50 protein-coding genes and 1 tRNA gene (1 of these 51 cut by a window edge) are annotated in these 47,715 nt (G+C 68.7%); 35 read left to right on the top strand and 16 right to left on the bottom strand.

Annotated elements, in window-relative coordinates:
• Window positions 1-72 precede the first annotated feature (72 nt).
• Both FEI13_RS12110 and FEI13_RS12105 read right to left on the bottom strand, forming a co-directional pair.
• Window positions 73-255: a hypothetical protein gene (locus tag FEI13_RS12110; protein ID WP_138181780.1), complete on the bottom strand. Its 183-nt coding sequence runs from the start codon at window positions 253-255 to the stop codon at window positions 73-75.
• A gap of 847 nt (window positions 256-1,102) precedes the next feature.
• Window positions 1,103-1,189, bottom strand: a tRNA-Leu gene (locus FEI13_RS12105).
• Between the two features lie 141 nt (window positions 1,190-1,330).
• Here FEI13_RS12105 and queA point away from each other — a divergent pair.
• From queA to secF, 5 genes are all read left to right on the top strand, one after another.
• Window positions 1,331-2,398 carry a tRNA preQ1(34) S-adenosylmethionine ribosyltransferase-isomerase QueA gene (queA, locus tag FEI13_RS12100; protein WP_138181779.1) on the top strand — a complete coding sequence of 356 codons (1,068 nt, stop codon included), beginning with the start codon at window positions 1,331-1,333 and terminating at the stop codon, window positions 2,396-2,398.
• Between the two features lie 105 nt (window positions 2,399-2,503).
• Window positions 2,504-3,622, top strand: coding sequence for a tRNA guanosine(34) transglycosylase Tgt (gene tgt, locus FEI13_RS12095; protein ID WP_193555736.1), 1,119 nt, complete (start codon window positions 2,504-2,506; stop codon window positions 3,620-3,622).
• Between the two features lie 64 nt (window positions 3,623-3,686).
• Window positions 3,687-4,022 (top strand): preprotein translocase subunit YajC, encoded by a 336-nt coding sequence (gene yajC, locus FEI13_RS12090; protein ID WP_138181777.1) that lies wholly within the window; start codon window positions 3,687-3,689, stop codon window positions 4,020-4,022.
• A 159-nt stretch (window positions 4,023-4,181) separates the two neighbouring features.
• Window positions 4,182-6,032 (top strand): protein translocase subunit SecD, encoded by a 1,851-nt coding sequence (secD, locus tag FEI13_RS12085; RefSeq protein WP_138181776.1) that lies wholly within the window; start codon window positions 4,182-4,184, stop codon window positions 6,030-6,032.
• A gap of 9 nt (window positions 6,033-6,041) precedes the next feature.
• On the top strand, window positions 6,042-6,965 hold the full coding sequence (gene secF, locus FEI13_RS12080) for a protein translocase subunit SecF (RefSeq protein WP_138181775.1): 924 nt from the start codon (window positions 6,042-6,044) through the stop codon (window positions 6,963-6,965).
• An 81-nt stretch (window positions 6,966-7,046) separates the two neighbouring features.
• Here secF and trpA read toward each other — a convergent pair whose 3' ends face one another.
• Entirely contained in the window at window positions 7,047-7,886 is an 840-nt protein-coding gene (gene trpA, locus FEI13_RS12075) for a tryptophan synthase subunit alpha (protein WP_138181774.1), read from the bottom strand.
• A gap of 11 nt (window positions 7,887-7,897) precedes the next feature.
• Window positions 7,898-9,118 carry a tryptophan synthase subunit beta gene (gene trpB / locus FEI13_RS12070; RefSeq protein ID WP_138181773.1) on the bottom strand — a complete coding sequence of 407 codons (1,221 nt, stop codon included), beginning with the start codon at window positions 9,116-9,118 and terminating at the stop codon, window positions 7,898-7,900.
• A 115-nt stretch (window positions 9,119-9,233) separates the two neighbouring features.
• Here trpB and FEI13_RS12065 point away from each other — a divergent pair, with 115 nt between their 5' ends.
• The gene (locus FEI13_RS12065; RefSeq protein WP_138181772.1) at window positions 9,234-10,121 is read left to right on the top strand and encodes a LysR family transcriptional regulator; all 888 of its coding nucleotides are present in this window, start codon (window positions 9,234-9,236) and stop codon (window positions 10,119-10,121) included.
• A gap of 167 nt (window positions 10,122-10,288) precedes the next feature.
• On the opposite strand, the gene FEI13_RS12060 is transcribed toward FEI13_RS12065, so the two are convergent.
• Complete coding sequence (locus FEI13_RS12060) at window positions 10,289-11,083, bottom strand: inositol monophosphatase family protein (protein WP_138181771.1); 795 nt, start codon at window positions 11,081-11,083, stop codon at window positions 10,289-10,291.
• Between the two features lie 145 nt (window positions 11,084-11,228).
• Between FEI13_RS12060 and trmJ the strand changes: the two genes are divergently transcribed.
• The 15 genes from trmJ (at window position 11,229) to FEI13_RS11985 (ending at window position 25,398) form a co-directional block, all read left to right on the top strand.
• The gene (gene trmJ, locus FEI13_RS12055) at window positions 11,229-11,993 is read left to right on the top strand and encodes a tRNA (cytosine(32)/uridine(32)-2'-O)-methyltransferase TrmJ (protein ID WP_138181770.1); all 765 of its coding nucleotides are present in this window, start codon (window positions 11,229-11,231) and stop codon (window positions 11,991-11,993) included.
• A gap of 81 nt (window positions 11,994-12,074) precedes the next feature.
• Entirely contained in the window at window positions 12,075-12,983 is a 909-nt protein-coding gene (gene cysE / locus FEI13_RS12050) for a serine O-acetyltransferase (protein ID WP_138181769.1), read from the top strand.
• 82 nt (window positions 12,984-13,065) lie between these two features.
• Entirely contained in the window at window positions 13,066-13,533 is a 468-nt protein-coding gene (iscR, locus tag FEI13_RS12045) for a Fe-S cluster assembly transcriptional regulator IscR (RefSeq protein ID WP_138181768.1), read from the top strand.
• A gap of 43 nt (window positions 13,534-13,576) precedes the next feature.
• Complete coding sequence (locus tag FEI13_RS12040) at window positions 13,577-14,734, top strand: aminotransferase class V-fold PLP-dependent enzyme (RefSeq protein ID WP_138181767.1); 1,158 nt, start codon at window positions 13,577-13,579, stop codon at window positions 14,732-14,734.
• A 25-nt stretch (window positions 14,735-14,759) separates the two neighbouring features.
• On the top strand, window positions 14,760-15,086 hold the full coding sequence (locus FEI13_RS12035; protein ID WP_138181766.1) for a HesB/IscA family protein: 327 nt from the start codon (window positions 14,760-14,762) through the stop codon (window positions 15,084-15,086).
• 264 nt (window positions 15,087-15,350) lie between these two features.
• Window positions 15,351-15,776, top strand: coding sequence for a nucleoside-diphosphate kinase (ndk, locus tag FEI13_RS12030; RefSeq protein WP_108445441.1), 426 nt, complete (start codon window positions 15,351-15,353; stop codon window positions 15,774-15,776).
• Between the two features lie 61 nt (window positions 15,777-15,837).
• Complete coding sequence (gene rlmN / locus FEI13_RS12025) at window positions 15,838-16,965, top strand: dual-specificity RNA methyltransferase RlmN (RefSeq protein WP_138181765.1); 1,128 nt, start codon at window positions 15,838-15,840, stop codon at window positions 16,963-16,965.
• 121 nt (window positions 16,966-17,086) lie between these two features.
• Complete coding sequence (gene pilW, locus FEI13_RS12020) at window positions 17,087-17,833, top strand: type IV pilus biogenesis/stability protein PilW (RefSeq protein WP_138181764.1); 747 nt, start codon at window positions 17,087-17,089, stop codon at window positions 17,831-17,833.
• Between the two features lie 30 nt (window positions 17,834-17,863).
• Complete coding sequence (locus tag FEI13_RS12015) at window positions 17,864-18,886, top strand: RodZ domain-containing protein (RefSeq protein WP_138181763.1); 1,023 nt, start codon at window positions 17,864-17,866, stop codon at window positions 18,884-18,886.
• Between the two features lie 10 nt (window positions 18,887-18,896).
• Window positions 18,897-20,012 carry a flavodoxin-dependent (E)-4-hydroxy-3-methylbut-2-enyl-diphosphate synthase gene (gene ispG / locus FEI13_RS12010; RefSeq protein WP_138181762.1) on the top strand — a complete coding sequence of 372 codons (1,116 nt, stop codon included), beginning with the start codon at window positions 18,897-18,899 and terminating at the stop codon, window positions 20,010-20,012.
• Window positions 20,013-20,038: 26 nt separating this feature from the next.
• A complete protein-coding gene (gene hisS, locus FEI13_RS12005; RefSeq protein ID WP_138181761.1) occupies window positions 20,039-21,352 on the top strand; it encodes a histidine--tRNA ligase in 1,314 nt (437 codons plus the stop codon).
• A gap of 28 nt (window positions 21,353-21,380) precedes the next feature.
• Window positions 21,381-22,037, top strand: a complete 657-nt coding sequence (locus tag FEI13_RS12000; RefSeq protein ID WP_138181760.1) for a YfgM family protein — start codon at window positions 21,381-21,383, stop codon at window positions 22,035-22,037.
• Window positions 22,034-23,182, top strand: a complete 1,149-nt coding sequence (bamB, locus tag FEI13_RS11995; protein WP_138181759.1) for an outer membrane protein assembly factor BamB — start codon at window positions 22,034-22,036, stop codon at window positions 23,180-23,182. Before FEI13_RS12000 ends, bamB begins: the two co-directional genes overlap by 4 nt.
• Window positions 23,179-24,582, top strand: coding sequence for a ribosome biogenesis GTPase Der (der, locus tag FEI13_RS11990; protein WP_138181758.1), 1,404 nt, complete (start codon window positions 23,179-23,181; stop codon window positions 24,580-24,582). The genes bamB and der overlap by 4 nt, the downstream gene beginning before the upstream one ends.
• A 195-nt stretch (window positions 24,583-24,777) precedes the next feature.
• Window positions 24,778-25,398, top strand: coding sequence for a hypothetical protein (locus FEI13_RS11985; RefSeq protein WP_138181757.1), 621 nt, complete (start codon window positions 24,778-24,780; stop codon window positions 25,396-25,398).
• Window positions 25,399-25,456: 58 nt separating this feature from the next.
• Here the strand turns inward: FEI13_RS11985 and FEI13_RS11980 are convergent, their stop codons facing one another.
• On the bottom strand, window positions 25,457-26,323 hold the full coding sequence (locus tag FEI13_RS11980; RefSeq protein ID WP_138181756.1) for an ATP-binding protein: 867 nt from the start codon (window positions 26,321-26,323) through the stop codon (window positions 25,457-25,459).
• A gap of 119 nt (window positions 26,324-26,442) precedes the next feature.
• Between FEI13_RS11980 and FEI13_RS11975 the strand changes: the two genes are divergently transcribed.
• Window positions 26,443-27,243 (top strand): M48 family metallopeptidase, encoded by an 801-nt coding sequence (locus FEI13_RS11975; protein WP_138181755.1) that lies wholly within the window; start codon window positions 26,443-26,445, stop codon window positions 27,241-27,243.
• A gap of 17 nt (window positions 27,244-27,260) precedes the next feature.
• On the top strand, window positions 27,261-27,521 hold the full coding sequence (locus tag FEI13_RS11970; RefSeq protein WP_138181754.1) for a hypothetical protein: 261 nt from the start codon (window positions 27,261-27,263) through the stop codon (window positions 27,519-27,521).
• Between the two features lie 40 nt (window positions 27,522-27,561).
• Here the strand turns inward: FEI13_RS11970 and aroE are convergent, their stop codons facing one another.
• From aroE to FEI13_RS11945, 5 genes are read right to left on the bottom strand one after another with little or no spacing between them, the layout of a single operon-like run.
• Entirely contained in the window at window positions 27,562-28,374 is an 813-nt protein-coding gene (gene aroE / locus FEI13_RS11965) for a shikimate dehydrogenase (RefSeq protein ID WP_138181753.1), read from the bottom strand.
• Window positions 28,371-29,300: an oxygen-dependent coproporphyrinogen oxidase gene (hemF, locus tag FEI13_RS11960; RefSeq protein ID WP_138181752.1), complete on the bottom strand. Its 930-nt coding sequence runs from the start codon at window positions 29,298-29,300 to the stop codon at window positions 28,371-28,373. Before hemF ends, aroE begins: the two co-directional genes overlap by 4 nt.
• 32 nt (window positions 29,301-29,332) lie before the next feature.
• Window positions 29,333-29,890, bottom strand: coding sequence for an L-threonylcarbamoyladenylate synthase type 1 TsaC (gene tsaC, locus FEI13_RS11955; RefSeq protein WP_138181751.1), 558 nt, complete (start codon window positions 29,888-29,890; stop codon window positions 29,333-29,335).
• Between the two features lie 58 nt (window positions 29,891-29,948).
• Window positions 29,949-31,070, bottom strand: coding sequence for a DNA-processing protein DprA (gene dprA / locus FEI13_RS11950; protein ID WP_138181750.1), 1,122 nt, complete (start codon window positions 31,068-31,070; stop codon window positions 29,949-29,951).
• Window positions 31,071-31,119: 49 nt separating this feature from the next.
• Window positions 31,120-32,223, bottom strand: coding sequence for a LysM peptidoglycan-binding domain-containing protein (locus tag FEI13_RS11945; RefSeq protein WP_138181749.1), 1,104 nt, complete (start codon window positions 32,221-32,223; stop codon window positions 31,120-31,122).
• A gap of 170 nt (window positions 32,224-32,393) precedes the next feature.
• On the opposite strand from FEI13_RS11945, the gene def reads away from it, so the two are divergent.
• From def to FEI13_RS11905, 8 genes are all read left to right on the top strand, one after another.
• Window positions 32,394-32,906: a peptide deformylase gene (gene def / locus FEI13_RS11940; RefSeq protein ID WP_138181748.1), complete on the top strand. Its 513-nt coding sequence runs from the start codon at window positions 32,394-32,396 to the stop codon at window positions 32,904-32,906.
• A gap of 128 nt (window positions 32,907-33,034) precedes the next feature.
• A complete protein-coding gene (gene fmt / locus FEI13_RS11935; RefSeq protein ID WP_138181747.1) occupies window positions 33,035-34,024 on the top strand; it encodes a methionyl-tRNA formyltransferase in 990 nt (329 codons plus the stop codon).
• On the top strand, window positions 34,021-35,373 hold the full coding sequence (gene rsmB, locus FEI13_RS11930; protein WP_138181746.1) for a 16S rRNA (cytosine(967)-C(5))-methyltransferase RsmB: 1,353 nt from the start codon (window positions 34,021-34,023) through the stop codon (window positions 35,371-35,373). The genes fmt and rsmB overlap by 4 nt, the downstream gene beginning before the upstream one ends.
• Window positions 35,374-35,409: 36 nt before the next feature.
• Window positions 35,410-35,616: a dodecin gene (locus tag FEI13_RS11925; RefSeq protein ID WP_138181745.1), complete on the top strand. Its 207-nt coding sequence runs from the start codon at window positions 35,410-35,412 to the stop codon at window positions 35,614-35,616.
• 118 nt (window positions 35,617-35,734) lie between these two features.
• Window positions 35,735-37,108: a Trk system potassium transporter TrkA gene (trkA, locus tag FEI13_RS11920; protein ID WP_108445421.1), complete on the top strand. Its 1,374-nt coding sequence runs from the start codon at window positions 35,735-35,737 to the stop codon at window positions 37,106-37,108.
• A gap of 43 nt (window positions 37,109-37,151) precedes the next feature.
• Window positions 37,152-38,600, top strand: coding sequence for a TrkH family potassium uptake protein (locus FEI13_RS11915; protein ID WP_138181744.1), 1,449 nt, complete (start codon window positions 37,152-37,154; stop codon window positions 38,598-38,600).
• Between the two features lie 88 nt (window positions 38,601-38,688).
• Entirely contained in the window at window positions 38,689-39,927 is a 1,239-nt protein-coding gene (locus FEI13_RS11910) for a TraB/GumN family protein (RefSeq protein ID WP_138181743.1), read from the top strand.
• 281 nt (window positions 39,928-40,208) lie between these two features.
• Window positions 40,209-40,550 carry a c-type cytochrome gene (locus FEI13_RS11905; protein ID WP_204758398.1) on the top strand — a complete coding sequence of 114 codons (342 nt, stop codon included), beginning with the start codon at window positions 40,209-40,211 and terminating at the stop codon, window positions 40,548-40,550.
• Window positions 40,551-40,613: 63 nt separating this feature from the next.
• Here the strand turns inward: FEI13_RS11905 and FEI13_RS11900 are convergent, their stop codons facing one another.
• From FEI13_RS11900 to aceK, 4 genes are all read right to left on the bottom strand, one after another.
• Complete coding sequence (locus tag FEI13_RS11900) at window positions 40,614-41,366, bottom strand: tRNA-uridine aminocarboxypropyltransferase (protein WP_138181742.1); 753 nt, start codon at window positions 41,364-41,366, stop codon at window positions 40,614-40,616.
• 55 nt (window positions 41,367-41,421) lie between these two features.
• Window positions 41,422-42,162, bottom strand: coding sequence for an SIR2 family NAD-dependent protein deacylase (locus FEI13_RS11895; protein ID WP_138181741.1), 741 nt, complete (start codon window positions 42,160-42,162; stop codon window positions 41,422-41,424).
• A 331-nt stretch (window positions 42,163-42,493) separates the two neighbouring features.
• A complete protein-coding gene (locus FEI13_RS11890; RefSeq protein WP_138181740.1) occupies window positions 42,494-42,913 on the bottom strand; it encodes a SpoIIAA family protein in 420 nt (139 codons plus the stop codon).
• A gap of 84 nt (window positions 42,914-42,997) precedes the next feature.
• Complete coding sequence (aceK, locus tag FEI13_RS11885; RefSeq protein ID WP_138181739.1) at window positions 42,998-44,743, bottom strand: bifunctional isocitrate dehydrogenase kinase/phosphatase; 1,746 nt, start codon at window positions 44,741-44,743, stop codon at window positions 42,998-43,000.
• A gap of 272 nt (window positions 44,744-45,015) precedes the next feature.
• Between aceK and FEI13_RS11880 the strand changes: the two genes are divergently transcribed.
• The 4 genes from FEI13_RS11880 (at window position 45,016) to FEI13_RS11865 (ending at window position 47,484) form a co-directional block, all read left to right on the top strand.
• Window positions 45,016-45,492, top strand: coding sequence for a peroxiredoxin (locus FEI13_RS11880; RefSeq protein ID WP_138181738.1), 477 nt, complete (start codon window positions 45,016-45,018; stop codon window positions 45,490-45,492).
• A gap of 138 nt (window positions 45,493-45,630) precedes the next feature.
• On the top strand, window positions 45,631-46,380 hold the full coding sequence (locus tag FEI13_RS11875) for a pseudouridine synthase (RefSeq protein ID WP_138181737.1): 750 nt from the start codon (window positions 45,631-45,633) through the stop codon (window positions 46,378-46,380).
• Between the two features lie 4 nt (window positions 46,381-46,384).
• Window positions 46,385-47,215 carry a tRNA cyclic N6-threonylcarbamoyladenosine(37) synthase TcdA gene (gene tcdA, locus FEI13_RS11870; protein ID WP_138181736.1) on the top strand — a complete coding sequence of 277 codons (831 nt, stop codon included), beginning with the start codon at window positions 46,385-46,387 and terminating at the stop codon, window positions 47,213-47,215.
• Between the two features lie 44 nt (window positions 47,216-47,259).
• Window positions 47,260-47,484, top strand: a complete 225-nt coding sequence (locus FEI13_RS11865; RefSeq protein ID WP_138181735.1) for a DUF1653 domain-containing protein — start codon at window positions 47,260-47,262, stop codon at window positions 47,482-47,484.
• A gap of 99 nt (window positions 47,485-47,583) precedes the next feature.
• On the opposite strand, the gene bfr is transcribed toward FEI13_RS11865, so the two are convergent.
• On the bottom strand, window positions 47,584-47,715 hold the end of the coding sequence (bfr, locus tag FEI13_RS11860; protein ID WP_138181734.1) for a bacterioferritin. The gene runs 351 nt beyond the window's last position; only the last 132 of its 483 coding nucleotides appear in the window; its start codon lies beyond the right edge, outside the window; its stop codon occupies window positions 47,584-47,586.

The following is a 47,715-nucleotide window of genomic DNA, read 5'->3' as shown; positions in this document are numbered from 1 at the left end:
AATGGCGATATCCGCTATATTGCCATGCAGGTCAGTGGGTTAGAAGCGCTTCAGGGGGCCAGTCTCACGGATTCAGGTAAAAGGCAGCCTCTTTTCCTTAGACAAAGTAATGCTATTAGGCATTTCAATCGATCTTTCTGCGTAAGACTCAATCAGCGCAAGAGTATTGTAAGCCGCAATATACAGTGTTCCTGTTGTCATACCCCTGATAAATGAATCATCCCCTTTTTTTGTCTCAACAGACTCTTCGGTCATATGGCCAAAAAAATCCTAGCCGAGAGGTGCGCCATAGTAGCCACACCACGATCTGCAAAAAAACCTTTCTTTTCAACCTCAAGAAAAATCTCATTGATCGACTTTATAGAATCACTTGAAACTTTGCTTATCGACTCCATCATTCTTGTTTTGAGTATTGCCTCCTGTGCGGATTGGCAATATTCCAAGACATCTTTTTTCTTCTTTCTATTTCATTGAGCTTGTTTGATACTACATCTTTAAGCAAATACAACCTTAACTGTCTTGCCAGCACAAACAAACCAAAAACAGTCAAAGCCGGCGCTTTCAAGCAGTTAAGCCACCACTCTAATGTCAAATTCTCCACGACCCACCCCACATAGAAAGAAAGAATTAAACAACAACATTAAAAGCCAGCAGAACATCAAAAACCCGCACCCATTAGACAACATGCAGACCAGATAATGCACCAGAATATTCATACCCCCCAATCCGAATATCGCCGCAACCAGGGTCACCACCAAATTTCATTTCTTGAGGTTTGATGAGCGTATTCCTGCAAGTCATGCTCTCACCCTAAAGCTCGCGCCTGCCGTGGCCTACCCCCGAGCTGTACAAAATATTCTGAATTAGTGAATCTAAAAATAGAGTGAGGAATTTCTCAGTGGCCACTCAAGCCGTAAAAAAGCTGTTGCTTTTACAGGAAAACCAGATATGGGAGTGGGAATCAATATCGCTTGTCGAGCGAATTGTTGATGCCTTCTGAAGACAAAAGCTTACACGCGCTTGCTGATAGTACGGTTATTTTCGTGAAACGGGGAGGGGTGCTTCAGGGAGGGGTATCACATGCAACTGCTTGATTTTATGCTGGTACCGGCGGTCGGACTCGAACCGACAAGGGCTTTCACCCGGCGGATTTTGAATCCGCTGCGTCTACCAATTCCGCCACGCCGGCAACGCGTAAGGCATTATACGTGGGCGCCGGGGCAGGTCAATCGGCCGGCTGACTTCATCGCGCCGAGACGGTATCCTAGCCGGCTTTGCGCGGCTCATCGCGAGCCGCCCACGACGCCCCTCTTCCGGACCGAAACGTCTCATGCAGCGTGCCGACTTCCACTACGAGCTCCCCGAGGCGCTGATCGCGCGCTACCCCTCCGAACAGCGCAGCGATTGCCGCCTGCTGTGCGTCGATGGCGCGAGCGGCCAGCTGGCCCACCGCCGCTTCCCCGACCTGGTCGAGCTGCTCGAACCCGGCGACCTGCTGGTCTTCAACGACACCCGGGTGATTCCCGCCCGCCTGCACGGTCACAAGGCCAGCGGCGGCAAGGTGGAGATGCTGCTCGAGCGCCCGCTGGACGCTCACCGCGGCCTCGCTCACCTGCGCTCGAGCAAGTCGCCGAAGCCCGGCACCGAGATCCTCTTCGAGGGCGATATCCGCGCCGTGGTGGAGGGCCGCCAGGACGCGCTGTTCGAGCTGCGCTTTCTCGGCGAGACGCCGCTGATCGCGCTGCTCGAGGCCCACGGCCACATGCCGCTGCCGCCCTACATCACCCGCGAGGACGAGCTGGCCGACCGCGAGCGCTACCAGACCGTCTACGCGCGCCGCGACGGCGCGGTGGCCGCGCCCACCGCCGGGCTGCACTTCGACGAGCCGCTGCTCGAGCGGCTGGCCGAGAAGGGCGTGGAGAGCGCCTACGTCACCCTGCACGTCGGTGCCGGCACCTTCCAGCCGGTGCGCGCCGACGACATCCGCGAGCACCAGATGCACAGCGAGTGGATCGAGGTGGACGAGACGGCCTGCGAGCAGGTGCGCCGCGCCCGGGCCGCGGGTCGCCGGGTGATCGCGGTGGGCACCACCAGCGTGCGCTGCCTGGAAAGTGCGGCCAGAGAGAGCGCCTGCCTGAAGAGTGCCGGTGACCGTAACCAGGGGGACGAGATCGCCCCCTACCGCGGCGAGACCGACATCTTCATCTACCCGGGCTATGAATGGCGGGTGGTCGATGCCCTGGTGACCAACTTCCACCTGCCGGAGTCGACCCTGCTGATGCTGGTGTCGTCCTTCGCCGGCTATGACACGACGATGGCGGCCTACCGGGAGGCGGTGGCCGAGGGCTATGCCTTCTTCAGCTACGGCGACGCCATGTTCCTGGAGCGCGCGCGCTGAGCCGCCCGCCCTCACCCGACAGCCACGACATCCGGGCCTCGAGGCGCCGCCAGCGCGGGGCCTCCCCGATGCGCAACGAGACTCCCCATGCGTAAAGAAAGCTTCATGACATTCGAGCGCCTGGCCAGCGACGGTCGGGCCCGGCGCGGCCGCCTGACCTTCCCCCGGGGCACCGTGGAGACCCCGGCCTTCATGCCGGTGGGCACCTACGGCACCGTCAAGGGCATGACGCCCGAGTCGGTCAAGGAGATCGGCGCCGAGATCATTCTCGGCAACACCTTCCACCTCTGGCTGCGCCCCGGCACCGAGGTGATCGAGGCCCACGGCGACCTGCACGACTTCGCCCAGTGGGACAAGCCCATCCTCACCGACTCCGGCGGCTTCCAGGTCTTCTCGCTGGGTGCCATGCGCAAGATCACCGAGCAGGGCGTGCACTTCCGCTCGCCGGTGGACGGCGCCAAGGTGTTCATGGGCCCCGAGGAGTCGATGGCCGTGCAGCGCTCGTTGGGCTCCGACGTGGTGATGATCTTCGACGAGTGCACGCCCTACCCCGCCACCGAGAAGGAGGCCGAGCTCTCCATGCAGCGCTCGCTGCGCTGGGCCAAGCGCTCCCGCGAGGCCCATGGCGACTCGCCCTCGGCGCTGTTCGGCATCATCCAGGGCGGCATGCACCCGGAGCTTCGCGAGGCCTCGCTCAAGGGCCTGCTGGAGATCGGCTTCGACGGCCTGGCCATCGGTGGCCTCTCGGTGGGCGAGCCCAAGGAGGAGATGATCCGGGTGCTCGACTACCTGCCGACCTGGATGCCCGAGGACACCCCGCGCTACCTGATGGGCGTCGGTAAGCCCGAGGACCTGGTGGAGGGCGTGCGCCGCGGCGTCGACATGTTCGACTGCGTGATGCCCACCCGCAACGCACGCAACGGCCACCTCTTCACCGCCGAGGGAACGGTCAAGATCCGCAATGCCAAGCACCGCCACGACACCGGGCCGCTGGAAGAAGGCTGCGACTGCTACACCTGTCAGCACTTCTCGCGCAGCTACCTTCACCACCTCGATCGCTGCGGCGAGATGCTCGGTTCGATGCTCAATACCATCCACAACCTGAGCCACTATCAGCGTCTGATGGCCGGTTTGCGCGGTGCCATCGAAGCGGGTACATTGGCGAACTTCGTGGAAGGCTTCTATACGCAGCGCGACCTGCCGGTTCCTCCCGCACCGAATTGACCCATGGCCGGCCCGCCGGGCCGGCCATCCATACCTCTATACATCACCCAGGAGATCGTCATACATGCTGGACTTCTTCATTTCCCCGGCCATGGCTCAGGATGCCGGCGCGGCCGGTGGTGGCATCGCCCAGATCGTCATGCTGGTCGGCTTCGTGGCCATCTTCTACTTCCTGCTGTGGCGCCCCCAGGCCAAGCGCGCCAAGCAGCACAAGCAGCTGATCGGCAATCTCGCCAAGGGTGACGAGATCGTCATCGGCGGCGGCATGCTGGGCCGCATCACCAAGGTGAGCGACGACAGCGAGTTCCTGAGCATGGAAATCGCCGACGGCACCGAGGTCAACGTGCAGAAGAACGCCGTGGCCTCCGTCCTGCCCAAGGGCACCATCAAGTCCATCTGACCCGGGCGCCCTTCGCCCCCGTCGCCGGCCACCCTGGGCCGCGGCGGGGGCCGCCCTGCGGCCGGTGCGGCAGGAGCCGCGCGACCGGCTCCCTCCTTCATTGCCCGCCTGGTCCGCCTTGTCAGCCTCCAACGTCCGCAACCTGAGGACAGGGCCCCCATGCTCAACCGTTACCCCCTGTGGAAGTATCTGCTGATACTCATCGTCCTCCTCGCCGGCCTGGTCTACTCCCTTCCCAACCTCTTCCCCGAGGATCCGGCAGTCCAGATCAGCAGCGAGCGGGGCGACGCCACCATCGATGAGCGCCAGCTCGAGCGCATCCGCGACGACCTCGGCGAAGCCGGCATCGAGATCACCGAGGCCGAGCGCGACGCCAACCGCGTGCTGATCCGCCTCGACAACGCCGACGACCAGATCAAGGCCCGCGACCGCATCGCCGAGATGCTCGGCAGCGACTACGTGGTCGCCTTGAACCTGGCCGAATCAACCCCCGAATGGCTGCAGTCGCTCTCCGCCTCGCCCATGACCCTGGGCCTCGACCTGCGCGGCGGCGTGCACTTCCTGCTCGAGGTCGACATGGACGCCGCCCTGGAGCAGCGCCTCGAGGTCAACGCCAGCGCCATGCGCGAGCAGCTGCGCGAGGAGCGGATCCGCTACCGCGACACCCAGATCGACGGCCGCACCGTCTCCATGGTCTTCGCCAACGCCGAGGATCGCGACGAGGCACGCCGTCTTATCGGCCGGGAATTCCCCGAGTTTACCTACCAGAGCGAGGGGGACGATCGCGGCGCGCGGCTGGTGATGACCATGACCAACCAGGCCGTGGACGAGCTCCAGGACTACGCCATCAACCAGAACCTCACCACCCTGCGCAACCGGGTGAACGAGCTGGGCGTGGCCGAACCGCTGGTGCAGCGCCAGGGGCCGGATCGCATCGTGGTGGAGCTACCCGGCGTCCAGGACACCGTGGCCGCCAAGCGCATCGTCGGCGCCACCGCCAACCTCGAGTTCCGCCTCGAGGCGCGCCCGGACACCCCGGACAATGAGACCGAGTCCTTCCCGTTCCGCAACAGCGAAGGCCGCCGCGCCGACCTGATGCGCGACGTGATCATCACCGGCGACAGCGTCTCCAACGCCAATCACAGCTTCGACGAGAACGGCCGCCCGCAGGTCAACATCGACCTGGACGGCACCGGCGGCACGCTGATGAACCGCGCTACCCGCACCAACATCGGCCGCAACATGGCGGTGCTGTTTATCGAGCACAAGACCCGCGAGACCACCCGCATGGTCGACGGCGAGGAGGTCGTCGAGCGCACGCCCTACACCGAGCGCGGCATCATCAGCCTGGCCACCATCCAGAGCGCGCTGGGCAACAGCTTCCGCATCACCGGGCTCGACTCGCCCACCGAGGCGGCCGAGCTGGCGCTGCTGCTGCGCTCCGGTTCGCTGGCCGCGCCGATCTACTTCGCCCAGGAGCGCACCATCGGGCCGAGCCTCGGCGCCGAGAACATCGAGCGCGGCGTGCTCTCGGTGCAGATCGGCCTGCTGCTGGTGGTGCTGTTCATGCTGGCGCGCTACAAGGTCTTCGGGGTGTTCGCCAACGTCGCCCTGGCGCTCAACCTGACCCTGCTGGTGGCCGCCATGTCGCTGCTCGGGGCTACACTGACGCTGCCCGGCATCGCCGGCATCGTGCTGACGCTGGGCATGGCGGTGGACGCCAACGTGCTGATCTTCGAGCGCATCCGCGAGGAGCTGCGCACGGGGCTCTCGGTGCAGCAGGCGATCCATGCCGGCTACCAGCGCGCCTTCACCTCGATCGTCGATGCCAACATCACCACCCTGCTGGTGGCGCTGATCCTGTTCTCGATCGGCACCGGGCCGGTCAAGGGCTTCGCCGTGACGCTCTCGCTGGGCATCCTGACCTCGCTGTTCACCGCCCTGATGGTGACCCGTGCGATGGTCAACCTGTGCTACGGCGGCAAGCCCATCAAGAAGCTCTGGATTTAAGAGGTGCCTATGAAATCCCTGATACAACGACAGTTCGACTTCATGGGCAAGCGCCGGATCGCCTTCGCGGTCTCGGTGGCGATGCTGCTGGCCGCGGTGGTCGCGCTGCTGACGCTGGGGCTCAACCTGGGCCTCGACTTCACCGGTGGCACCCTGGTCGAGGTCCGCTTCGCCAGCGCGCCGGCGCTGGAGACGGTGCGCCAGGCCCTCGAGGGCGCCGGCTTCCAGGACGTCGCGGTGCAGACCTTCGGCGCCTCCACCGAGGTGCTGATCCGCCTGCAACATGCCTTCGAGGCCGGCGTCGGCGACCAGGTGGTGGCGCTGCTGAAGGACGCCGGCAACGACGTCTCGCTGGTGCGCGCCGAGTTCGTCGGCGCCCAGGTGGGCGACCAGCTGCGCGACCAGAGCGGCATGGGCATGCTGGTGGCGCTGGGCATCGTGATGCTCTACGTTGCGGCGCGCTTCCAGTACAAGTTCGCCGTGGGCGCCCTGCTGGCGCTGCTCCACGACGTGATCATCGTGGTCGGCGCCTTCGCGCTGTTCGGCTTCGAGTTCGACCTCACGGTGCTGGCGGCGGTGCTGGCGGTGATCGGCTACTCGCTCAACGACACCATCGTGGTCTACGACCGCATCCGCGAGAACATCCGCAAGTCGCGGATCGATGACATGCCGACCATCTTCAACGAGGCGATCAACCAGACCCTGTCGCGCACCCTGGCGACCTCCGGCACCACCCTGCTGGTGCTGCTGGCGCTGGTGATCCTCGGCGGCGACATGATCCACTACTTCGCGGTGGCGCTGATCCTCGGCGTGGTGGTCGGCACCTTCTCCTCCATCTACGTCTCAGGGGCACTGCTGCTGCCGCTGAAGCTCTCGCGCGAGGACCTGATCCCCGCCAAGAAGGAGGATCCGGAGGCCGAGGAGCTGCCCTGACGGCGGCCCTTCTCACGCCCACCTGAAAGCCACCCTGCGGGGTGGCTTTCTTCGCTGTAAGGTGAGGCTCGAAGCCTCAGATCACGCCTCGAGGGATGCCGTCTCGCGGGCACGGCGCACGGCAGCGGAAAGCGAGCGGGTCAGCTCGAGCACGCTGCGCGAGGCCTCGGCGGGGCTCTCGGCCCGGGCAACGCTGTCGGTCAGCGCCGAGCCGACCACCACCGCGTCGGCGAAGCGGGCGATGCACTCGGCCTGCTCCGGGGTGCGGATGCCGAAGCCGACGCCGATCGGTAGCGCGGTGTGCGTGCGGATGGCCTCGACTTCCTGCGCCACGCGCTCGGCGGACGGCGCGGCGGCGCCGGTCACGCCGGTGCTGGAGACGTAATAGAGGAAGCCCGAGGTGTTCTGCAGCACCAGCGGCAGGCGTTTTGCATCGGTGGTTGGCGTCGCCAGGCGAATGAAGTCGAGGCCGTGAGCCCGGGTCGGCAGGCACAGCTCCGCGTCGTGCTCCGGTGGCAGATCGACCACGATCAGCCCGTCCACGCCGGCCTCGGCGGCCTCGGCCAGGAAGGCCTCGACGCCCATGCAGTAGATGGGGTTGTAGTAGCCCATCAGCACCACCGGCGTGGCGTCATCACGCTCGCGCAGGGTGCGCACCATGGACAGCGTCTTGCGCATGTCCTGCCCGCCCTTCAGGGCACGCAGCGTGGCGGCCTGGATGGACGGGCCGTCGGCCATCGGATCGGTGAACGGCATGCCCAGCTCGATCACGTCGGCGCCCGCCTCGGGCAGGGCCAGCAGGGTCTCGAGGCTGGTGTCGTAGTCGGGATCGCCGGCGCTGATGAAGGTGACGAGGCCGGCGCGGTCGGCGGCCTTGAGTTCATTGAAGCGGCGTGAGATACGGTCGTGGCGTTGGGTCATCGCCTTTCTCCTCAGTCGGCCAGCTCGTCGGCCAGGTGGTCGGTGACGGTGGCCATGTCCTTGTCGCCCCGTCCACTCAGGTTCAGCACCATCAGGTGATCGGCCGGCAGGGTCGGCGCCAGCTTGATCGCATGGGCGATGGCGTGAGCGGTCTCCAGTGCCGGGATGATGCCTTCCAGGCGGCACAGGGTCTTGAAGGCCTCCAGCGCCTCGTCATCGGTCACGGCGACATACTCGGCCCGGCCGGCCTCGTGCAGCCAGGCGTGCTCGGGGCCGATGCCCGGGTAGTCGAGCCCCGCCGAGATGGAGTGCGCGTCCGTGATCTGCCCCTCGGCGGACTGCAGCAGGAAGGTCCGGTTGCCGTGCAGCACGCCGGGGCTGCCGCCCTGCAGGCTGGCGGCGTGCTTGCCGGTGTCCAGCCCCTCGCCCGCGGCCTCCACGCCGATCAACCGCACGTCCCTGTCCTCGAGGAACGGATGGAACAGGCCCATGGCGTTGGAGCCGCCGCCGATGCAGGCCACCAGGGAGTCCGGCAGCCGGCCCTCCTTTGCGACCATCTGTTCGCGCACCTCGCGACCGATCACCGACTGGAAGTCACGCACCATGGCCGGATAGGGATGGGGGCCGGCCACGGTGCCGATGATGTAGAAGGTGTCCGCCACGTTGGTCACCCAGTCGCGCAGGGCATCGTTCATCGCGTCCTTCAGGGTGCCGGTACCGCTGGTCACCGGGATCACCTTGGCGCCTAGAAGTTTCATGCGCTGCACGTTGGGCAGCTGGCGGTCGATGTCGGTGCTGCCCATGTAGATGATGCATTCCAGGCCGAAGCGGGCGGCCACGGTGGCGGTGGCCACGCCGTGCATACCGGCCCCGGTCTCGGCGATGATGCGCTTCTTGCCCATGCGACGGGCGAGCAGCACCTGGCCGATGCAGTTGTTGATCTTGTGCGCGCCGGTATGCATCAGGTCTTCGCGCTTGAGGTAGATCCGGGCGCCGCCCAGCTGCTCGGTCAGCCGCTCGGCGAAGTAGAGCGGGCTCTCGCGCCCGATGTAGTCGCGGCGCAGTGCCTCCAGCTCGGCGTGGAAATCGGGATCCTGCTTCGCCGACTCATAGGCCGCCTGAAGCTCGAGGATCAGCGGCATCAGGGTTTCCGCGACGAAGCGGCCGCCGAAGCGGCCGAAGAATCCATCGGCATCGGGGGCGAGTTCGGCAGTCGGGTGCGGCAGACCCATGGTGACGACTCCTGGCTGGTGGGGTTGGCCACCAAGATACATCGCGCCACGGCCCTGTAATAAGCGATCATTGCGCGCTAACCTGTGAGAAAAGCTGACATGTCAGGAGCCCGTCTTGAGTGATCGACTGCCCTCGCTGAATGCCCTGCGCGCCTTCGACGAGACGGCCCGCACGCTGAGCGTCACGCGCGCCGCGGAGGCCCTCCATGTCACCCATGGCGCGGTCAGCCGCCAGCTCAAGCAGCTCGAGGCGCAGCTCGGGGTGACGCTGTTCCGGCGCCAGGGCCGCGGGCTGGCGCTGACTCAGGAGGGCGAGCTGCTGCGCGCCTCGACCTCACCGGCCTTCGAGCGGCTCGGCCAGGCCTGCACCCAGCTGCGCCGACGCGCCTCGGAGGCGCCGCTGGTGCTCGGCTGTCCCGGCAGCTTCCTCGCCCGCTGGTTCATCCCCCGGCTGGACCGGCTGAAGGCGCAGTGCCCGGAACTGAACCTTCACCTCACCGCCGACGAGGAGGTGGCAGGCCGTCTCGGCACCGAGGTGGACGCCGTGCTGCGCTTCGCCGAGCCGCCCTGGCCCACTGAGGTGCGGGTGGTCGAACTGGCGCCGGAGCGCATGGGGCCGGTGCTGGCGCCGGAACGGCTCGACGTCCCCGATCCCGCTACCACCGACCTGACGAGGCTGCCGATGCTGCATACCCAGTCGCGCCCCCAGGCCTGGTCGCAGTGGTTCGCGGCCCAGGGGCTGGACCCCGCCGCGATGCGCCATGACCAGTCGTTCGAGCACCTTCACTACATGCTCGAGGCGGCCCTGGTGGGCCTGGGCGTCGCCATCGCACCGTCCTACCTGGTGGAGGAGGACCTGCGTACCGGGCGGCTGATCGCGCCCTGGGGCTTCATCGAGACACCGGCCCGGCTCGGCCTGTGGTTGCCGCCGGGCGCGCCTCGGCGGGACCTCGCGCGGCTGGTCGAGTGGCTGACACGGGAACTGGACCGCTCCCCCGCCTGACGACCCGACAACGCACCGCCCGCCATCCCGCCTCGCCGGCCGCATCGGGGCACGTCGTGCGTCTGTAGGCCTCCTTACAATGATCGCCCTTCTCACAACGCAAGACGCCCCCACGGCAGGGCCATGGGGGCGTCTCGTCATCCGCCGACGTGGTCAGGCGCCGCGGCTCAGAAGTGCGGCTTGAGCTGCTGCACCAGGGCCTTGTAGAGGCGCGGGCCGGCGGCCATCAGGCGCCCCTCGACCTCGACGCTGGGCTGGCCATCGGGCGTGCCCATCAGCGCGCCGCTCTCCTTGAGCAGCAGCGAGCCGACGTGCAGGTCCTGCTCCTCGAGGCCCAGCACGAAGGCGGCATCCGCACGCCCCGCGGCCAGGTCGGCCAGGTCGAGCAGGCCGCTGCCGGAGGCGCGCTGCTGCTCGATCTGCGGGCCGAGCTGCTGGACCAGGGTCAGGTAGGAGGGCAGATAGCGCGGACGCAGCCAGGTCTCGGGCAGGCCCATGGCGACGCGGGTGCCGCTCACGGCAGTGGGCTTGGTCACGCGGAGGCGCTTGCCGTTGAGCTGGGCACCGCGACCGCGGCTGGCCAGATATTCGTCGTCGCTGAAGGGGCAGATCACCACCGCGTGCTCCGGGCGGCCCTTGACGAGACACACCACCGACATGGCGAAGCCGGGGGCGGCAACGGTGAGATCGGAGTAGCCGTGGAAGGGTTCGATCTTCCAAAGGGTGTCAGCGCCTTCGCCCTCGCCGGGGCGATGGGGCGTGAAGCGCCCCTGGACGCCGTGCTGGGGGTAGCCGCGGGCGAGCTGACGAACGATCAGCGTCTCGGCGTTGCGGGCGGCGTCCTCGAGCAGGCGGTCGAGGCTGGGCTCCTGGTGGGAGTTCTCGATTCGCTCGCGGATGCGCAGGAATTGTTCGCCGGCACTGCGTGCGGCACGCAGGGCGAATTGGACCATCGGATGCATGATCGGGCCTTGGGGAGTCGGTGGTGTTAAAGAACGGAACGGCGCGAATCCTAGCAGAAGCGCATCGGATGCGCCATTCGTGGCGACCGGCCGCCATGCTAGAATCGCCGCTCCCCGTTTCTCCCAGGATCCACAGGCCCCCACCATGCTCGAGCGCATCCGCATCGTCCTGATCGGCACCAGCCACCCCGGCAACATCGGCGGCACCGCCCGCGCCATGCACAACATGGGGCTTTCCGACCTGGCCCTGGTGGCGCCGCGCTGCGAACCGCTCACCGCCGACACCGTCTCGCGGGCCTCGGGGGCCGACCATATCGTCCACGGCGCGCGCACGGTCGAGACCCTCGAGCAGGCGGTGGGCGATTGCACCCTGGTGGTCGGCGCCAGCGCCCGCTCACGCACCCTGCCCTGGCCGATGATCACGCCGCGGACGCTGGGCGAGCGGCTGCCGACGGAGCTCGCCGACCCGGCGGCTCGGGTGGCGCTGGTCTTCGGCCGCGAGGACAGCGGGCTCACCAACGCCGAGCTGCAGCGTTGCCATGCCCACGTGCACATCCCCACCAACCCCGACTTCAGCTCCCTGAACCTGGCCGCCGCGGTGCAGGTGCTGGCCTACGAGTGCCGCCAGGCCTGGCTCGGCCAGCAGGCGAGCGAGCCGGCCGAGGCGGCTCCGCCCCAGCCGCTGGCCAGCCACGAGGAGCTCGAACGCTACTTCGAACACCTCGAGCGCACCCTGATCGGCATCGGCTTCCACGACCCGGCCATGCCGCGCCAGCTGATGGCCCGGCTGCGCCGCTTCACCCTGCGGGCGCGCCCCGAACGCATGGAGCTCAACATCCTGCGCGGCATCCTCACCGCCACCGAGCAGCAGGCCGAGCGCCCGCCGGGCGACGACGCCCGGGGGCAATGAGCCGCGCGCCTTGAAGCCGGCGCGGCGCGCCCCCACTATGAAGGCCATTCCCCGTTCGCCACGCCACCCAAGGACCGCTGCATGCTTCAACGTCTGCGCGAGGACATCAACAGCGTATTCGCCCGCGACCCGGCGGCCCGTAACTTCCTGGAAGTGCTGACCAACTACCCGGGGCTGCACGCCTTGCTGGCGCATCGGTTGAGTCATTGGCTGTGGCGCAAGAACCTCAAGTGGCTGGCGCGCACCCTGTCGCAGCTGGCGCGCCTGCTGACCGGCATCGAGATCCATCCCGGCGCGACGATCGGCCGGCGCTTCTTCATCGACCACGGCATGGGCGTGGTGATCGGCGAGACCGCCGAGGTGGGCGACGACGTCACCCTCTATCAGGGCGTGACCCTGGGCGGCACCAGCTGGAACAAGGGCAAGCGCCACCCCACCCTCGAGGACGGCGTGATCGTCGGCGCGGGCGCCAAGATCCTCGGCCCCTTCAGCGTCGGCACCGGCGCCAAGATCGGCTCCAACGCGGTGGTCACCAAGGAGGTGCCGGCCGGCGCTACCGTAGTCGGCATCCCGGGCAAGGTGGTCCAGCGCAGCGAGCCCGACGACGCCGAGGCGATCGCGGTAGACCCCGAACGCCGCGAGGCGATGCGGCGCAAGTTCGGCTTCGACGCCTACGGGGTGAGCCAGGACATGCCCGACCCGGTGGCCCGCTCGATCCAGGCGATGCTCGATCACATGCACGCCGTGGATGAGCGCATCGAGCGCATGTGCACCACCCTGCGCAAGGTCGACGCCAGCTACCGCGACGGTCGCCTGCCGGAGCTGCGCGACGAGGACTTCGCCGACATCCTCGACGACGTCGACGGCGGCTGCCCGCCGGCCCGGGGGCCGGACGACGACGCCGCGCCCGGGTCACGCACACGGCAGGAGCAAGACCAGCAGGAACAGGACCAGCCGCAGGAGACGCCCCCTCGCCGGCGTAATGGTTGACCATGATACTCGGCCTTTATCATAATGGCCGATCACGTACATTGACTGCCGACCCGCGCGTCGGTGCCGAGGTGAGTTCCTCATGCGCCTGACCACCAAGGGACGCTACGCCGTCACCGCCATGCTCGACCTGGCCATGAACGCCGAGTCCGGCCCCATCAGCCTCGCCGACATCTCCAAGCGCCAGGAGATCTCGCTCTCCTACCTGGAGCAGCTGTTCGCGCGGCTGCGGCGCGACGGGCTGGTCGGCAGCGTGCGCGGGCCGGGCGGCGGCTACCTGCTGGCCATGGCGCCGGAGGAGATCACCGTGGCCCGGGTCATCCAGGCCGTGAACGAATCGGTGGATTCCACCCGCTGCGGCGGCCTCTCGGACTGCCAGCAGGGCGACACCTGCCTGACCCACCACCTGTGGTGCGAGCTGTCCGAGCATATCCATGACTTCCTCGAGAAGGTCACCCTGGGACAGCTGGCCGGACGCGAGGAGATCCTCGAGATCGCCAGCCGCCAGCGCGGCCGCCGTGACGACGGCATCCTGGCCTCGACCCTTTGAGCCGCCGCCCCTGTCACCCAACCCCGGAATCGACTGCGAGCCCATGAGCGCACACGTCTACCTCGATTATGCCGCCACCACCCCGGTCGACCCGCGGGTCGCGGAGGTCATGAGCCACTACCTCACCATGGACGGCATTTTCGCCAACCCCGCCTCGCGCAGCCATATGCTGGGCTGGCAGGCGGAGCAGGCGGTGGAGAGCGCGCGCCGCCAGGTCGCCGACCTGATCGGCGCCGATCCCCGCGAGATCGTCTGGACCAGCGGCGCCACCGAAGCCGACAACCTGGCGTTGACCGGCTTCATGCGCGCCAATCGTGCCCGGGGGCGCCACCTGGTGACCTCCACCATCGAGCACAAGGCAGTGGTCGATACCGCCAAGGCGCTGGAGGACGAGGGCTTCGAGGTGACCTGGCTCGCCCCGGGCCACGACGGTCGCATCACACCCGCGCAGCTCGGCGACGCCATGCGCGAGGACACCGTGCTGGTCTCGCTGATGGCGGTGAACAACGAGCTCGGCGTCATCCACGACCTGGCGGCGCTCTCCGAGGTGGCCCACGCCGGCGGCGCGACCTTCCACGTCGACGCCGCCCAGGCGGTGGGGCGTATCGCGCTCGACGTGGCGCGCCTGGGCATCGACCTGATGTCGCTCTCCGGCCACAAGGCCTACGGCCCCAAGGGCATCGGCGCGCTCTACGTGCGCCGCGACCCGGACCTGCGCATCGAGCCGCTGATCCACGGTGGCGGCCATGAGCGCGGCATGCGCTCGGGTACCCTGCCGACCCACCAGATCGCCGGCATGGGCGAAGCCTTCGCCCTGGCCGCCGCCGAGGGCGAGGCCGACCAGGCCCGCATCACCGCGCAGCGTGACCGCCTGCTGGACGGCCTCGGCGATCTCGATGGCATCCACCGCAACACCGCGGTCGAGGCGTCGGTGCCCAACATCCTCAACCTGGCCTTCGAGGGCGTGGACGGCGAGTCGCTGCTGATGACGCTGCGCGACATCGCGCTCTCGACCGGCTCGGCCTGCAACTCGGCCAGCGTCGAGCCATCCTATGTACTGAAGGGTATCGGTGTGCCGCGCCCGCTGGCGCTGGCCTCGCTGCGCTTCAGCTTCGGCCGCTTCACCACCGAGGCCGACATCGACCGCACTCTAGACGCCCTGCGACACGCCCTCACGGGGCTGCGTCGCCGGGCGGTCTGACCCTATCCCGACCAGGAGAGAGACCATGGCGCATCTTTCGATCAGCACGTCCGCCGCCGAGCAGATCCACCGGGTGCTCGACGAACGCGGCCACGGCCTGGGCCTGCGGGTCTCGGTCAAGCCCAGCGGCTGCTCCGGCTACAGCTACGTGCTCGACTTCGCCGACGAGGCCGCCAACGACGACGTGAGCTTCGAGGAGCACGGCGTGACCGTCTTCGTCGCCCCCGAGGCGCTGGAGATGCTCGACGGCAGCGAGGTCGACTACGTCACCGAGGGGCTCAACCGCTTCTTCCGCTTCAACAACCCCAACGTCAAGGACGAGTGCGGCTGCGGCGAGAGCTTCAGCGTGTGATCGGCGTCGGGATCTGAACGATTGTTCAACGTCGGCTCGGGGCGGTATAATCTTCGCCCCATCGGCGAACCGCGCCGGATCGCCGGCCGCCGGTCACTTTATCCGATTCGCCGCGCCGTCCCACGCTCCCGACAGCGGAGCCGCGGACGGCGCGGCGCTATCCCTCGTCGCAAGACGCCGATGTCGCGTCCCACGACGACCACAGCTTCCATCCTACGCTAGCCCCATCCGTGGCTAGCCCGATTCCAACCGGAGACATGCCCCATGGCTAACCAGCGCACCCTGTCCATCATCAAGCCCGACGCCGTTGCCAAGAACGTGATCGGCGAGATCGAGAGCCGTTTCGAGAAGGGCGGCCTGAAGATCGTGGCCGCCAAGATGATGCAGCTCTCCGAGGAGAAGGCCGGCGGTTTCTACGCCGAGCACAAGGAGCGCCCCTTCTTCAAGGATCTGGTCGGCTTCATGACCTCCGGCCCGGTGATCGTGCAGGTACTCGAGGGTGAGGACGCCATCGCCAAGAACCGTGACCTGATGGGCGCCACCAACCCGAAGGAAGCGGCCGCCGGCACCATCCGCGCCGACTTCGCCGAGACCATCGACGCCAATGCCGTGCACGGCTCCGATTCCCCGGAATCCGCCGAGCGCGAGATCGCCTACTTCTTCGAGGCCGACGAGATCTGCGCACGCTGATCCCGCCTCTCCCGCGGGGGTGTGCTCACCCCCGCCCTGCCCCACCGAAGCGCTGACCACCATGACCGCCACCACTGCTCCCCGACTCACCAACCTGCTCGGCATGACGCGCGAGGAGATGGAAGCCTTCTTCCTCTCCATCGGCGAGAAGAAGTTTCGTGCCGCCCAGATGTTGAAGTGGATCCACATCGAGGGCTGCGACGACTTCGCGGCCATGACCAACCTCTCCAAGGCGCTGCGGACTCGCCTGGCCGAGGTCGCCGAGATTCGCGGCCCGGGCGTGGTCTACGAGGGCTCGTCGAGCGACGGCACCCGCAAATGGGTGCTCGAAGTGGAAGACGGCAGCTACGTGGAGACGGTGCTGATCCCCGCCGACAACGGCAAGCGCCGCACCCTGTGCGTCTCTTCCCAGGTCGGCTGCTCGCTGGACTGCAGCTTCTGTTCCACCGGCAAGCAGGGCTTCCAGCGCAACCTCACCGCCGCCGAGATCATCGGCCAGGTGTGGGTGGCTCAGCGCAGCGTGGGGCCGCGCCGCGACACCGCCAACCGCCCCGTCACCAACGTGGTGATGATGGGCATGGGCGAGCCGCTGATGAATTACGACAACGTCGTGCCGGCGATGAAGCTGATGCTCGACGACGACGGTTACGGCCTCTCCAAGCGCCGCGTCACGCTCTCCACCTCCGGAGTGGTGCCGATGCTCGACAAGCTCGGCGACGAGCTCGACGTGAGCCTCGCCGTTTCGCTGCACGCCGCCAACGACGAGCTGCGCAACGAGCTGGTGCCGCTCAACCGCAAGTACAACATCCGCAGCTTGCTCAATGCCTGCCAGCGCTATCTGGCCAAGTGCCACGACACGCGCCAGGTGACCATCGAGTACACGGTGATCAAGGACGTCAACGATCAGCAGGTGCATGCCGAGCAGCTCGCCGCCCTGCTCGAGGAGCTGCCGTGCAAGATCAACCTGATCCCGTTCAATCCCTTCCCGCACTCGGGCTACGAGAAGCCGTCACGCAACCAGGTGATGCGCTTCCAGCAGTGGCTCTATGAGCTGGGCTACACGGCCCTGATCCGCTCCACCCGCGGCGACGACATCGATGCCGCCTGCGGCCAGCTGGTGGGCCGCGTCAAGGATCGCACCAAGCGCCACGCACGCTACATCCAGTCGATCCAGATCGACGCCGACTGAGCGGGGGCGCCTTGACTTCACCCGGTCTCGGCGCTTTGATGGACGGGCTTTTTTTCACCATCGGCCGCGTGTCGAACGCCTCCCGCGGCCGTCGGTTGCGTGTCTATCTAGAGAGGATGCCATGACCCCTTGCCCGTGCATGATCGGCCTTCGGCAGTTACCCGCCGCCCTCATGCTGCTGGGCACGCTGTGGCTGTCCGGCTGCGCCACCCAGACCAACCTGCCCGCGGACGACGGCGGCGACGCCGCCGAGGCCTACACCCGTCTCGGCGCGGCCTACCTGGAGCGCGACAACCTGCCCCGCGCCATGAACGCCCTGGACCGCGCCCTTCAGATCGACCCCGGCGATGCCGAGGCGCTGCAGGCCATGGCCATGGTCCACCAACGCCAGGGCGAGGGCGCACTGGCCGGCGAGATGTTCCGCCGCGCCATCGAGGCCGACCCGACATTGACCCGTACGCGCAACAACTACGCCGCCTTCCTGTATGATCGGGGCCGCATTGCCGAGGCCTGCGAGCAGCTCGAGCGCGCCTCAGAGGACACCCAGTACGCGAATCGCGGCCAGCTGTTCGCCAACCTCGGCCAGTGCCGCCTCGAGATGGGCGACGTCACCGCCGCTCGCCAGAGCCTCGCCCGCGCCCAGGCCATCGATCCGCGCGCCGCGCGCAGCTACCTGCTGCTGGCCGAACTCGAAGCCGCTGAAGGCAACCTCGAGCGCGCCGAACAGCAGCTGGAGCGCTACATGCGCCTGGCCGGCCCCCGGGTCGAGGCCCTGCGCCTGGCCCGCGACGTGGCCCGCCGCCGCGGCGACGCGGCGACCGCCGACTTCTACGCCGATCAGCTGGAGGGCACCCGTGCCGGGCCCTGACCACCGTTTCCTGACGAAGGATGCTCAGACATGAGCGACATTCATAACGACGATGCCGCCGAGACCGCGCCCCGCCTGGCCTCGCCCGGCGAACTGCTGCGTCGCGAGCGCGAGGCCCAGGGCCTCGATCGCGAGGAGGTGGCCGATGCCCTCAACCTGCGCCCGGCGGTGATCCAGGGGCTGGAGAACGACCACTACGAGGAAGTGCCCGTCCCTGCTTATCGCCGCGGCTACCTGCGCAGCTACGCCCAGCTGCTGGGCATCGACGACCTCGCGGTGCTCGACGCCTACAAGACGCACTTCGGCAGCGCGGACGTCGAGCAGCGGGTCACCCCCGTGCAGATCAACCGGCCGCCCTCGCGGCTCGGCGCCTGGCTGTTCCGCCTGGTCACCCTGCTGGTGATCGCCGGCATGATCGGCCTGACGCTGATGTGGTGGCAGAGCCGCGGCGGCAGCCAGCCGCCCACCCCCGGCGACAGCGGGCCGGTGGCGGTGGACAGCCTCGACGGCAGCACCACCATCACCGAGGATCCCGCCGCCGACGAGTTGCCGCCGCTGCCCGAGCAGGATAGCGACCTCGGGCTGGTCGATGAGAGCGCCTCCGACGCCGCGCCGGCGCAAGCGTCTACCCCGGCCGACGACGCGGCTCAGGCGCCCGCCGAGGGCACCGACGAGTCGACCGCCGGCGGCGAAGCGAGCTCCGTGCAGAGCGCGTCCGAGGGCACGACGCAGGCCACCGAACCGGGCGATGCTCCGGCAAGCGATGTCGCTGCCGCCAGCGATGCCGACGAGGCGACCGAGGCCGTCGACACCAGCGTGCTGGAGCTGACCTTCAACGAGCAGTCCTGGACCGAGATCTTCGATGCCGACAACCAACGTATCTTCGTCGGCCTCCAGCAGCCCGGCACCTCGGCCCGGGTCGAGGGCACGCCGCCGTTTCGCCTGACCGTGGGCAACGCCACCGGCGTCGAACTGAGCTGGGGCGGCGAGCCCGTCGACCTTACGGCCCGGGCCGGCGCCAACAACGTCGCCCGCTTCACTCTGGGAGAATGATTCCGTCATCATGCACGCACAATCCCCCATCGTTCGTCGCAAGTCGCGCCAGATCCACGTCGGCAAGGTGCCGGTCGGGGGCGACGCTCCCATCTCCGTCCAGAGCATGACCAACACCGATACCCTGGACGTGGCCGCCACCGTGGCCCAGATCCGCCAGCTGGAGGCCGCCGGCGCCGACATCGTGCGCGTCAGCGTGCCCGACATGGACGCCGCCGAGGCGTTCGGGCGCATCAAGCGCGAGGTCGAGGTACCCCTGGTCGCCGACATCCACTTCGACTACAAGATCGCCCTGCGCGTCGCCGAGCTCGGCGTCGACTGCCTGCGCATCAACCCCGGCAACATCGGTCGCGAGGAGCGCGTGCGCGCCGTGGTCAGCGCCGCCCGGGACAACGGCATCCCGATCCGCATCGGCGTCAACGCCGGCTCCCTGGAGAAGGACCTGCAGAAGAAGTACGGCGAGCCGACCCCCGCGGCACTGGTCGAGTCGGCGATGCGCCACATCGACCACCTCGACCACCTGGATTTCCAGGAGTACAAGGTCAGCGTCAAGGCCTCCGACGTCTTCATGGCCGTGGCCGCCTACCGCCAGCTCGCCACCCGCATCGAACAGCCGCTGCACCTGGGCATCACCGAGGCGGGCGGGCTGCGCTCGGGCACCGTCAAGTCATCGATTGGCCTGGGCATGCTGCTGATGGACGGCATCGGCGACACCATCCGCGTGTCGCTGGCCGCCGATCCGGTCGAGGAGATCAAGGTCGGCTTCGACATGCTCAAGAGCCTCAAGCTGCGGGCCAAGGGCATCAACTTCATCGCCTGCCCCAGCTGCTCGCGCCAGAATTTCGACGTCATCGGCACCATGAACGCCCTCGAGGAGCGCCTCGAGGACGTCATGACGCCGCTGAACGTCTCGGTCATCGGCTGCGTGGTCAACGGCCCGGGAGAGGCCAAGGAAACCGACGTCGGCCTGACCGGTGGCTCCCCGGCCAACCTCGTCTACCTCGACGGCAAGCCGGCCAGCAAGCTGCGCAATGACCATCTGGTCGACGATCTGGAGCGGCTGATCCGCGACAAGGTCCGCGAGAAGCAGCAGGCCGAGCAGGACGTGATCGCCCGGGACGCCTGAGCCGGCGCCCCCACAAGGAGCAAGCAGTGAGCAAGACCGACACGAATCAGAAGAAGATCCAGGCCATTCGTGGCATGAACGACCTGCTGCCCGAGCAGTCCCCGCTCTGGCAGTATTTCGAGGGCCAGGTGCGCGCGCTGATGGGCCGCTACGGCTATGACGAGATCCGCACCCCGGTCGTCGAGCAGACCGCGCTGTTCAAGCGCTCCATCGGCGAGGTCACCGACATCGTCGAGAAGGAGATGTACACCTTCGACGACCGCAACGGCGACAGCCTGACGCTGCGCCCCGAGGGCACGGCGAGCTGCGTGCGGGCCGCCATGGAGCACGGCCTGCTGCACAACCAGACCCAGCGGCTGTGGTACCAGGGGCCGATGTTCCGCCACGAGCGCCCCCAGAAGGGCCGCTATCGCCAGTTCCATCAGATCGGCGTGGAGACCTTCGGCCTCGAGGGACCGGACATCGACGCCGAGGTGATCCTGCTCTCGGCGCGGCTGTGGCAGCAGCTCGGCCTCGACAAGCACGTCACCCTGGAGCTCAACTCGCTGGGCTCCATGGATGCCCGCGCCGCCTATCGCGACCTGCTGGTGGCCTACTTCGAGCGGCATGCGGAAGTACTGGACGAGGATTCGAAGCGTCGCTTGGGAAGCAATCCGATGCGCATCCTCGACTCCAAGAACCCGGCGATGGCCGAAGTCATCGAGGGCGCGCCCAAGCTGATGGATCACCTCGACGAGGCATCCCGCGAGCACTTCGAGCGGCTCTGCGCGATGCTCGACGCCGCCGGCATCGCCTACGTGATCAACCCGCGGCTGGTGCGCGGCCTGGACTACTACGGCCGCACCGTCTTCGAGTGGACCACCACCGCGCTCGGCAGCCAGGGCACCGTCTGTGCCGGCGGCCGCTACGACGGCCTGGTCGAGCAGCTCGGCGGCAAGCCGACCCCGGCGGTGGGCTTCGCGCTGGGCATCGAGCGGCTGATCCTGCTGCTCGAGACCCTCGAGCTCGTGCCCGCCGAGGCCCGCGGCGCGCTGGACGTCTACCTGCTGCCCATGGACGAGGCCGCCACCGGTCCGGCCCTGCTGCTCGGCGAGCGCCTGCGCGAGGCGCTGCCCGAGCTGCGCGCCCAGCTGCACTGCGGCGGCGGCAGCTTCAAGAGCCGCATGAAGAAGGCCGACAAGAGCGGGGCCCGCCTGGCTCTACTGCTCGGCGAAGACGAGCTGGCCGAGGGCAGCGTGACCCTGAAGTTCCTGCGCGAGGAGCGCGAACAACAGCGCCTGCCCCGGGCCGCGCTCGTCGACACCCTGACATCCCTGCTGAACGGCGAGTCACTCGCCTGACGGACACCCGCATCAAAGGAGACCGCCCGTGGCGGAGCTGAGAACCGAGGAAGAACAGCTTGAGGCCATCAAGCGCTGGTGGAAGGAGAACGGCACCTCGCTGATCGCCGGCGCCGCCATCGCGGCGGCCGGCGTGTTCGGCTGGAACGCCTGGCAGGATTACCAGGCCGGCCAGAGCGAGGCCGCCTCGCTGCGCTACCAGCAGCTGGTCGACCTCACCGGCCGCGACGAGCTGGGCGACGACGCCCGCCGTCGCGCCGAGGAGCTGGTGACCGAGATCACCGACGAGCACGGCACGACCCTCTACGCCGACCTCGCCCGGCTGCTCGACGCCCGCCTGGCCGTCGAGGCGGACGACCGGGCGCGCGCCCGCGCCGCCCTGGAGGCGGTGATCGAGGAGAGCGAACGCGGCTATCTCGAGGGCCTGGCCCGCCTGCGCCTGGCCCGCCTGCAGCTCGTCGAGGGCGAGGCCGAGACCGCCCTGACCACCCTGGAGGGCGTGCCCGAGGCCCTCGCGGCGCAGCGTGCCGAGGTGGTCGGCGATGCCCAGCATGCCCTGGGGCGCGTCGATCAGGCGCGCCAGGCCTGGCAGGAGGCCCTCTCCCTCGCCGAGCAGCACAATCAACCGCTCTACGGCGTCCAGCTCAAGCTGGATGACCTCGGCACCGAGGAGGTCATCCTATGAGAGCCACCCTGCTGATCGCCGCCGGCGCGGCCCTGGCCGTGCTGGCCGGCTGTGCCGGGACACCCGAGCCCGAGTACGCCCCGCGCGAGCTCACCGACATCACGGTCACCACCGAGATGGACACCCTGTGGAGCGAGCGCGTCGGCAAGGGGCTCAGCGACGCCGGCTACCCGGTGGCGCCCGCCCAGGAGGGTGACACGCTGTTCGCCGCCGACGGCCGCGGCCTGATCGAGGCCCTGGACGCCGACACCGGCGAGACCCGCTGGGAGGTCGAGCTCGACACCCCGGTCTCCAGCGGCCTGACCGCCATGGCCGACAGCCTCTTCCTGGCCACCCGCAACGGCGAGGTGCTCGCCCTCGACCAGGCCGACGGCCGTGTCCAGTGGCGCGCCCGGGTCACCAGCGAGGTGCTCGCCGCCCCCCAGGCCAGCCGCGAGCTGCTCGTGGTGCAGGCCGTCGACGGGCGCGTCACGGCCCTGGATCGCGACAGCGGCGACGAGCGCTGGGTCTACAGCGGCCCGCGCCCCTCGCTGAGCCTGCGCGGCACCGGCACGCCCACGGTGATCGATCAGGTGACCTTCGCCGGCTTCGCCAACGGCCGCCTGGTGACCCTGGACAATCGCAGCGGCCAACCGCTGTGGGATCGCCGCATCGCCGTCCCCCAGGGGCAAAGCGAGATCGACCGCCTGGTCGACCTGGCCGGCCAGCCGGTCCTGACCCAGGATGGCCGCCTGTTCGTCACCAGCTACAACGGCCGCCTGGCCGCGCTGGACGCCCGTTCCGGCGAGGTGCTGTGGTCCCGGGAGCTCTCCAGCTACCTGACCCCGATCCTGGTGGGCGACTTCCTGTTCGTGATCGACGAGGCCAGCCACGTCATCGCCGTGGATGCCGGTAACGGCAACGAGCTCTGGCGCAACGAGGCCCTCGAGGGTCGCTCGCTCACCGCCCCGGCCTTCGCCACCGACCACCTGGTGGTCGGCGACGCCGAGGGCTACCTGCACCTGCTTGACGCTCGTGAGGGCAAGATCGTCGGTCGCACCCGCATCGACGGCTCGGGCCTCAGCGTGCGCCCGCTCACCGATCGTCGCCGCGTATACGCGCTGGCCGACGACGGCACCCTGGACGCCCTGGAGCTTCGCCCATGACCCCGGTGATCGCCCTGGTCGGCCGTCCCAACGTCGGCAAGTCGACCCTCTTCAACCGCCTGACCCGCTCGCGGGACGCCCTGGTGGCCGACTTCCCGGGCCTGACCCGTGACCGCAAGTACGGCAACGGCATGCTCGGCGACAAGGCCTACACGGTGATCGACACCGGCGGCATCAGCGGCGACGAGGAGGGCATCGACGCGGCCATGGCCGAGCAGTCGCTGGCCGCCATCGACGAGGCGGACATCGTGCTGTTCCTGGTCGACGCCCGCGCCGGTCTGAACGTCGCCGACGAGGCCATCGCCAACCACCTGCGGGTCAACCAGAAGAAGACCTGGCTGGTGGTCAACAAGGTCGACGGCCTGGAAGAGCACAGCGCCATGGCCGACTTCTGGCAGCTGGGGCTGGGCGATCCCCACGCCATCGCCGCCGCCCACGGCCGCAACGTCACCACGCTGATCGAGGAGGTGCTCACGCCCTTCCCGGCCCGCGACGAGAGCATCCCCGCCGACACCGGCACCAAGGGCATCCGCATCGGCGTCATCGGCCGCCCCAACGTGGGCAAGTCGACCCTGGTCAACCGCCTGCTCGGCGAGGAGCGGGTGGTGGTCTTCGACGAGGCCGGCACCACCCGCGATGCCATCGAGATCCCCTTCGAGCGCCGCGGCAAGCCCTACGTGCTGGTGGATACCGCCGGGGTGCGTCGCCGCAGGAGCGTGCGAGAGACCTATGAGAAGTTCTCGATCATCAAGACCCTGGAGGCGATCAAGGAGTGCCATGTCGCCGTCATGGTGCTGGATGCTCGCTCCGGCCTGGTCGAGCAGGACCTGCACCTGCTCGACTACGTGCTGACCAGCGGCCGCGCCCTGGTGCTCGCAGTCAACAAGTGGGACGGCCTGGAGAGCGAAGCGAAGGAGAAGATGCGCGCCGAGATCAAGCGCCGCCTGGGCTTCGCCGACTACGCCGACCTGCACTTCATCTCGGCTCTTCACGGCACCGCCGTCGGCGACCTATACCCCTCCATCGAGCGCGCCTTCGCCTCGGCCAACTGCCACTGGTCGACCAACCGCCTGACCTCGATCCTGCAGGACGCGGTGGAGCAGCACCAGCCGCCCATGGTCCACGGCCGGCGCATCAAGCTGCGCATGGCCCACCAGGGCGGCAGCAATCCGCCGATCATCGTGGTTCACGGCAACCAGACGAGCTCGCTGCCCGAGGCCTACAAGCGCTACCTGACCAACACCTTCCGCAAGGTGCTCAAGGTGCGCGGCACGCCGATGCGCTTCGAATTCCGCTCCGGGGACAACCCCTACGACAACATGGCGGGGGCCAGCGACCGAGAGAAGGCCAAGAAGCGTGAACTGGGCCGCACCAAGGAGGCGCGCAAGAGCCGCCGCTGAGCCCTGGCGCCGTTCTCCGATCCTGCCACCGCCCGGCCCGTCATCACTGACGGGCCGGGCGGTGTCGTTTACGGCCGACAGGTCCGCTTCCGAGACGCGCAGAGAGGAGTGCCGATGCCTTGACGCGGCGAACCGCTGGCCCTGAAATACGCATCCGCGCTGCACTGCAGCACCGATCTCCCGGAGGATCCCTCGATGCGTTTTCGCCACTTCGTGCGCCGCTGGCGCCTACTCGCCCCGCTCTGCCTGGCCGCCCTGCTCGGCGGCTGCCTGGCGCTCCCCCAGACCGGCCTGTTCGCCTTCCGCCTGGCGGTGACCTCGCTAGGGGTGGAGGAGGTACGCATCGGCCCCTTTGCCGTGGATGCGCGCCTCGACACCAGCGACCTGACCTCGCTGATCGCCTCCGGCCTCGGCGCCGGCAGCCTGCCGGTGCAGGCGACCCTGGCCATGGGCCTGGGATTGCCCACCGGGATGCCCCCGGTGGAGATGGCCGGCTTCCGCTGGAGCCTGGATATGCCCGGGGTGGAGCCGGTGAGCGGCGACTACGAGGAGTCGGTCACCCTCACCTCGGGCGATGATGCCAAGCTGCGCCTGCCGGTGGCCTTCGACCTGCTGGGCGGCGACCGGGAGCAGCTGGCACCCATGGTGGAGCTGGCTCGCCAGCTGGCCCGTCAGGGCGAGCTGCCCGCCGGCAGCGAGCTGGCCATTACCCCGGGGGACCTGAGCGGACTCGGCATGACCCTGCCCGCCGGGCTGCTCACCCCCACTGTGCGCCTGGGCGTAGGCGAGGACGGCAGCCTGATTCCCCAGGGATAGGGCTGGCACCGGGCCAACTTGGTGCTGCACCGTCGACACTTACCGCTACCACCGATCGCTACTCGCCGTGCAGGCGCCGCCGGCCCACCCACTGGGTGGCGAACTGCCAGGCGCCCCGGCCGCTGCGCCCGCCGCGCAGGGTGGCGAAGCGGATCGCCTCGGCGCGGGCATCGGCGTTCCAGTCCTCGCGACTGCCCAGCTGGGTGACCCAGTGACAGCAGGCCTCCAGGTAGACGTCTTGATTGAAGGGGTGAAAGCCCAGCCACAACCCGAAGCGGTCGGAGAGCGAGATCTTCTCCTCGACGGCGTCGCCGTGATGCAGCTCGTCGCCCACCAGGCGCGAGGCGTCATTGTCGCCCATCGACTCCGGCAGCAGGTGGCGACGGTTGGAAGTGGCATAGAGCAGCACGTTGGGCGGCGGGCCGGTCAGGGCGCCGTCGAGCAAGCTCTTCAGCGCCTTGTAGGCATCGTCGTGGCCCTCGAAGGAGAGGTCGTCGCAGTAAACCACGAAACGCTGGGGCTGGTGGCGCAGCTGCTCCACCAGCGTCGGCAGTGCCGCGAGATCGTGACGATCGACCTGCACCAGGCGCAGACCCTCAGGCGCCAAGCCGTTGATCAGGGCGCGGATCAGCGACGACTTGCCGCTGCCCCGCGAGCCCCACAGCAGGGCGTGGTTGGCCGGCAACCCCTGCAGGAAGGCACGGGTGTTGTCGACCAGCGCGAGCTTCTGGCGCTCGATGCCCAACAGGTCGTCGAGCCCCAGGGCGTCCCGCGGCGGCACCGGCAGCAGCCGGCCGCCAAGGGCATGGCGCTGCCAGAGCGCGGCGACGTCACGCGCCCAGTCGACCTCCTGGGGCGGCGGTGGCAGCCAGGGCTCGAGGTGATCGAGCAGCTTGAGCAAACGACGCGACAGCTCGGCGTCCATAGGGCTTCCTCCGGGTGTGCATGTTTCGCGGTTGACCTCACCGGCGTTCGGGGTATCTTGTGGCGAACCTCGACGCCCCGTCCAGAGTCTCAGTGATCTGGAACCGATAGGAGCTCTCCATGCGCTGGACCCATTTGCTTGCCGTTGGCGCCCTGAGCGTCAGCCTCGCCGCCTGTACCACCTCGCCCACCGGACGCTCGCAGCTGACCCTGATGTCCGACGAGCAGCTCGACCAGATGGGGGCCCAGGCCTTCGCCCAGTACCAGCAGGAGCTACCGACGGTGGGCGGCACCCCGCTGCGCTATGTGCAGTGCGTGACCGAGGCGGTGGTCCGTGCCCTGCCCGAGCGGGAGCGCAACCAGAACTGGCAGGTCAAGGTCTTCGCGTCCGAGCAGGCCAACGCCTTCGCGCTGCCCGGCGGCTACGTGGGCATCAACACTGGCCTGCTCCAGGTCGCCCGCAACCAGGACCAGCTCGCCGCGGTGATCGGCCACGAGATCGCCCATGTGCTGGCCCGCCATGCCAACGAGCGAGCCTCCACCGAGACCGCCACTCAGCTCGGCCTGTCGGCGATCTCGTCGGCTGCCGGCATGCAGGGCGCCGGGGGCGAAACCATGATGGCGGCGCTGGGCATGGGCGCCCAGTACGGCATCCTGCTGCCCTTCTCGCGGCGTCACGAGAGCGAGGCCGACACCCTGGGCCTGACCCTGATGGCCGACGCCGGCTTCGACCCGCGGGAAAGCGTCGCGCTGTGGAACAACATGAGCGCGGCCGGCGGCGCCAGTCCACCGGCCTGGCTCTCCACCCACCCCAGCCACGGCCAGCGCATCGGCGGCCTGGAAGCGGGCCTGGGCGAGGCCATGGCGCGCTATGAGCAGGCCCGCCAGGCCGGCCGCACCCCCAACTGCCCACGCCCCTGAAGGAACCCGCGCCCCCCATGCTGAAGATCGGACTGCTACTGCTGATACTGCCCATCCTCGTGTTGATGGGCGTCTACTTCCTCGAACTGGGAGACGTTCGGAACTGCCTGCTACTCCAGGAGGGGCACTGGGACTATCGCGCCGGCGTCTGCCGCGAGACCGCCCAGCCCTTCGTGCCCTGGGTCGACCGCCATCCCTGGCTGGTCAACGGCGGCATGCTGACCTCGGTGGCCGGTGTGGCGCTATGCATGGTGGGGCTGTATGTGAAACGCCGCTGAGGGCTCTACGCCAAGCGACGCTGAGAGCGCCGCCCGGCGCTCACAGCGAGCGGCGCAGCGCCTCGAGCACCGGGGCGGTGTCGGGGCGCTTGCCGCGCCACTGGAAGAACGACTCGGCGGCCTGCTCCACCAGCATGCCCAGGCCGTCGACGGGCCGGGCGCCGCGCTCGGCGGCCCAGCGCAGGAAGACCGTGGGTTCGGCGCCGTACATCATGTCGTGGGCCGTCGCCCCGGCGGCGAAGAGCGCGTCGGGCAGCGGTGGCAGGTCGCCGGCGAGGCTCGCGCTGGTGCCGTTGATCACCAGATCGAAGGGCCCCTCCACCGCCGCGAAGCCGCCGCCGCCGATCGTGCCCAGGTCGCCGAAGTCCTCCGCCAGGGCCGTGGCCTTGGCCGCGGTGCGGTTGGCGATTCGCACGCTCGCCGGGCCCTCGGTCAGCAGCGGCTCCAGCACCCCGCGCACCGCGCCGCCGGCGCCCAGCACCAGGATCCGCGCCCCGGCGAGATGCACTTCGTGACGCTTGAGATCGCGCACCAGGCCAACGCCGTCAGTAGTGTCGCCATACGTCAGCCCGTTGCCGCCGAGGATCAGGGTGTTCACCGCGCCGGCGCGGCGGGCGCGCTCGCTCAGGGTGTCGCAGAGCCCGAACGCCGCCTCCTTGAAGGGCACGGTAACGTTGGCCCCGCGCCCGCCCTCGGCCACGAAGGCGCGCCAGGCGCCGGCGAAGTCGTCCAGCGGTGCCTCGATGGCGGTGTACTCCAGGTGTTCGCCGGTCTGCTCGGCGAAGGCCGAGTGGATGGCCGGCGACTTCGAGTGGCCGACCGGGTGGCCGAAGACGCAGTAGCGATCGATCATGGGGTCTCCTCGCGGGCGGCCTCGCCCAACCAGTCACGGGGCTGCAGATAGTCGTCGAGCGCCGCCTCGGGGCTGCCCGGCTCGGGCCGCCAGTCGTAGATCCAGCGCGCCAGGGGCGGCATCGACATCAGGATCGACTCGGTGCGACCGCCGCTCTGCAGGCCGAACAGCGTGCCGCGGTCCCACACCAGATTGAACTCCACGTAGCGGCCGCGGCGATAGAGCTGGAAGTCCCGCTCACGCTCACCGAAGGGCGTGTCGCGACGGCGACGCACGATGGGCAGGTAGGCGTCGAGGAAGCTGTCGCCCACGGCGCGCTGGAAGGCGAAGCTCGCCTCGAAGCCCTCCTCGTTGAGGTCGTCGAAGAAGAGCCCGCCGACGCCGCGGGTCTCGTCTCGATGCTTCAGGGTGAAGTAGTCGTCGCACCACGCCTTGTAGCGCGGATAGACCGTCTCGCCAAAGGAGGCGCAGGCGTCGCGGGCCACTCGATGCCAGTGCACCACGTCCTCGAACACCGGGTAGTAGGGGGTCAGGTCGTAGCCGCCGCCGAACCACCACACCGGCGCTTCGCCCTCCTTCTCGGCGATGAAGAAACGTACGTTGCCGTGGCTGGTCGGCACGTGGGGGTTCTCCGGGTGCAGCACCCAGGAGACTCCCACCGCGTGGAAGCTGCGCCCGACGAGCTCCGGACGCGCCGCGGTGGCCGAGGGTGGCAGGCGCGCGCCGAACACGTGGGAGAAGTTGACGCCGCCCTTCTCGAAGAGCCGGCCCCCCTCGATCACGCGGGAGCGGCCGCCGCCGCCCTCCTCGCGCTGCCAGCTATCCTCGCGGAAGCGACCGCCATCCTCGGCGGCCAGCGCCGTGCAGAGGCGATCCTGCAGGTCGAGCAGGTAAGTCTTGACGTCGTCCAGATGGGCGTGGGCCACCGGTGCCTCCTGGGGAAAAATCGGGGTATGGATCAGGGACGCAGGACTTGGCCGGTCGCCAGGTCGCGGATGGTGCTGGGCCGCTCGAGGCCGCCGAGTTCGCCCTCGAGGACGGCGTCGAGCTCGTCGTCGAAGACGCGGTGGATCTCGTCGGCGCTCATCGCCGGTGGCTCGCCCGCGCGGTTGGCCGAGGTCGAGACCACCGGGCCGCCGACGGCCTCGCACAGGGCGATGACCAGCGGATGGTCGCTGACGCGCAGCGCCACGCGATCGTGGTCGCCGCGCACCAGAGCATGGGCGCGGCCGTTATCGGGCACCAGCCAGGTCGTGGGCCCCGGCCAGCTCACTTCCAGCAGCGCGCGCTGCGCCGCCGTCAGTCCCTCGAGCCAGGGGGCGAACTGCGCGATGCTCGCGGCCACCAGGATCACGCCCTTGGCCGGATCGCGCGCCTTGAGGCGCAGCAGGCGCGCAAGCGCTGCCTCGTCGTCGGGATCGCAGCCGAGCCCCCAGACGGCCTCGGTGGGGTAGGCGATCACGCCACCGGCCCGCAGGGCGGCGACGGTATCGGCAAGCGCGCTGGCCTCGTTCATGGGTCTCCTCGCCTCGGCTGGCGATGCCGCGAGGCGGCATCCTGGGAGGCGTATGCTATCACGCTCCCGAGCGGGTCGGCAGGCGCACCCAGCCGCCGGCGGCCTGGGTCGCGGCCCCCTCGAGCTCCAGCGCCAGCAGGCCGCGCTGGCAGTCGGCGACGCCGCGGCCGGTCAGCGAGACCAGCGCATCCACCGGGGTGGGGGTATCGCTCAGCCAGCGCAGCAGCGAGTCCTCCCGGGCCTCGGCCGGACCGGGCGCCGCGCCGGGGTCGGCGGCACTCGCCGCGGCACTCTCCATGGCATTCTCCATGACCCACTGGCTCAGTTCGGCGAGGATGTCGTCGACCTGGCGCACCAGCACGGCGCCGTCGCGTATCAGCTGCAGGCAGCCCCGCGCCATGGGGTTGTGGATGGAACCGGGCAGGGCGAAGACCTCGCGATTCTGCTCGAGGGCCAGACGGGCACTGACCAGCGAGCCGCTCTTCTCGGCGGCCTCGACCACCAGCACCCCGAGCGACAGGCCGGTGACGATGCGATTGCGCCTCGGGAAGAAGCCGGCCCGCGCCTGGGTGCCGGGGGGATGCTCGGAGAGCAGCAGCCCGCCCGTCTCCTGTAGCCGCCGATGCAGGCGGTGATGACGCGGCGGGTAGACCACGTCGACGCCGCAGCCGAGCACCGCGATGCTGGTGCCGCCGGCCTCCAGGGCGGCCTGCTGAGCGGCGGCATCGATGCCCAGCGCCATGCCGCTGACCACGCACCAGCCGCGCCCGGCGAGCTCCCGGGCGAAGCCGCCGGCGTTGGTGACCCCCTCGCGGGTGGAGCGCCGGGAGCCGACCATGGCGAGCCGCGGTGGCGTGAGCGCGGCGAGATCGCCCATCGCCCAGAGCATCGGCGGCGGATCGGCGATCTGGTCGAGCAGTTTCGGCCAACGGGGATGCCCCGGATGGAGCAGGTGCCGGGCGGGCCCGGCGGCGAGCCAGGCCTCGTCGGCGTCGAGCTCGGCGGTGAGGGGGCTGCGCGCGGGATGATCGAGCCACAGCCGCAGGGCCGTGGCGGCCTCCCGGGGCAGCGCGGCCAGAAAGCCCGCCGGCCAGTCGGGACGCGTCGCCACAAGCTCGCCGAGCCGCCGCGACCCGATGCCAGGCAGCCGGGCCAGGGCGCGCCACTCGCGCGACTGCATCTCGTGAGCCTGCACGGCGCTTCAGGGCTGCAACGCGGCCGCGGCGCCCCTAGCGCAGCGCCGTGTCCAGCCGGCGCTGGGGGCTGTGGATGCGATCGCCCACCGAGAGCGTGCGGTTGGTCTCCATCACCAGGCCGTAGCTCATCTTCTGGTAGGGCCGGAAGACCATCACCAGGCCGGCATCCTCGCCGGGCAGGCGCAGCGGCTCGCCGGTGCGCGGGTCGTCGACCAGATCGCCCTGCTGCTCGACCATCAGCACGTGCCCCGTTTCCAGGCCGTCACGGCGACCGCGATCGAGCGCCACCACCTGCAGCGGCCCGATGAAGCGCACGCCGCCCGGCACCGCCAGGATGCGGCCGTCGATCTCGCGGTCGGGCGCCCGCGGCAGGAACTCGGTCACCAGGCGGCGATCCTCGAGGGGCAGCGCGATGTCGTCGTCGCGGACCTCCTGGCGTGACGCAGTCACCTCCATCACCACGATGTCGTCCTGCTGGTGCAGCCGGCGCGCCTCGCCGACGCTCTCGAGCTCGAGACCCAGCGACTCGCCGGTGGCGCTGTCAACGTACTGCTCGCCGACCCGGTAGAGGCCGACGCGCCCGCCGCCCTCGACGCGACCGCGGGCATAGAGGCGATCGCCGCGGCCGCTGACCAGCCGACCGTCGTCTCCGGCGACTACGTAGGCCAGCTCGTCCAGCACCTCGGGGGTCTCGATCACGCGATGATCGCGCAGGAAGTGGCGCACGGCATCCAGCGGGATCGGCTCGATGGCCTCGCGGTGCGACGAGGTGCGCACCTTCGGCGACAGTCGCACCACGCCCTGGCCACGCTCCAGGCCGAGGCAGGGTCGGCCGTTGCAGTCATAGAGGTAGACGATATCGCCGGGGTAGATCAGGTGGGGGTTCTCGATCTGTGGGTTGACCTGCCAGACCTCGGGCCACTGCCAGGGATGGCGCAGGAAGCGACCGGAGATGTCCCACAGGGTGTCGCCCTTCACCACGGTATAGCGATCCGGGGCATCGCCCCTCAGGCCATCGTCCCAGGAGAGCCCCTGCGCCTGGACCAGGGGCAGGCCGAGCATTCCGCCCATCAGCACGGCGCCGAGCCCCACCTTCAGGCGCCGACACCAGCGCACTGCGCATCCTGTCTGTTTCATCCCTGCTCTCCCCGGGTTGCTGGCCCCACGCCTGTCGCCCATGGAACGATGGCGACGTGGTATAGTCAGAAACTGTCGATGTGATGCACGTTCAACGGTTTCGCCATTGATCGCGCCTTTCTAGAATAGTGTCATCTTGTAAATGACAGCATAACGGTGATTCCAACGCCATGGCCAAATTACCCATCCTCGAATTTCCCGACGAGCGGCTGCGCACCGTTGCTACTCCGGTCGAGACGGTCGACGACGAGGTGCGTCGCCTGGTCGACGACATGCTCGAGACCATGTACGACGCCAGCGGCATCGGACTCGCCGCGACCCAGGTGGACGTCCACCGCCGGGTCATCGTCATGGACGTCAGCGATGACCGCTCCAGCCCACTGGTGCTGATCAACCCCGAATTCACGCCCATCGGCGACGAGCGCGACCCGATGCAGGAGGGGTGCCTGTCGATCCCGGAGTATTACGCCGAGGTCCCGCGCGCCCTGAAGGTGCACCTGAAGGCCCTGGGTCGTGACGGCCAGCCCTATGAGCTCGAGGCCGAGGGGCTGCTCGCCCACTGCATCCAGCACGAGTACGACCACCTGGAAGGGGTACTCTTCGTCGACTATCTCTCGCCGCTCAAGCGGAATCGGGTGATGAAGAAGATGCAGAAGCGCCACAAGCAGCTGCAACCCGCCTGACTTCCGGTGACGCCCAGCGGTGTCGCCCTGCCCCCACCCTCGAAGGCCGACGTTTGCACGTCGGCCTTCGTCGTTTCCCGCCGCCTCCGTTATCATGAGGGCCACCGCTCACTGGCAAGGCCCTCAACATGTCCCGACCCCTGCGCGTCATCTTCGCCGGCACCCCCGACTTCGCCGCCGAGAGCCTGTCGGCGCTGCTGGCGAGCCGTCATGACGTCGTCGCCGTCTACACCCAGCCAGACCGCCCGGCGGGCCGCGGCCGCAAGCTGACCCCGAGCCCGGTCAAGGCGCTGGCGCTGCGCCACGACCTGCCAGTCCATCAGCCCGCGACCCTGAAGGCCCCCGAGGTGCAGGCCGAGCTAGCGGCCCTCGAGGCCGACATCATGGTGGTGGTGGCCTACGGCCTCATCCTGCCCCAGGCCGTGCTCGACATCCCCCCACACGGCTGTCTCAACGTGCATGCCTCGCTGCTGCCCCGCTGGCGCGGGGCCGCACCCATCCAGCGGGCCATCGAGGCCGGCGATGACGAGAGCGGCGTGACCATCATGCAGATGGACGCGGGCCTGGATACCGGCGACATGCTGCTGATAAAGCGCACGCCGATCACCGCCACCACCACCGGCGGCGAGCTCCACGACACCCTGGCGCGCCTGGGCGGCGAGACCCTGGTCCAGACCCTCGAGGCGCTGGCCGGCGAGCGACTCGCCGCCACCCCCCAGCCCGCGGAGGGCGTCACCTACGCCGCCAAGCTCTCCAAGGCCGAGGCGGAGCTCGACTTCCGCCGCCCGGCCGCGGAGCTGGCCGCGCGGATCCGCGCCTTCAATCCCTGGCCGGTGGCCTGGTGCGCGCTGGGCAATGACCGCCTGCGCCTGCTGATGGCCCACGGCGAGACCTCGGCGCCGGACGCCACCCCGGCCCGCCCCGGCACCCTGCTCTCGCCCTCGGCCGACGCCCTGCGCATCGCCTGCGGCGAGGAGGGCGACCAGGTGCTGGCGGTGAGCCGCGCCCAGCTCCCCGGCGGCAAGGCCATGGCGGTGCGCGAGCTGCTCAAGGCCCGCGCCGAGCGATTCACCCCCGGCACTCGGCTGGGACACCACGACGAGGAGAGCCCGGCATGAGCCAGCAGACACACGCCCCCCACGGCCGGGAGAGCCGCCGCGACAACGGCCTGGCCGTCCGGGCCGCCGCCGCCCGCGCCCTCGCCCCGGTGATCGCCGGCAAGGGCTCGCTCACCGGCCTCGACGACCACCAGGTGGTCACTCGGGACCGCGCCCTATTCAAGGCGCTCTGCTACGGCACCTGCCGCACCCTGCCGAGGCTCGAGGTGCTGGCCAACACGCTGCTGACCAAGCCGTTCAAGGCCCGCGACGCCGATGTCCAGGCGCTGCTGCTGCTCGGCATTTACCAGCAGCTCTACCTGCGCATCCCGGCTCATGCCGCCGTGGGCGAGACCGCCGGCGCCGCGCGCCTGCTCGGCAAGGAGTGGGCCACCCGGGTGCTGAATGGATGCCTGCGCCGCCTGCAGCGCGAGAGCGCCGAGCTCCAGGCCGAGGTGGACCGCGACCCGGCCGTGGCCCTGCTGCACCCCAAGTGGTGGCTCAAGACCCTGCGCCAGGCCTGGCCGGACGACTGGCGAGCGATCTGCGAGGCCAACAACCTCGCCGGCCCCATGACGCTGCGGGTCAACCGTCGCCACGGCGATCGTGAGATGTACCTGGAACGCCTCGCCGCGGCGGGCATCCAGGCGCGCCTCTGCCTGCATGCCCCGGACGGCCTGACCCTCGAGACACCCCGCGACGTCGAGACGCTACCCGGCTTCGCCGAGGGCCACGCCAGCGTCCAGGACGAGGCGGCCCAGCTGGCCGCCGTGCTGCTCGGCCCGTCGCTCGCCCCGCGCCCCGGTGCCCGCGTGCTGGACGCCTGCTGCGCCCCGGGCGGCAAGACCGCCCACCTGCTGGAGCTCTACGACCTCGACCTGCAGGCCATCGACAGCGACGACGTGCGCCTGGCCCGGGTCGAGGACACCCTCTCCCGCCTGGGGCTCTCCGCGACCCTGGCGGCGGGCGATGCCACCGCGCGCGACTGGTGGGACGGCACGCCCTTCGACGCCATCCTGCTCGACGCGCCCTGCTCCGGCAGCGGCGTGATCCGCCGCCACCCGGACATCAAGCGGTTGCGTCGCCCCTCGGACATCACCAGACTGGCCGAACTGCAGGCCCGCCTGCTCGACAACCTCTGGCCGCTGCTGGCCCCGGGCGGCACCCTGCTCTACGCCACCTGCTCGGTGCTGCCCGCGGAGAACGCCGAGCAGATCGACGCCTTCCTGGCTCGCACCCCCGACGCCGAGGCCACCATGCCGGCCGACCTGGGCTGGGGCCGTGCCTCGGGCGTCGGCCGCCAGCTACTGCCCGAGCCCGACAGTCATGACGGTTTCTTCTATGCCAGACTGGAAAAGCGTCCCGCCTAACCGGCGGGGCGTCCGATACGCCAGACAGGAGGCCGCATGAGCCATCATATCTACAAGCATATCGAGCTGACGGGGTCCTCGGAGAAGGACATCGAAAGCGCCATCCAGAACGCCCTGACCAAGGCCTCGGAGAGCCTGCACGGCATGCGCTGGTTCGAGGTCATGGAGACCCGCGGCCACATCGAGCACGCGCGGGTCGTCCACTGGCAGGTCACCATCAAGGTCGGCTTCACTCTGGATTGAAGCGGGGTGCGACCTGTTCTTCTGCCGACGGCTGATTTAGGCTTGCCTCGGAATGCTGCGGCGCACACAGTGCGCCGCTTTCGATCCCCCGGGTCTGACCAGAGCGGATAGCACATCGATGAAAATCATCATTCTGGGCGCCGGCCAGGTCGGCGGCACCCTGGCCGAACACCTGGCCCGGGAAGAGAACGACATCACCGTGGTGGACACCGACGGCGAACGCCTGCGCGAGCTGCACACGCGGCTCGATATCCGCACCGTCTCCGGCGCCGGCTCCTACCCGATGGTGCTGCGCCAGGCCGGTGGCGAAGATGCCGACATGCTGATCGCGGTGACCAACTCCGACGAGGTCAACATGATCGCCTGTCAGGTGGCGCACACGCTGTTTCGCACCCCCACCAAGATCGCCCGGGTGCGCGCCACCGCCTACCTCACCCGCAAGGGCCTGTTCGCCCATGACGCGGTGCCTATCGACGTGCTGATCAGTCCCGAGCAGGTGGTCACCGACCACATCCGCCGCCTGATCGAGCACCCCGGCGCCCTGCAGGTGCTGGAGTTCGCCAGCGGCCTGGTGCAGCTGGTGGCGGTCAAGGCCTTCTACGGCGGCCCGCTGGTCGGCCAGGAGCTCGGTTTCCTGCGCCGGCACATGCCCAGCGTCGACACCCGGGTGGCGGCCATCTACCGGCGCAACCGGCCGATCATTCCCCGCGGCGACACCGTGATCGAGGCCGACGACGAGGTCTTCTTCATCGCCGCCCGCCGCGACATCCGCGCCGTGATGAGCGAGCTGCGCCGCCTCGACCGCGACTTCCGCCGGGTGATGATCGCCGGCGGCGGTAACATCGGCGAGCGCCTCGCCGAACACCTGGAACACAGCCACCAAGTCAAGATCATCGAGCACGACCTCAATCGCTGCACCCAGCTCTCCGAGCGCCTCGACCGCACCGTGGTGCTGCACGGCAGCGCCACCGCCAAGCGGCTGCTCGAGGAGGAGAACATCGAGGACTGCGACATCTTCTGCGCCCTGACCAACGACGACGAGGTCAACATCATGTCGTCAATGCTGGCCAAGCGCATGGGCGCCAAGAAGGTGCTGACGCTGATCAACAACGCCGCCTACGTGGACCTGGTTCAGGGCGGCGAGATCGACATCGCCATCTCCCCCCAGCAGGCGACCATCGGCAGCCTGCTGACCCACGTGCGGCGCGGCGACATCGTCAACGTCCACTCGCTGCGTCGCGGTGCGGCCGAGGCCATCGAGGCCATCGCCCACGGCGACACCCAGTCGTCGAAGGTGGTGGGCCGCGCCATCGGCGAGATCGATCTGCCCCAGGGCACCACCATCGGCGCCGTGGTGCGCGGCAAGGAAGTCCTGATCGCCCATGACGACGTGGTGGTCGAGTCCGGCGACCACGTCATCCTGTTCGTGATCGACAAGCGCCGGCTGCGCGACGTCGAGCGGCTCTTCCAGGTCGGGCTGACGTTCTTCTGATGGCCTGTCTCGTACCCCCTGGCGACCCGAGGAGCGCCGCTCGATGAGTCTGCGCATGATCCTGCGCATCCTGGGCCTGCTGCTGATGATGTTCAGCCTGACCATGGTGCCGCCCATCCTGATCTCGCTGCTGTACCAGGACGGCATGTGGGAGGCCTTCGCGGTGGCCATCGGCATCACCGTGGCCACCGGGGCGATGATGTACCTGCCCAACCGCCATGCCCTCAAGGAGCTGCGCACCCGCGACGGCTTCCTGATCGCGGCGCTGTTCTGGAGCGTGCTGGGGCTGTTCGGCTCGCTGCCGCTGATGCTCACCGGCGACACGGCCCTGTCGCCCACCGATGCGGTGTTCGAGTCCTTCTCGGGGCTGACCACCACCGGTGCCACGGTGATCACCGGCATCGAGTTCCTGCCCAAGGCGGTGCTCTACTATCGCCAGCAGCTGCAGTGGCTGGGTGGCATGGGGATCGTGGTGCTGGCCGTGGCCATCCTGCCGACCCTGGGGGTCGGCGGCATGGCGCTCTACCGCTCCGAGATCCCGGGGCCACTCAAGGACTCCAAGCTCACCCCGCGCATCACCGAGACCGCCAAGGCGCTGTGGTACATCTACGCCTCACTGACCATCGCCTGCATGCTCGCCTACATGGCCGCCGGCATGAACTGGTTCGACGCCCTGGGCCACAGCTTCTCCACCGTGGCGATCGGCGGCTTCTCGACCTACGACGCCAGCATCGGCTACTTCGACAGCGCCGCCATCGAGATGATCTGCACCGGCTTCCTGCTGATCTCGGCCTTCAGCTACAGCCTGCATTTCCTGGCCTGGCGCCAGCGCAGCCTGACCCACTACTTCCAGGATCCCGAGGCGCGCTTCCTGATGCTCTTCCTGAGCGCCCTGACGGTGATCACCGCGGTCTCGCTGTGGCTGACCGACATCTACTCGACCGCTCGGGGGCTGCGCCATGCGGTGTTCGAGGTGGTCTCGGTGGCCACCACGGCCGGCTTCGCGGTGGCGGACTTCTCCACCTGGCCCGGCGCCCTGCCCTTCCTGCTGTTCGTCGCGGCCTTCGTCGGCGGCTGCTCCGGCTCCACCGGCGGCGGTATGAAGGTGATCCGCATCATCCTGATCCTCAAGCAGGGTATGCGCGAGGTGATGCGCCTGATCCACCCCAATGCGGTGATCACGGTGAAGATCGGCAAGGTCAGCGTGCCCGACGGCATCGCTCAGGCGGTGTGGGGCTTCTTCTCCGCCTACGTGATGCTGTTCTTCCTGATGCTGGTGGGGGTGATGGCCACCGGCGTCGACCAGGTCACCGCCTGGTCGACGGTGGGCTCGGCGCTCAACAACCTCGGCCCGGCGCTGGGCGAGGCCAGCGCACATTACGGCGACCTGCCGAGCCTAGCCAAGTGGATTCTGGTGGTGGCGATGCTGCTCGGCCGCCTGGAGATCTTCACCGTGCTGGTGCTGTTCACCCCGGCCTTCTGGCGCAAGTAGGCAAACCCCATGCAAGCGTCGCGGCGGGTTTGGCCTGCCCCGGCGCTTCGTGGATAATCGAGCCTCCACTCCCACAGCCCGAGCGTCCATGACCGACTCCCAGGACTCCGTGATCACTCCCCCGCAGGACGCGACCACCAGCGGCCCGCGCCAGGAACTCGTGGTGGGCGAGACCCGCTACACCCTGCTGGGCACCGCCCACGTCTCCGCCGAAAGCGCTGCGGACGTGCGCGCGCTGATCCGCTCCGGCGAGTTCGATGCCGTGGCCATCGAGCTGTGCGACTCGCGCCACCACAGCCTGACCAACCCCGATGCCCTTGGCGAGCAGGACCTGTTCCAGATCTTTCGCCAGGGCAAGGCCGGCATGGTCGCCGCCAGCCTGGCGCTGGGCGCCTTCCAGCAGCGCGTCGCCGAACAGTCGGGGATCGAGCCCGGCGCCGAGATGCGCGCCGCCCTGGAGGAGAGCCGCGACGCCGAGCTGCCGCTGTTGCTGATCGATCGCGACGTGGGCATTACCCTCAAGCGCATCTATCACAACGTGCCCTGGTGGCAGCGCTTCTCGCTGTTCTCGGGGCTGCTCGGCAGCGTGCTCTCGCGCCAGCAGGTCTCCGCCGAGGAGATCGAGCGTCTCAAGGAAGGCGACGTCCTGGAGTCCACCTTCAGCGAATTCGCCGCCGAATCGGCCTCGCTCTACCACCCTCTGATCAGCGAGCGCGACCGCTACATGGTGCTGCGCCTGGCGGAAGACGCCGCCCCCGGCCGCTATCGCCGCGTGCTGGTGGTGATCGGCGCCGGCCACATGAAGGGCATGGCCAAACAGCTGGAGCAGCCGCTACCCGAGGCGCCGCGCCAGGAGCGCGAGGCCCTGGAGGCCACGCCGCCGCCGTCGAAGGTGTGGAAGGCGCTGCCTTGGGCGATCACCGCGCTGGTGCTGACCGGCTTCGCCATCGGCTTCTCGCGCAACACCGAGCTCGGCTGGCAGCTGGTCGTGGAGTGGTTCCTGATCAATGGCGTGCTCTCCGGCGCCGCCACCCTGGCCGCGCTGGCGCATCCGCTCACGGTCGCGGCGACCTTCGTCGCCGCCCCGCTCACCTCGCTCAACCCCACCATCGGCGCCGGCTTCGTCGCCGCCGGCGTCGAGCTGTGGCTGCGCAAGCCCAAGGTGCGGGACTTCTCGACCCTGCGCCACGACGTCACCGAGCTCAAGGGCTGGTGGCACAACCGGGTCTCGCGCACCCTGCTGGTGTTCCTCACCGCCACCCTCGGCTCCGCCGCCGGCACCTGGATCGCCGGCTTCCGCATCGCCGGCAAGCTGCTCGGCGGCTGATCTCCTTCCGCGCCCACCCAAACCGCCCGTCCTCGTCGCCGCCTCTGTCGCCCCAAGGACGGGCGGCGGCGGGCCTGCATGAGAGAGGTGGCGATCCCGCATGCCATAGACTTCAAGCCGGCATGAGCGGGGGGCAGCCCGTGCATGAGAAAAAGCAGAAACCGCCCCCTGGCTCCCTGACCTATGTTCAAGGCAGCGGCCACGAAGCCTCTCGGTTTCGAGGTTGCCTTGCGCGATGTCCCCTCCCGGGGGCATCGGGATCGATCCAGGGGGACGAGACGATGAAGACGACCGTGCTAGTGATGACGCTGGGCGGCCTGCTGCTGGGCGCCGCCTCCGCGGCGGCGGACATGCATGCCGAGACGATGGCGCTGGCCGAGGAGAAGCAGTGCCTGAGCTGCCACGCCCGGGACGACGACACCCCGCGGGCGCCGGGTTTCAACAGCATCGCCGCCAAGTACGCGGGTAGCGAGATGCACGACTACCTGGTCGAGGTCGTGATGAGCGGCGGCGAGGAGCACTGGGGCTCGGCGACCATGCCGGAAGCCGGGGAGCGCCCCGAGGTGAGCCAGGCGGAGGCCGAGCAGCTGGTCGACTGGATCCTCAGCAAGGCCATGGAGTGAGGCCGACGCGATGGGGGGGGGGGTGAGAGACAACGGCACCAGCGGGGTTCGGGAGACGCCCGCCTAGCGGCCGGCTCGCTCCAGCAGCCGCCGCATCGCCGGCGTGGGCGCCTCGAGCTGGTGATGGCGCCGGCTGGCGGCATAGCTGTCGTTGAAGGCGTCGAAGGTGTCGTCGAGCACCTCGGCGGCCTCGCGGTCGCCGGCCTGTCGCAGCAGCTCGATGGCCACCTCGGCGGTGCACAGATGCGCCGCCGAGGCTGGCTTGCGCAGCCGATAGCGGGTCAGCCGCTCGGTGGCCAACGGCAACACCGGCAGCCGCTCGAGATAGGGGCTCTTGCGGAAGATGCGCCGCGCCTGGCGCCAGGTGCCGTCGAGGATGATGAAGACCGGCACCCGTCCCGAGCGCTTGCCGGCCGCGACACGCTCCATGCCCACCACGCGGTCGGTATAGTCGGGCTGGTCGTCGGGGAAGATCACGAAGGGATCGAAGCGCTCATCGTCGAGCAGCGCCAGCAGCCGCGCGTCCGGTGCCGTGCGATACCAGGTGAAGACCTCGGTATCGCTAAGCACGTCGCCGATCAGCCGGCCGGTGTTGGTGGGCTTGTGGTGCTCCAGCGGGTGGGTCAGCAGCCACACCTTCGCCTCGCTCCGGGCGCTGACCCGATAGGGACACAGGCAGTTGAGCGCCGGCAGGTTGCAGCCCTCGCAGCGCGTCACGAAGCTGCCACGCGCCTTGAACTCGCGCCGCGGCGGCCGCGGATGGCCGGTGGCGGGGTCGCGCTCGATGACGGTGTCCTGGAGGGTGTCGTCCTGCATGCTGGCCTGGTCCCGACGGCGAAGGGGGGGGCGGCATTCTAGCATGCCGCCCGCCTCATGCCTCGTCCAGCAGGGTCTCCGGCAGCCACAGGCGTCCCTCACGCTTCCAGTGGCGCACCAAGGCCGGCACGCCCTTGCCGGCCGGCTGCTCGAGGCCGGCCGTACCGGGCGGCGCCAGGGTCCGAGCCTCGGGGTCGACCAGCACGCAGGGCGCGTCCAGGGGCGTGTGCTCGAGCAGCCCCGCGGCCGGCATCACCACAAGCGAGGTGCCCACCACCAGCAGCAGGTCGGCCCGGGCCACGGTCTCGCAGGCTTCCATGAAGTGCGGCACGCTCTCGCCGAACCACACCACATCGGGGCGCAACTGGCTGCCCTTGTCGCAGAGATCGCCCAGGCGAATCCCGCCGCGGGGCAGGGGATAGTGCATGCGCGCATCCACCGTGGAGCGCGCCTTGAGGATCTCGCCATGCAGGTGCAGCACCCGGCGTGAGCCGGCGCGCTCGTGCAGATCGTCGATGTTCTGGGTGATGATGCTGACCGCGAAGCCCCGCTTCTCGAGGCTCGCCAGCGCCTTGTGGGCGGCGTTGGGGCGGGCCCAGCGCACCTGGTCGCGGCGCTGGTCGTAGAAGCGCAGCACCCGCTCGGGGTCACGGCGCCAGCCTTCGGGGGTGGCGACCTCCTCGATCGGGTGGTCGGCCCACAGGCCGTCGCTGGCGCGAAAGGTCTGGATGCCGCTCTCGGCACTGATCCCCGCCCCGGTGAACACCACCAGGTGCGGGCGTCGCTGCTCGACCATTCACCACCTCTCGCCATTCGGGTGCCAGCGACTCACTTTCCAGCGCCGGCGACCCGCTGTCCAAACATTGCCGCGTCCTGAAACTACCACTCCGGGCCCCAGTGCGACCAGACAGTGCCCCGGCCGGCCGTTCCGTCGCTTGGTCGACATGCGCTTGACGTCTCGGCGACGGCACTTTCGTGCCATCCATTGGCACGGCTGATGCCTTGCAGCACGCGCGACGGCTTGATCATCAGGTGACGCGTGGATCCCTTGATGAAGGTCGGTACCGCCTGAACGGCGAGACGCCAGCCGCGGCTGGCGTCCTGGTCGGCAGGGTGACACGGCAAGGTCAGGCGCCGTGGTAGCCATCTTCCTCGGGGTCCTCGTGGTCCCCCTTGGGCAGTTCAGCGGCCCAGGCCATGGCCTCGGCGTGCTCGCGCGTGGAGAAGGTGCGAATTTCCACGGCCTTGAACAGCCGTTCCTCCAGGTGGGCGAGGTGCTTGACCCACTCCTGGTCGGTCACCACGGCGGCCCGGTGGTAGTGCTCGAGGTCGCCGAGCTGGGTCAGACCGTAGCCGACATCCTTCATCAGGGCGGTCAGGGTCATCCAGCGAAGGCCTTCGATCTCGACTACCAGGCTGACCCGGGAATGGGCCTGCTTGGCGGCCTCGATGGCGTCGATGGCGTGCTGCAGCTCCTGAGCCGTGACGACGCCACTCGCCTTCATCGCCACGACATGCTCCGCAGGGTGGGAAATGAGGTCCAGCATGGGCGCTCTCCTTGGAGTTGATAGCGTGCCAAAGCAGGCTCGATTGCTTTCAGCATAGCGTGCCTCGGCCTGGGCGGGACCTGGCTAGTACACCAGGCCGTTGCCGTCGTCGCCGGCGAAGCGCCGCTTGTTGCGATACGGATAGACGTCGATCACGCGGCCGTCGAGGATGGCCTGCTGCAGCCCCTTCCAGTAGTCGGCGTCGAACAGCTCCGGGTGCAGCTGGTAGAAGAGCCTGCGCAGCCGCACGTCGGCGAACAGGAAGGGGCCGAACTCCTCGGGGAAGATGTCGTTGGGCCCCACCGAGTACCAGGGCTCGTCGGCCAGTTCCTGCTCGGGGTAGAGGGGCTCGGGAATGTGCCGGAAGTGGCACTCGGTGAGGTAGCTGATCTCGTCATAGTCGTAGAAGATCACTCGCCCGTGGCGGGTCACCCCGAAGTTCTTCAGCAGCATGTCGCCGGGAAAGATGTTGGCGGCGGCCATCTGCTTGATGGCGTTGCCGTAATCCTTGAGCACTGCGCGGGTCTCCGCCTCGTCGCAGGTCTCCAGGTAGAGGTTGAGCGGGGTCATCATGCGCTCGGTATAGCAGTGCCTGATGATCACCTTGTCGCCGCGCAGGGTGACCGTGGAGGGCGCCACCTCCAGCAGGTGCGCCAGGCACTCGGGATCGAAATGGTCCTGGCGGGCGATGAAGTTGGAGAACTCCTGGGTATCGGCCATGCGCCCCACCCGGTCATGGCGCTTGACCAGGCGATACTTGTCGCGGACGTTCTCGGCGGTCATCTCCTTGCTCGGATCGAAGCGGTCCTTGATGATCTTGAACACGGTGCGAAACGAAGGCAGAACGAACACCGCCATGACCATGCCCCGAACCCCCGGAGCGATAATGAACTGATCCTCCCGCCGGGCCACCTGGTGATTGAGGGCACGGAAGAACTCGGTCTTGCCGTGCTTGTAGAAGCCGATGGCGGCATACAGCTCGCCCTGGGGCTTGTCGGGCATCAGCTCCTGGAGGTAGTGCACGAACTCGCTGGGCACCACCACCTTGACCTGGAAGTAGGCGCGGGTGAAGGAGAAGATGATCGAGACCTCCTCGGGCTCGATCAGCAGCGTATCCAGGTGCAGCCCCTCGCCTTCGCGGTGCAGCACCGGCAGCACCAGCGGCACCTGCTCGCCGCCGCCCAGCACCCGCCCGACCAAGTAGGCGCCCTTGTTGCGATAGAAGACGCTCTTGATCAGCTCGATCTCGGCCTCGGGATCCTCCAGGATGGCCGCCGGCAGCAGCCGCCGCAGCACCTCGCTGCCGAGTTCGACGTCGCGGGAAAGGTCGACGAAGGGCGTCTCGAAGCGCGCCTCGCCGAGCGCCCAGCGAAGGCCCGCCGCCCACTCGCCGCCCACTCGCCGCACGCGACACAGCTCGAGGCCGGAGTGGTGCGCCGCCCGCTCTCGGGAGCTGTAAACGAACATCCAGTCGTTGCGGATGTGGCGATGGTGGAACAGCGAGCAGAACATCGAATTGAAGTAGGTCTCGGCGAGCTCGTAGTCGAGCCGCTGATCGATCAGCGCGGCATAGTGCCCGCGAGCCTCCCGCCAGCACTCGAAGTTGGTCAGCTGCTCGTCGTCGAGGGTGCGCTTGAGGCGCACCAAGGTGTCCTGAACCTTCTCATCGTAGAGGTCGATGCGCTCCGCCGAGGCCTGCTGCGCCTCGCGCCAGGCCGCGTCGCGAAAGCGCCGACTGGCGTCGTCGGTGATCTGCTTGAAGCGCGAGCGATATTCGTCAAAGCCGTGCAGCACCGTGGCGGCAAGGCGATAGGCGGGCGAATGCGACATGGTTCGGGCTCCGGGCGGCAATCGCCTCCAGCATGACGAATCGTGTCGCCCGAGGCGAGCCGACCATGGTGGTGCCTGCCCTGGGAGACGAGTCGTGCTGATATCAACGCCCGGCCCCCTGGCGAGCTCCGCCCGCGGCGAAAGGTGGCGTTTCCCCCTTGGCGAACCGCCGGCAAGCCCCCCACACTGTCGGGGCAGACCCCGGCGCGCGTCTCGCGACGCACGCCCGACATCGACCTTCACCACCGATCTTCACGACAAGGAAGCACACCATGACGATAGCCAAGGGCGACAAGATTCCCGACATCACCCTCAAGACCAACGGCCCTAACGGCCCCGAGGACCTCTCCACCGGCGACTTCTTCGCCGGCCGGCGGGTGGTGCTCTTCGCCGTGCCAGGCGCCTTCACGCCGGGCTGCTCCAACACCCACATGCCGGGCTTCGTGGTCAATGCCGACACGCTCTCCGACAAGGGGGTGGACGCCATCGCCTGCATGGCGGTGAACGATGCCTTCGTGATGGATGCCTGGCAGAAGGATCAGAATGCCCAGGCCATGACCATGCTGGCCGACGGCAACGCCGAGTTCACCCGCGCCCTGGGCATGGAGCTGGACGCCTCCGGCGGCGGCATGGGCCTGCGCTGCAAGCGCTTCGCCCTGATCGCCAACGACGGTGTGGTGGAGTATCTGGGCATCGACGCGAAGGGCGTCGAGGCGAGCAGCGCCGAGACGGTGCTGGCCAACCTCTAGGCGAGACCCGCGCCCGGGCGGCCCCTGAGCCCGGAACGGGCGGGAGAGACACGAGCGTGGCGTGAGCGGGCACGGCCGGGATGACAGCGCGGCGTCGGGGGGCGACAATGGCGCCCCTTGTCCCGACCCGATGCTCCGATGACGCCACCGCTCAGCCTTCTCCATCAGGATGACCACCTGGTCGCCGTGCACAAGCCGGCCGGCCTGCTGGTGCACCGCAGCCAGCTTGCCCGCGGCGAGCGCGAGTTCCTGCTGCAGCGCCTGCGCAACCAGCTGGGGCGGCGGGTCTATCCAGTGCACCGCCTGGATCGCCCCACCTCCGGGGTGATCGTCTTCGCCCTGGATTCAGAGATCGCGGCATCGCTCCAGGCGGCCTTCACCGAGCGTCGGGTGACCAAGCGCTACCTGGCGGTGGTGCGCGGCATCGGCCCGGCGCAGGAGCGCCTGGACTACCCGCTGCGCGAGGAGGATGGCCGCCGCCCCAAGGCGGAGATGCCCGCCATGGAAGCAACGACCGAGATCCGCCGGCTCGATAGCGTGGAGCTTCCGGTGCGGGTGGATCGCTACCCCCAGAGCCGCTACTCGCTGATAGAGGCGCACCCCCTCACCGGCCGTCGCCACCAGATCCGCCGTCATCTCTCGCGGCGCGGCTACCCGATCATCGGCGACGCCAAGCACGGCAAGGGCAACCACAACCGCTTCTTCGCCGAGCAGCTGGCCTGTCCCCGCCTGCTGCTGGCCGCGGTGGGCCTGGCCCTCGATCATCCGGTGAGCGGTGAGCGCCTCGATCTCCACTGCCCGCTGGACGCCACCATGACGGCCCTCTTCGAACGCTTCGGCTGGACGGGCCACCTGCCGACCCCGACCCGCTCCTATTCTCAAGCGTGATGCCATGACCGATTCCGCCCCGCTCGCCTCGCCCTCTTCCGTGCCCGACGACGTCGAGGCCCGCTTCGGCGGCATTCGCCGGCTCTACGGCCGGCGAGCCGCCGAGCGCTTCCGCACCGCTCACGTGGTGGTGGTGGGCGTGGGCGGCGTAGGCAGCTGGACGGTGGAGGCACTGGCGCGTTCCGGGATCGGCAAGCTGACGCTGATCGACCTGGACGATGTCTGTGTCTCCAACGTCAATCGCCAGCTGCACGCCCTGGACGGCACCATTGGCCGCCCCAAGGTGGAGGTGCTGGCCGAGCGCTGCCGCGCCATCCAGCCAGGCATCGAGGTGGTCGCCGACAGCGCCTTCGTCACCCCCACCAACTTGGCCCAGCGCATTCCCGAGGATGCCGACCAGCTGGTGGACGCCATCGACAGCGTGGTCGCCAAGGCGGCACTGATCGCCTGGTGTCGGCGACGCAAGCTGCCAATCGTGGTGACCGGTGCCGCCGGCGGCCAGACCGACCCGACCCGCATCCGGGTGGCCGACCTGAGCCGCACCGAGCACGACCCGCTGCTGGCCAAGGTGCGCGCCCGCCTGCGCCGCGACTTCGGCTTCTCCCGCAACCCCAAGCGGCGCTTCTCGGTGGAGTGCGTCTACTCCGACGAGCAGCTCGTCTACCCGAGCAGCGACGGCGAAGTCTGCCTGCAGAAGCCCGGCGAGGGTGAGGCCACCCGGCTCGACTGCGCCTCGGGCTTCGGTGCGGCCACCTTCGTCACCGGCAGCTTCGGCTTCACCGCCGCTTCCCGGGTGCTGGCTCGGCTGGCGAAACAGGCCGCCGCTACCCCCTGACGCACACGATGACGATCCCCATTTTCAGCAGAGGAACCGCTGCCATGGACAACAAGGCCCCCCGCGGCATCTACCGCCACTACAAGGGTCCGCTCTACGAGGTACTCGGCGTCGCCCGGCACAGCGAGACCGAGGAGCCGCTGGTGGTCTACCGCGCGCTATACGGCGACTATGGGCTCTGGACGCGCCCGCTGGACATGTTCCTCGAGACCGTCGAGGTGCAGGGCGAGCCGGTGCCACGCTTCGCCCTGGAGAAGGCCTTTCCGTAAGGACGCCCCTCCGACGACGAAGCGCCCCGTGGCGGCAGGCCACGGGGCGCTTCGTCTTCTGGTAGACGATATTGTGGTCGAGCGATCGCCGCGCAGGCGTTACTCGTCGCCGGCTTCCTGCATCTGCTTCTGCAGGTAGTTCTCGATGCCGACCTTGTCGATCAGGCCAAGCTCGGTCTCGATATGATCGATGTGATCTTCCTCGTCGGCGAGGATGTGACGGAAGATGTC

Source organism: Halomonas urmiana (genome assembly GCF_005780185.1).
Classification (GTDB): Bacteria; Pseudomonadota; Gammaproteobacteria; order Pseudomonadales; family Halomonadaceae; genus Halomonas; species Halomonas urmiana.
The sequence above is the reverse complement of the archived record's forward strand: the minus strand, read 5'-3'. Positions and strand labels throughout refer to the sequence as shown.

Excerpts from the sequence above, each read along its gene's own strand:
- FEI13_RS12110 (WP_138181780.1), bottom strand. The coding sequence starts at position 255 with ATGACCGAAGAGTCTGTTGAGACAAAAAAAGGGGATGATTCATTTATC.
- queA (WP_138181779.1), top strand. The coding sequence starts at position 1,331 with ATGCAGCGTGCCGACTTCCACTACGAGCTCCCCGAGGCGCTGATCGCG.
- tgt (WP_193555736.1), top strand. The coding sequence starts at position 2,504 with ATGACATTCGAGCGCCTGGCCAGCGACGGTCGGGCCCGGCGCGGCCGC.
- yajC (WP_138181777.1), top strand. The coding sequence starts at position 3,687 with ATGCTGGACTTCTTCATTTCCCCGGCCATGGCTCAGGATGCCGGCGCG.
- secD (WP_138181776.1), top strand. The coding sequence starts at position 4,182 with ATGCTCAACCGTTACCCCCTGTGGAAGTATCTGCTGATACTCATCGTC.
- secF (WP_138181775.1), top strand. The coding sequence starts at position 6,042 with ATGAAATCCCTGATACAACGACAGTTCGACTTCATGGGCAAGCGCCGG.
- trpA (WP_138181774.1), bottom strand. The coding sequence starts at position 7,886 with ATGACCCAACGCCACGACCGTATCTCACGCCGCTTCAATGAACTCAAG.
- trpB (WP_138181773.1), bottom strand. The coding sequence starts at position 9,118 with ATGGGTCTGCCGCACCCGACTGCCGAACTCGCCCCCGATGCCGATGGA.
- FEI13_RS12060 (WP_138181771.1), bottom strand. The coding sequence starts at position 11,083 with ATGCATCCGATGGTCCAATTCGCCCTGCGTGCCGCACGCAGTGCCGGC.
- trmJ (WP_138181770.1), top strand. The coding sequence starts at position 11,229 with ATGCTCGAGCGCATCCGCATCGTCCTGATCGGCACCAGCCACCCCGGC.
- cysE (WP_138181769.1), top strand. The coding sequence starts at position 12,075 with ATGCTTCAACGTCTGCGCGAGGACATCAACAGCGTATTCGCCCGCGAC.
- iscR (WP_138181768.1), top strand. The coding sequence starts at position 13,066 with ATGCGCCTGACCACCAAGGGACGCTACGCCGTCACCGCCATGCTCGAC.
- FEI13_RS12040 (WP_138181767.1), top strand. The coding sequence starts at position 13,577 with ATGAGCGCACACGTCTACCTCGATTATGCCGCCACCACCCCGGTCGAC.
- FEI13_RS12035 (WP_138181766.1), top strand. The coding sequence starts at position 14,760 with ATGGCGCATCTTTCGATCAGCACGTCCGCCGCCGAGCAGATCCACCGG.
- ndk (WP_108445441.1), top strand. The coding sequence starts at position 15,351 with ATGGCTAACCAGCGCACCCTGTCCATCATCAAGCCCGACGCCGTTGCC.
- rlmN (WP_138181765.1), top strand. The coding sequence starts at position 15,838 with ATGACCGCCACCACTGCTCCCCGACTCACCAACCTGCTCGGCATGACG.
- pilW (WP_138181764.1), top strand. The coding sequence starts at position 17,087 with ATGACCCCTTGCCCGTGCATGATCGGCCTTCGGCAGTTACCCGCCGCC.
- FEI13_RS12015 (WP_138181763.1), top strand. The coding sequence starts at position 17,864 with ATGAGCGACATTCATAACGACGATGCCGCCGAGACCGCGCCCCGCCTG.
- ispG (WP_138181762.1), top strand. The coding sequence starts at position 18,897 with ATGCACGCACAATCCCCCATCGTTCGTCGCAAGTCGCGCCAGATCCAC.
- bamB (WP_138181759.1), top strand. The coding sequence starts at position 22,034 with ATGAGAGCCACCCTGCTGATCGCCGCCGGCGCGGCCCTGGCCGTGCTG.
- der (WP_138181758.1), top strand. The coding sequence starts at position 23,179 with ATGACCCCGGTGATCGCCCTGGTCGGCCGTCCCAACGTCGGCAAGTCG.
- FEI13_RS11985 (WP_138181757.1), top strand. The coding sequence starts at position 24,778 with ATGCGTTTTCGCCACTTCGTGCGCCGCTGGCGCCTACTCGCCCCGCTC.
- FEI13_RS11980 (WP_138181756.1), bottom strand. The coding sequence starts at position 26,323 with ATGGACGCCGAGCTGTCGCGTCGTTTGCTCAAGCTGCTCGATCACCTC.
- FEI13_RS11975 (WP_138181755.1), top strand. The coding sequence starts at position 26,443 with ATGCGCTGGACCCATTTGCTTGCCGTTGGCGCCCTGAGCGTCAGCCTC.
- FEI13_RS11970 (WP_138181754.1), top strand. The coding sequence starts at position 27,261 with ATGCTGAAGATCGGACTGCTACTGCTGATACTGCCCATCCTCGTGTTG.
- aroE (WP_138181753.1), bottom strand. The coding sequence starts at position 28,374 with ATGATCGATCGCTACTGCGTCTTCGGCCACCCGGTCGGCCACTCGAAG.
- tsaC (WP_138181751.1), bottom strand. The coding sequence starts at position 29,890 with ATGAACGAGGCCAGCGCGCTTGCCGATACCGTCGCCGCCCTGCGGGCC.
- dprA (WP_138181750.1), bottom strand. The coding sequence starts at position 31,070 with ATGCAGTCGCGCGAGTGGCGCGCCCTGGCCCGGCTGCCTGGCATCGGG.
- FEI13_RS11945 (WP_138181749.1), bottom strand. The coding sequence starts at position 32,223 with ATGAAACAGACAGGATGCGCAGTGCGCTGGTGTCGGCGCCTGAAGGTG.
- def (WP_138181748.1), top strand. The coding sequence starts at position 32,394 with ATGGCCAAATTACCCATCCTCGAATTTCCCGACGAGCGGCTGCGCACC.
- fmt (WP_138181747.1), top strand. The coding sequence starts at position 33,035 with ATGTCCCGACCCCTGCGCGTCATCTTCGCCGGCACCCCCGACTTCGCC.
- rsmB (WP_138181746.1), top strand. The coding sequence starts at position 34,021 with ATGAGCCAGCAGACACACGCCCCCCACGGCCGGGAGAGCCGCCGCGAC.
- FEI13_RS11925 (WP_138181745.1), top strand. The coding sequence starts at position 35,410 with ATGAGCCATCATATCTACAAGCATATCGAGCTGACGGGGTCCTCGGAG.
- trkA (WP_108445421.1), top strand. The coding sequence starts at position 35,735 with ATGAAAATCATCATTCTGGGCGCCGGCCAGGTCGGCGGCACCCTGGCC.
- FEI13_RS11915 (WP_138181744.1), top strand. The coding sequence starts at position 37,152 with ATGAGTCTGCGCATGATCCTGCGCATCCTGGGCCTGCTGCTGATGATG.
- FEI13_RS11910 (WP_138181743.1), top strand. The coding sequence starts at position 38,689 with ATGACCGACTCCCAGGACTCCGTGATCACTCCCCCGCAGGACGCGACC.
- FEI13_RS11905 (WP_204758398.1), top strand. The coding sequence starts at position 40,209 with ATGAAGACGACCGTGCTAGTGATGACGCTGGGCGGCCTGCTGCTGGGC.
- FEI13_RS11900 (WP_138181742.1), bottom strand. The coding sequence starts at position 41,366 with ATGCAGGACGACACCCTCCAGGACACCGTCATCGAGCGCGACCCCGCC.
- FEI13_RS11895 (WP_138181741.1), bottom strand. The coding sequence starts at position 42,162 with ATGGTCGAGCAGCGACGCCCGCACCTGGTGGTGTTCACCGGGGCGGGG.
- FEI13_RS11890 (WP_138181740.1), bottom strand. The coding sequence starts at position 42,913 with ATGCTGGACCTCATTTCCCACCCTGCGGAGCATGTCGTGGCGATGAAG.
- aceK (WP_138181739.1), bottom strand. The coding sequence starts at position 44,743 with ATGTCGCATTCGCCCGCCTATCGCCTTGCCGCCACGGTGCTGCACGGC.
- FEI13_RS11880 (WP_138181738.1), top strand. The coding sequence starts at position 45,016 with ATGACGATAGCCAAGGGCGACAAGATTCCCGACATCACCCTCAAGACC.
- FEI13_RS11875 (WP_138181737.1), top strand. The coding sequence starts at position 45,631 with ATGACGCCACCGCTCAGCCTTCTCCATCAGGATGACCACCTGGTCGCC.
- tcdA (WP_138181736.1), top strand. The coding sequence starts at position 46,385 with ATGACCGATTCCGCCCCGCTCGCCTCGCCCTCTTCCGTGCCCGACGAC.
- FEI13_RS11865 (WP_138181735.1), top strand. The coding sequence starts at position 47,260 with ATGGACAACAAGGCCCCCCGCGGCATCTACCGCCACTACAAGGGTCCG.